This is a genomic window from Desulfosarcina alkanivorans (genome assembly GCF_009688945.1).
GTDB lineage: Bacteria > Desulfobacterota > Desulfobacteria > Desulfobacterales > Desulfosarcinaceae > Desulfosarcina > Desulfosarcina alkanivorans.
Window position 1 is genome coordinate 1 of record NZ_AP021874.1, and the last position, 57,071, is coordinate 57,071.

The window sequence follows — 57,071 nt, forward strand, 5'->3', positions numbered from 1 at the left end:
AATTTTGAGCCAAACGCCAGCTGTTTCAGTAAAGCGTGCGACCGTTGATACAAGTCGCTGAAGGGAATTTATTTTTTAAATGGACCGAATCTGGACGTCAGTGAAAACTCTGCTCAAGGAAAAAATTCCTGGTCACAGCTACCGAATGTGGATTGAACCCATTGCTTTTTTCGAAAAGAAAGCCGGTGCTGTTGTTCTGGCATGCCCCAATCAATTTTCAAAAAAGCGGATATCCGACCATTATGGCCACCTGATCGAAGACGCCTTCTCCAGTGAGGCCGGCAGGGCGGTCAAGGTCCGGTGGGTCGTCGGACCGACCCCGGCCGAATCCGTCCGGGAAGATCCGAAGGGCCGGCAGATGAAGCTGCCGGACATGGATCCTCCGGCCAACTGCGGGCATTTGCTGAGAAAAGATTTTACCTTCGATCAGTTCGTCGTGGGTAAAAACAGCGATTTTGCCTATTCTGCCGCCCTGTCCCTGGCCGCGCGCAACCAGGGGAACCAGAACGCGCTTTACCTGCTTTCAAAAACAGGGATGGGGAAAAGCCATCTCTCCCAGGCCGTGGGGCATCACATTCTGGACACCTTCCCCAGGGAGCGGGTCTATTATATCACGGCCGAAGATTTTATGAACGAGATGACCGATTCCTACCGGAGCAGCAATATTCATGGCTTCAAGGAAAAGTACCGCCAGAAATGCGATGTTCTTTTGCTTGAGGATGTTCACTTTCTAAGCGGGAAAAACGGGACCCAGGAAGAGCTGTCCAACACGCTCGAGTCGTTGATGAACGCCAATAAAAAGATCATTTATTCCAGCTGTTACCTGCCGTCCGATATCCCTAAACTGAATGACAAGCTCAAATCACGGCTTTCCTGTGGCCTGATTTCTAAAATCGACACCCCGGACTACAAGACCCGCCTGCGCATACTGAAACGAACGGCGGCAACCAGTAAATACACCATTTCAGACGAGGTCTGTCAATATCTTGCCTCAGAACTGACCGAGGACGTGAGACAACTGAAAAGCGGATTTATCGGGGTCACCGCCAAGGCCTCGCTGCTCGGATCGGAAGTGGACCTGGCCCTGGCCCGGAGCGTCGTAAAAAATATCGTCACCTCCCGGCAGGGCATCACCCTGGATTCGATCAAGCGTCTTGTATGTAAATACTACAATGTCAGCCTGACGGATCTGACCTCCCGATCCCGGCGGCAAGCCATAGTCCGGCCACGTCAGGTGGCCATGTATCTTTCCCGGCAATACACCGACCATTCGCTGCAGACCATTGGAAAAAGTTTCAACCGGTACCACGCAACCACCCTTCATGCCTTGAAGACCGTGGAGAAGGGCGTTCAGGAAAACGGCCCCTTTCAGAAGCATGTCGAGTTCCTCTCCGAACGACTGGAAAACGGAAAAGGCTGATTGGGCAGGATAATCCATGGCGATCCATCCCGACTGTCTGGAACAACTGGCGTGCATCGTCGGCAGATCTCATTTTTCCGCCAGAAGGGAAGATCGGGTCTGTTACGGTTACGATGCCACCGCCGCCGTTCATGTTCCTGACGCCGTGGTGTTTCCCGAGTCCGCCCAGCAGGTATCCCGGATCATGAAACTGGCCACCGCCTTCCGGACTCCCGTGATTCCCAGAGGGGGCGGCTCGGGCATGACCGGGGGCGCGCTGGCGGTCAACGGCGGTATTGTGATCGTTTTCAGCCGCATGAACCGGATTGTCGAAATTGACCGGGAAAACCTCGTGGCCCGCATGCAGCCCGGCGTGATCACCGCCCATTTTCAGCGTCACGTAAAACGCCATGGGCTTTTCTACCCACCGGATCCGTCCAGCGCCGCCTTTTCCACCATGGGCGGGAACCTGGCCGAATGCGCGGGAGGCCCCAAGGCCGTAAAATACGGTGTTACCCGGGACTATGTGCTGGGGCTCGAAGCCGTGCTGCCGACCGGCGAAATCGTCAAAACCGGCGTCCGCACCGCCAAGGGCGTGGTGGGATATGATCTGACGCGCCTGATTGTCGGATCCGAGGGCACCCTGGCCCTGATTACCGAAGCCACCGTAAAACTGCTGGCGCTTCCCGAAAGCGTGATGACCCTGACGGCGGCCTTTGCCCGCATGGAAACCGCAGCCCGTGCGGTTTCAGAAATCATCCGCAGCCATGTCGTTCCCCGTACCGTCGAATTCATGGACAATGCCTCCATCCGCCTGGCCGAGGGGTATCTGCGGGTGGGGCTGCCGGTGGATGCCGGTGCCCTGCTGATTATGGAGGTGGATGGCCGGCGTGCTGAAATCGCCGGGCTGGTAAGGTCCCTGAAAAATCTGAGCCGGAAACTCGGTGCGGTTTCCGTCACTGTGGCTGAAACGGACGAACAGGCACAACAATTGTGGCAGGCGAGGAAAGCCATTTCGCCGGCACTGTTCAAGCTGGCGCCGCACAAGATCAACGAGGATATTGTGGTTCCCCGCAGCCGGGTGCCTGACCTGGTGGCCAAAATCGATGAACTCAGACGCCGGACCGGACTGACCATGGTGGCCTTCGGCCATGCCGGCGACGGCAATATCCATTTCAACATCATGTTGGACAAGTCGGACAAAACGGCACTGGAGATGGCCAACCGTGCTGTAGAGACCCTTTTCGACACCACCCTGGCCCTGGGCGGCACGATTTCCGGAGAACACGGGGTGGGGGTCACAAAAGCCCCCTACTTACCCAAAGAGGTGGGGGACGATGCCATGTCGCTGATGAAACGGATCAAAAAGGCGTTTGATCCGCTGGGCCTCTTGAACCCCGGAAAAATCTTTCCTGAATCCCTTGAAATGGGTTGGGGGGAATCCTCTAAAAGGTGTCCGGGCGAAACCGGGGCGGGGTAGCGATTTCCTTAATTGACCTTGATAACCATTCCACTCGATGAAACCAGTTCTTCCAGAATTTCAAACCGTTCGTTCTGGTCGTGTTCGATGGCGCACCGCAGGTTCAGGGCACACCGAAAGCGGCAGATAGGATCGTTTTTCCGGTATCGGCCGAAACAGCCCACGTAATGATCCAACGAGAATTTCATTTCCTGCTCAGATGTCATTGGTCAATCCCATTACTTCAATAAGTTGAGAAGTTCATCATGGATGGCGCCGTTGGTGCTCACGATTTCATCGCTTTCGATGGCGTAGGGCGCACCCGAGAAAACCGACGTTCGGGCACCGGCCTCCCTGGCCACCAGAAACCCTGCGGCGGTGTCCCAGGGTTGGAGATGCTGTTCCCAGAAGCCGTCAAAGCGGCCATTGGCCACATAGCATAGATCCAGGGCGGCCGAACCCAGTCGCCGGATTCCCTGGGCGGCGGTCAGGCATCGGCCGAAACGGCCCATCATCCGATCGAATATGGTCGCATGGTCGTAAGGAAAGCCGGTGACCAGCAGGCTGTCGGCCAGCGTTGGGGTGGCGGAAACAAAAATCGGGGCTCCGTTGAGCTGGGCGCCCTGATCCTTGACCGCCACGAAAAGTTCGCCCAGAAGGGGCGCCAGGACAACCCCGGCCAGGATTTCCTCATTGGCGGCAAAAGCGATGGAGACACAAAACAGCGGCAGGTTGTGGGCAAAGTTGGTGGTGCCGTCCAACGGATCGATAATCCAGCGGCCACCGCCGCCCTCATGGGGCCCGCTTTCTTCAGCAAGGATGGCGTGCTCGGGAAAGGCGCGGGCGATCGTGTCGATGATGGCGGCTTCCGATTGGATGTCCGCTTCCGTGACCAGGTCAATGGCTCCTTTTTTGCGGACCGATCGAAGGTTTCCGAAATGTTCCCGGAGAACCTTGCCGCCGTTGAAGGCAGCGGCAATCCCCACGCGTCTGATCTGTTCCATGTCCATAAGGACCAAGACTTACAAATATTCCGAGACATCTGTCAACCCAATTGTCGCCGGAAGGATATCGCTCTGAAAGCAAATGGATTGGGGTTGCGTCGAGCCCCCTTCAGCGCTGGCTTCCATAGAGATGTTCCACGGCTGCTTCCATTTTTTCGGTCAGCGGCTTCAAGGTCGACCGGTTCAATGCGCTGACGGCGATGCCGTCGAGGCGACGGATCATTCCATCGTGGTCCAGCCGATCGATCCGGTCCATTTTGTTGAGCACCCGGATGGTGGGAATCCCGGAAAGATTGAGCTCGGAGAGGATGGTTTCCACGGAACGAACCTGGTCGGGGTGGCGAGGGTTGCTGATGTCGATCACGTGCAGCAGCAGATCGGCGTTTTCCAACTCTTCCAGGGTCGCTTTAAACGCGGCCATCAGTTCCTTGGGCAGGTCACGGATAAAACCGACGGTATCCGTGATGATCACTTCGATATCCCTGGGAAACCGCAGGCGGCGGCTGGACGGATCCAGGGTGGCGAACAGCTTGTTTTCGGCAAGCACCCGGCTCTGGGTCAGCTGATTGAGCAGTGTTGACTTGCCGGCGTTGGTGTAACCGATGATGGAGATGATGGGCAGGCCTTTTTTACTCCGCCGGCTTCGCTGCTGGCTGCGGTTTTTCTGGACCGTGGCCACCGCCTTTTCCAGACGCCGGATGCGTTCCCTGGCCCGCCTCCGGTTGATTTCCAGACGGGTTTCGCCCGGACCGCGTCCGCCGATGCCGCCGGTGAGTCGGGACATGGCGATGTCCTTGGTGACCAGTCGGGGGAGAATGTATTTCAGCTGGGCCAGTTCCACCTGCAGCTTGCCTTCCCGGGTCTGGGCCCGGCGGGCGAAAATGTCCAGTATCAATTGCGTCCGGTCGATCACTTTGATTTCGGTGCGGTCGGCGATGGAGCGGATCTGTGAGGGGTTGAGTTCCTGGTCAAAGACGATCAATGTGGCGCCCCGGTGAAGGGCCATGATGGACAGTTCATCCAGTTTGCCGCTGCCCATGAGAAAGCGGGGATTGGCTTTCTTGCGTTGCTGCAAAATGGTGTCGATAATTCTGATGTCGGCAGTACGGGCCAGTTCACTCAACTCGTCCAGCGAATCCAGGGCCTCTTTTCGCGGGCCGGTAAAGACACTGACCAGCAGGGCCTGTTCGGCGCCCGCCGGTCCGGTCGCGTCGCTTTTCTTCCGGGCCAGTTCGGCTTCCAACGCGAGGATCAGGTCGTGGCATCCGACTTCCGGCCGAAAGGGCGGGATCGGGTCCATGATCCGGTAGGGCGTCGATTCACTGGCGCCCGGAAGAATATGGGCCCAGTGGATGGCTGAAGGCAACCCTTCGGCGGTCATGGTGACGACGGCCATCAGGTCCAGCCGCAGAAGGGAAAGGTCGGTGAGGTCGTCCTGGGAAAGGGGGGCGTCGGACAGATGGGTGTGGACGCACCTCAGCCCCCGCAGTCGATCCGGCGCCAGCCGGTATCCCCTCAGGTCGGGAATCAGGATGCGATCCACTTCGCCGGTCAGTACCTTGGTGACCTTGCCGCTGCGGTCGATCAGCAGGCCGATCTGGCGTCCGGTTTCTGCAGAAAGGGCGCACAGGTCCCGACACAGTTCGTGAGAGACAATGGCCTGGGGCGCGACCCGTCGTCGGCTTAGATTCTCCAGCCGTTTGATCTGGCTGGTCTTGAGCCCTAACAGGTTGCCGAAGATATCTTTCATTCAGCCGCCAGGTTTTCGAACCGGGTGTAGGATTTCAAAAAGGCCAGGGGCGCCATGCCGGTGGGACCATTGCGCTGCTTTGCCAGAATGATTTCCGCCGTTCCCTGGTGCGGATTGTTCTCGTCGCGGTTATAGACTTCATCCCGGTAGATGAAGGCCACCAGGTCGGCATCCTGCTCCAGGGCGCCCGATTCTCTCAGGTCAGACAGTTGGGGGCGTTTGTCGCTTCGTTCTTCCAGTTTGCGGTTGAGCTGTGACAAGGCGATGACCGGTACGTTCAGTTCCTTGGCCAGGATTTTCAGGGAACGGGAGATATCCGAAATTTCAAGATCCCGCCGTTCGATATTGGCGTTGCCGCGCATGAGCTGAAGATAGTCGATAATGATCAGTCCCAGGCCCTTGTCCAATTTCATGCGCATGCATTTGGTGCGAATGGAGGTGGTCGAAATATCCGGCGAATCGTCGATATACAGCGGGGCTGCGGTGAGCCGGTCGGCGGCGTCGGTAATCCGGTTCCAGTCATCCTGGTTTAAAAAACCGCTGCGGATACGGGAAGAGTCCACGCGGGCCTCGGCGCAGAGCATGCGCATGGAGAGCTGCTCTTTGGACATTTCAAGTGAGAAGACGACCACCGGTACGTCACCTTCGATGGCGGCATTGCGGGCCATGTTCAGGGCAAAGGCGGTCTTGCCCATGGCCGGGCGGGCGGCCAGAATGATCAGGTCGGAATTCTGGAATCCGGAGGTGAGGGCGTCCAGCTTCGAAAAGCCGGTGGTGACACCGGTGACCAGGGCCCGGTTGCCCTGGCGCTCTTCCAAGGCGTCGATGTTGGATTCGATAATCTGGCTGATAGGGTAAAACGCCTGTTTGGTCTTTCCCTCGGAAAGCTCAAAAATGGCGCTCTGGGCGAACTCGATGACGCTTTCGACCTCTCCGCGGTCATCGAAACAGCGATTGGAGATGGTGTTGGCGCGTTCGATCAGACGCCTTAAAATGGCCTTGTCGTGAATGATCCGTGCATAATGATGGGCGTTGACCGCCATGGGCACCGCATCCACCAGGCGGGCCAGGTAGGCGGCTCCGCCGATTTTTTCCAGATCCCCCTTTTCCCTGAGCATGTTGCTCAAGGTCACCAGGTCCACCGGTTCGCTTTTGGCGTAAAGCGTTTCGATGGCGGAGAAGATGGTCTGGTGGGCGGTTTTGTAAAAGTCGTCGGCATTCAGGATTTCGAGAATGTCGATGAGCGTGCTGTTGTCGATCAGGATGGCGCTGAGAATCGATTCCTCCGCCTCAATGCTCTGGGGGGGAAGTTTCTGAAACGGCGGGGATTTGGTTACCGGGTTCAGGTTGTCGGGCATAGAAAAACAACTTTATGATGGAAGGCCGGAAGCCTCAAACCGCGTGGGCGTGAAGGCTTCCGGCGATCTGTTCTGGGTCACGCTTCTTCGGGGACGACTTCCACGGTGATTTCCGGTTTGACGCCCTGGTACACGCGGATAGGAACCTTGAAGGTGCCGATGGTTTTGATGGGCTCGTTGAGCAGCACCATGCGTTTTTCAACCTCGACGTCCTGTTTTTTCAGGGCATCTATAATATCCCGGACTGTCACCGAGCCATAGAGTTTGTCTGCCTCGTGGACCTTGGAGGCGATGGCGACCGTAATGGCTTCCAGACGGGTGGCCATCTCCTGAGCAAATTCTTTTTCCTTGGCGATCTGCAGTTCGAATTTGGCCTTTTCCTGTTCAAGCAGCTTGCGCTGCTGGTTGGTGGCCGGAACGGCTTTGCCCTGGGGGAGCAGATAGTTGCGGGCATACCCGTCCGCAACATTGACTTCGCTTCCGATGATGCCTAACGAACTGATGGTTTCCTTCAAAATGACTTTCATACTTAGCCTCCAAAAAAAGGACCGCCCGGATGTTACGATGGCAGGTCCGGTTCATGCTTATCGGTGTCAATTTTTCTAAAATTGATCCACATGTCAAATAGTCCGATGCAGATGATTACCAGCAGGAAGAGCTGTTGGAATGCGATCATCATGTACAGCACCACCCGGATGGTTCGCGGAAGTTTCTTTTTCTCAAAATAAAAGGAAACGATGGCGATACCCTGGAGGAAATAGATGGTCAGCAACACCAGCAGACCGTTAACGCCAACCAGCCGGAGTCCCGTTGCGGGCAGGAGCATGATCAGGCCGCAGCCGATGACCCCCCAAACCAGGGGGTCGGGTGCCCGCCAGCAGTTCAGGCGTCCGAAATCCGGAAAATAAAGGCCGCGCCGTTCCATGAGCGGTCGGGCGGCAATTAAATTGGTCCAGGCCACAAAAAGGGTGGACGCGACGGCCAGGGACGGCAATATCCGAACCAGCACATATTGAATCTGATCGAGGGAGCCGGAAATGGTGTCAATGGTTTCCTGCGGAATGCCTATACCTTTGTACAGGTCGAGGGATAAGGCCAGGTTGGTCGCCACGTAAGCGGACACCAGGGAGAAAAAACCCGTATTGCTGGCCAGGCTGTAGAGCAGGATCCCGATCAGACCGGCCCCTAATACCATACCACAGGCCCCCGCAACGGTCATCTCAACGGACAACTCTTTTTCGAACATCTCGCTCATGGCAAAACCCAGGAACATCAGTCCGGAAAAAAATAGAATGTCGACCGTGACGCCTCCCAGAACAACGCCCATCACCGCAATGGCAACCAGTGGCACAATTATGCCGAGGCGCCTGCCAAGCTTGGCCCGGTAGAAAAGAACCGGCAGGGGAATGAACATGGAGAAGACGAAACCCACCACGGGCATGAAGACCGACACGGAAAAGATCACGAGCGTGGCCATCACACCGGTAGCGATATCTTTCGACACTCCACTTTGAAATGGCAACAGCGCCATCCGCTTCTCCTGAAAATAGGCGTTTCAATCCTGCCGGGGGCGACCGGCAGGTTACAGATCAAAATTTCCGACATATGGCAGCAGTGCAATGGTGCGTGCACGCTTGATGGCATGGGTCAGGGCCCGCTGATGCTTGGCGCAGGCACCGGAGATCCGACGGGGAATGATCTTGCCCCTTTCGGTGGTGAAATATTTCAGCGTCTTGGGGTCTTTGTAATCGATGACAAGACTCTGGTCTGCACAGAATCGACACACTTTACGCCGGTGAAAAATTCTTCTTTTTTTTCTTCTGGGACGGGGTTTGGAAACGGCCATAGCTTACTCCTCTTCCTTTGCTTCAGTGGGTTCTTTGTCTTCGGTTGTCGTTTCGGTCTCAACAGCTTTTTCAGCCTTTTCAACCGCCGCCTGCTCTTCCGCTGCCGCTTTTTCCGCCAGGTCGGCCTTGATGGCCTCGAGATCGGCATCATCATCCTGCAGGACCGTCATGAATTTCATGACCTTGTCGTCAATGCGGAAAAATCGTTCCATCTCCTGAACCAGCGCCCCGTCACCGCAGAAATCCAGTCTTACATAGTGTCCCCGGTTCTTTTTCTTGATGTCGTAGGCCATTTTCTTGGTACCCCAGTCGTCCGTTTCGATCAAAAAACCGTCGTACTGGGGGATCAAGTCGTTTACCCGCTCCAAAATCGGCGCTTCAGCCTCTTTCGACAGGTCGGGGTCAATAATAACAATCGTTTCGTACCGCTTCATAAAACCTCCTTGTGGTTTAATAGCCCCGGCCGGGAGCCGGAGCAAGGATGCGTGATTCCAGCGGAATCAACAGAAATTAATCAAAATATCATCAACTGAAAAAAACTGTCAAGCGCATAGTTTAACGCACCACCCGTCCATCGGCGGCGGATATTTTTCCCTGCCGCCATAAAAAAAGGGGCGGATTAACCGTCCCTTAGGCGATTCATTGGTGGGCCGTGAAGGAATCGAACCTTCAACCTACTGATTAAGAGTCAGGTGCTCTGCCTAGTTGAGCTAACGGCCCTTGGATCTCTTCAAAACAAAAGCGCTTCTTACCAGCAGGGGTGCAGGTTGTCAATGCGTTTTTTTTATGCGGGTGAAAAACAAGGGGAACGGTTCTCCGGCCTAAGGGTATGTTTTGCTTCTGTTTCTGCGTTTTCGATCCCGCTTCCATTCATTTTTGCGTTGACGGGATCCTTTTGGGGGGCGGCTTCTGGTGGCCGGATCAACCGTCAGGTCCAAGGTGAACCCGCCTGGTGTTTTCGGGGCGCCTGCCGGTTGGAGGGTCTCTGTTTTTTTTGGCTCCGGCCGGTGCTTCGGCAACGGGGGGCCGCTCAAACTGCCTGCCGGCAGCCTGTCAGAAAGAAACAACTGACTGCCGAAACGCCATAGCGTGGCGCCGTTTTTTCGGGCGCTCTCGCAATTTACTGTCAGGATAACGGGGGCCGGGTCGATCCGCAGGCCAAGTCGCCGGGCCAGGGCCGTCTCGCCAGCCAGGATGATCCGGAGCCCGGAAGCGCCAGGTTGCAGGCCTTTTTCCATGACCAGGGGATAAGCGCGCCGGCGAACCGGGTGGTAGAGCAACTTGGGGAAGACATCGGTCGTCTCCGGTTGCGGGAGCCGGGATCGATCCACGGCTCGTATCCGGTTGTCATTTATTTCCACCGCCGGTGAGCGGCTGGCGTAGAGCACTTCACGAATGTGGCCCAAACGGACATGGCGCCAACCGGGTTCTTCGCCCAATGCTTTCAACAGGTCTTTGATTGTCACGTAGCCATGCGCGTCGGGAATCAGGGCGAACTCATCGGGTTGCCTGCCGAGGATGTAAACAAGCATTCTGGACAGCTTCTCGACGACCTGGCTGTGCTTCATCGCTGTATCCCTTTACGGGGGGAGGCGGAATCCGCTGCCTGCATTCAGGTGTTGACCTAACACCCGTTTGCCGATGGTTTCCAAACGTATCGACTCAAGGATAGTAACGTTTAAATGGCTTTCGTTTAAAATTTAACCGGTCCCGGATCCATTCTTCATCCTGTCGAATAAAGACCTCCGCCTTGACCCGCCAGCGCGGGTTTGGTAGTTTCCGCACCGATCCACCCAAAAGTCAACCGTTTTCATTCCGCTGCATAAGAAAGGACAAAAGATAATGAAAAAAGAAAACTCGACAGCATTGTTCAAAAGGGCTCAAGAACTGATTCCCGGCGGTGTAAACAGTCCGGTCCGGGCCTGCCGGTCCGTGGGGACGGACCCGCTGTTCATCAGTCGTGCCGACGGCTGTCGGTTGTTTGACGCTGACGGCAACCCTTACATCGATTACATCGGATCGTGGGGACCGATGATTCTGGGTCATCGGCATCCGGCGGTGATAGCTGCCATCTCGTCCGTTCTGGAACAGGGAACCAGCTATGGGGCGCCTACCGATCTGGAAGTCGAACTGGCCGGTATGGTCGTTGATGCGGTTGCCTCGGTGGATATGGTGCGAATGGTTAATTCGGGAACGGAGGCCACCATGAGCGCCATCCGGCTGGCGCGGGGATACACCGGTCGGGATAAAATCATCAAGTTTGATGGCTGCTACCACGGGCATGCCGATTCGCTGCTGGTGGAAGCCGGTTCCGGCGTCGCGACACTTCAGATCCCGGGCAGTCCGGGTGTGCCCGCCTCGTTCGTCGAGCACACCTTGTCATTGCCCTATAACGACATCGATACCGTGCGCAAGGTGATGGCCGAGCAGGGAGACCGGATTGCCTGCATCATCGTGGAACCGGTGGCCGGCAACATGGGCATGGTGCTGCCGGATGGCCAGTTTCTTGAAACCCTTCGTGAAACGACAGAAAAATATGGGGCCGTACTCATCTTTGATGAGGTGATGACCGGCTTCCGGGTTGCCTTTGGCGGTGCCCAGGCGCGGTTCGGCATTACCCCGGACCTGTCCTGCTTCGGCAAGATTATTGGCGGTGGCCTGCCGGTGGGGGCATATGGTGGCCGGCGCGAGATCATGGAATATATTGCCCCGCAGGGCCCTGTTTACCAGGCGGGCACCCTGTCGGGCAACCCATTGGCCATGGCTGCCGGCATCGCGACGTTGAACCAATTGAAAGAAGATGGCTTCTATGAACGGTTGGATGCTCGGGCGGACATGCTGATCAACGGGTTGAAGTCGATTGCAGAAAAGGCTCATATCCCTGTTTCCTGCAACAGGGCAGGCGCCATGCTGGGCCTGTTCTTTACCGACCGGCCGGTCAAAAATTTTGCCGATGCCAAAACCTCCGATCTCCGGCGCTTCTCCTCATATTACCAGGGGATGCTTGAAAACGGGGTTTATCTGGCGCCTTCCCAGTTCGAGGCCTTTTTTCTGTCAGCGGCCCACGACGACAATGCCATCGAACAAACCCTGGCTGCTGCGGAAACGGTATTCGGTCAACTATGATGCGGAGGATTTGAAAACTAAAAAACCCCCTGCCGTGGTTTTTCCCGGCAAGGGGTTTTTTGACTGTTCGGGGCGGTCTCTCAGGTTAGAAGGCATAACGCCAGCGGACCCACGGATTGAGAAGGTCCTCCTGCTGATCCGTGGGATCGAAAGCGGCTTCTCCCTGAACATAATCGAGAATGCATTCGACATCGATGTTCAGGGACGACCGGGGGGAGATGGACAGGCAGACACCGCGGATGTCATCGTTTTTCAACGGGACGGGGGTATTCGTGTTGATCAGGGCGCTTCGTGTTCCGGTGACCGAATACAAACCGGAACCGGAACCGGTGCAGCCCGATATGAAGATCGCCATCCCCGATAACATCAAGAAAACTGTTTTTTTCATTTTAGTAGCCTTCTTTTTTGTTTCTGGTCTCATCATGTTCATCTTCTCTGTGTCTTTTTGTGCCGCCTTTTGAATTGACTTGTATGTTTTTGTGCTGCTCGATTCGCCCTTCAGTTGAAAAAATACTTGGTGGGGTTCACGGCCACCCCATTCAAACGGACTTCGTAGTGAAGGTGGGGGCCGGTGCTCCGCCCCGTATTGCCCACCAGGGCGATGGTCTCACCCCGTTTGACGTACGTTCCCTTCTTCTTGAGTATCTTCTGGGCATGACCATATCGGGTCACCATTCCGAAGCCATGTTCGATGGTTACCATATTGCCCATCAGGCCCCTTTTGCCGGCATAGGTGACTAGACCGTCTGCCGGTGCGATGATCGGTGTGCCTGCATGGGTTGCAATATCAAGGCCGCGGTGAAACTCCCGACGACTGGTGAAGGGCGATTTCCTGTATCCGAAGCGCGATGACACCCACCCTTTCACCGGACGGATGGACGGGGTCGCGGCGAGTAAATTCCGTTTTCCTTCCAACTGTTTGAAAATATTAGAAAATGAATCGAGTTGGTTGTGTGACGCCTGGTCAATTTCATTGATTTCAGCGTGCATGTCCCTGACCAGTTCCTGGTAGTCCAGCTCCATCATGGCTGTCGGGTCCAGGTCTTCCGGATCTGATCCACCCACACCAAACAGGCTCGACCCATCCTTGCTGGTTTCCAAATTGGCGATAATCCGTATTTTTTGCTCGAATCTGTTGAGTTCGGCCAACTGGGTTTTTAACGATTCAATTTTTTGAGCAAAAGCAACGATCTGATCCTGTTGCTGAAGGACCCGCTCTTCCTGGGTTTGAAGGGCTGACCGGAGGCCGCGGACATCCTTCGTTTCGGTTTTCAACCGGTGGTAGGCGGAAATGCCAGCGTAAAGGGCAACGGCTATGCCCAGTAAGAAGAGGGCGCTCACAGGTAGCAGCATTCTGGGAATGCTCGCCTGCCTGACGGGAGTGCCCCTTGCATCGAAAACCAAAAGGGTCAGGTTCTTTTTCATGGTCACCATTACTGATCGCGCCTGCAAAGGCTTTAGTGCTGAAGGGTTGCGTGGTTGACCGGAACCAGGTCAATCGTACAATGGCCTTCGAATCGACCTTCCCTTTCGTTGGTAATGTGCCCGATCCGGGTCTCGATCTGCTTTTTGGGGCATTGGGTGTCGCTGCTGTAATAGGTCATGTTCAACACGCTGCCCGCTTTCAATTTAGGAAGGACGGCAGAGTTTTCCTTGACCACAACGAACATTGGATTCGATTCAGTGCGCCAAATTTTAAATTGATAGAGCGGGTGCGGGTCGTCTACAGCAAATTCAACGCTGTAATACCCAACAGGTTCCATTGACTTCTTAAACTTCCTGACGGTGCTGGTGTTCATTTGAATGGCAGTCATGATAATTCCTCCAGGATACAGTCATCTGCTCAGTGCCAATTATTGAATGGTTTACAAGCAATTATAGTGCCAGGGTTATTTCGAGAGGTCCTGGCAATGCATCCGGTCCAGACTGGGTATCGGCAGTTTAAGAAACGTCTTGAGTTGTTTCGAAAAAAAGGCGGGTTCAGGCCAGATCACGGATCTCATAGCGGGTGATCAGGCGTGAAAGGTAGGTTCGCTGGATATTCATAATTTTGGCGGCCTTGCTTCTATTGCCGCCGGTATGTTTCAGGTTGAGCAGAATAAATTCTTTCTTGAATTCATTGAGAGCGGCTTCAAGGGTCAACCCGAGTTTCAGGCCTGCGAATTTGGGCAGGGAGGCGCTGATCGGCAGATCTTCAGGCATGATTGTTTTTCCGTCCCCCATCACCACGGCCCGTTCGATGGCATTGCGCAGTTCACGGATATTGCCCGGCCAGTTATAGTGCACCATTTTGTCCATGGCTGCGTCGGAGATGGTCAGGCCCGACAGTCCGGTTTCCTTTTTAAACACATCGAGAAAGTGCGTGGTCAGAAAGGGAACATCTTCGAGGCGCTCTCTTAATGGCGGCATATTGAGTTGGACCACATTCAACCGGTAAAACAGATCCTCCCTGAATTTCCCGGCCTGAACCTCTTTGTCCAGCTTTTTATTCGTGGCGGACAACACGCGAACATCCACGGTAATGGGGGTGGTGCCCCCGACCCGGTAAAAAACGCCTTCCTGGAGAACGCGGAGCAGTTTGGCCTGGATGCCGGGTGCCATTTCCCCGATTTCGTCAAGAAAAAGCGTTCCTTCGTGGGCCGCTTCGAATTTTCCGAGCTTTCGGCCGGCCGCTCCGGTGAAAGCGCCCTTTTCATAGCCGAACAGTTCCGATTCCAAAAGGGTTTCGGGCAATGCCGCGCAGTTCAGGACAACCAGCGGTTTGTTTTTCCGAGGGCTTTCCCGGTGGATCAGGCGTGCCAGCAGTTCTTTACCCGTGCCGCTTTCGCCTTGAATCAAGGCGGTCGTTTTGGTGCGGGAGAGCTTCTGGGCGTCCTGAAGCACTTTTCCCAAAACCAGGCTTTTCCCGATAATCTGGTGTTTTTCTCCCAGTTCCTTCTTCAGGTCGATATTTTCCCGGCGAACCTGTTCAAGGTTGCGTGCGCTGCCGATGGCCAGGGCGGCGAGGCCGGAGAACTCTTCGAGAACCTCCATGTCCGCCTGGCTGAATTGGGTATGGTCCTTTTTGTTGATGACCTGGATGACACCGATGGTGCTTTTATTGATTTTCAGGGGAGCACAGGCCATGGAGCGCGTTTCATAATCGATACTGTCACTGATTTCCCGCATCCACCGCTCGTCCTGCTGGGCATCGGCAATCAGCAGGGGGCGGCCGGTTTTGGCCACATGGCCGGCGATCCCCTGGCCGATTTTCACCCTGAAATCCTTGACTGCTTCGCCTTTGGCACCGGTCGCCACTTTGAAATAGAGTGTGTTGGTTTTGGGGTCCAGCAGAAGGAGTGACGCGGCTTCGGCCTGCACGACGCCGGTGGCCGATTCGATAATCAATTGCAGGAGTTTATCCAAATCCTGTACGGATGAAACCCATGAGGAGATGGCCTTCAACTGGTCAATGGGTGCGTTGGCATCGCAGGTGTCTGTCTTCATAGCCTAATGATTTTCGTGGCGATTAAGCCGTTGGTTGGAAGAGCGGTTAATGTTGCCCAGGCAAGGCGGTGACAATTCGCCATTATATTAGCCCATACGACGTGTGTGTGTCAAATCAAATAATGGATATCATTAAAGATTGGACTGGGCCAAGGCAACGGCACGGGCCATTTCGACCAATGCATCACTGCTGGTGCGCCTGACAAAGGTGCCCTGGCCCGATCCGGTGGCCAGGCCGGCAAAAGGGTTGTCGGCCACGTTGATGTCAATCATCAGACCGCCATTTTTATATACGATGGCGGCGATATGGCTGGGCAAGTTGGTTGCGCCGGCGGTGCCCACGGTAATCAGCAGGCGCGTCCGTGCTGCCGTTTCCAGTGCGCTGTTAAATCGGTAGTGACGTTCGTTATAGGTTTCGTCGAACCAGAGTACATGCGGTCGGACCCAGCTGCCGCACGCGGGGCAGGTCAGGCGCCGCCGTTCATTTTCGGTCAGCCTGCCCCCTTTCGCTTTAGGCTTCAGGCCGGCGGGAAGGGGGAGGATGGAATCCGTGCAGCCCGATGCACAACGGGCCTGAAAAATATTGCCATGAATCTGTAGGGTCCGCGACAGGCTGTTTCCGGCGAGGATGTGCAGGTTGTCCACATTCTGGGTGATCAGGGTAAATCGGTTCCCCAGAAGGGATTCCATTTCTGCCAGGGCCAGATGGCCGGCGTTGGGCCGGGCCTTTTGGCAGAGGCCCATGCGATACAGGTACCACACCCAGACGGATTCGGGATCCACGTTGAACATGGCCCGGGTGGCCATTTCCTGGGGATGGTATTCCCGGGAACCGATGGTCCAGAATCCTTCCGGCCCCCTGAATGTGGGAATGCCGCTCTCAGCCGAGATGCCCGCGCCGGTGAGAACGGTGACGGGTTCATGGCGATGGATAACCTCGGTCAACAGATGTGTGGCGGATTCGATGCCCATTTGTTCTCACCTTGAAAGAAGGCGGCTACCATCCCGTCCATGGCCGGCAACGGGGATAACCTGTCTCTGGAACCACCGCTGCGCATGTTGCCCTTGCCGGCTGCCGTCGAAGCGATGCAAAACGGGACATGAACCGCTTGTGATTCGAAAGTAAATCGTTTACAAACAAGACCATCGGGCACGCTTTCGACAACCAGACCCATTGCAAATAAAGGACGCTGGCACCATGATTCTGCCGGAAAACAACCGAATCCCGGAGAAAGTGGACTCCATTCACCTGATTGCCGTATGCGGCACGGCCATGGGTGCCCTGGCCTGCATGCTCAAAGACATGGGCTACCGGGTTACCGGTTCGGACAGCCATGTCTATCCGCCAATGAGCCGTTTCCTTGAAGAAAACGGGGTCGCGGTCATGGCCGGGTTCGACGGATCCCACCTGTCCCATCGGCCGGATCTGGTTGTGGTCGGCAACGCCGTTTCCCGTGACAATGCGGAAGTGGTCGCCATCGGCGAGATGGCGCTGTGCTATTGCTCCATGCCCCAGGCGGTCAATCGCTTTGCTGCCGCCGGCAAGCGTCAGGTGCTGGTGGCCGGCACGCACGGAAAGACAACCACGTCCGCCATGCTGGCCTGGATTCTTTTTTCCGCTGGCCGGGATCCTTCGTTTATTATCGGCGGCATCCTGCCCAATTTTAAAAGCAACTACCGAACCGGGGCGGGAGACTGCATGGTTATCGAGGCGGATGAATACGATACCGCCTTTTTCGATAAAGGCCCCAAGTTTCTTCATTATACGCCGGATGCCGCTATCTTGACCAGTGTTGAATTCGATCATGCCGATATATATCGGGATCTGGACCACGTTCGAAGCGCATTCGGGCGTTTCCTCACGGCCTTCAAACCGGATTCGCTGCTGGTCAGCGTGGACGACGATCCCAATGTCAGCGGACTGGTTGGTCTGGCCTCGTGTAAACGGATGTCCTACGGTCTGGAGCCCGATTCTTCCTGGCGCATTGGCAGGGTTTTTATCGAGCCGCCCGCCACCCGTTTTGAAGCGTTTAAAAATGGTATGGACTTCGGGACGTTCCGAACGCGGATGATCGGTGCCCACAATTTGAAAAATGCGATCTCAGCCGTGGCGGTGGCGGATTACCTGGGCGTACCGTCCGGTCAAATTGCACGGGCGCTGGACAGTTTTGCCGGTGTTCGGCGCCGGCAGGAGATTCGCGGCGAGAAACGGGGCGTCATCGTGATGGACGATTTCGCGCACCACCCCACCGCAGTGAGGGAGACGGTGAAGGCGGTGAAATCCCATTTCTCCAAAAACCGGCTCGTTGCTGTTTTCGAACCACGAACCAATTCGAGCATGCGCAAGATTTTTCAGCAGGACTATGCCACCGTGTTCGATGCGGCGGATCGAATCTGCATCCGCAAGCCGCCGTTGCTGAAAAAAGTTCCCCGGGGGGAACGGTTTTCCAGTGAACGGCTCGTCGCCGATCTCAGGCGACGAGGAAAGGATGCGGTTTATTTTGAAGATACGGAATCCATCATTGATGACCTGTCCGAATCCTCGACCCGCGGCGATGTCATTCTGATTATGTCCAACGGGGGCTTTGACAATATCCACGAACGACTGCTCAAGGCGCTCTAGATCGAAAATTCGGTGCGCCGTGCCGGTTTATTGCACCTGAAAACCGGGCTCTTTGGGCCAGGTCAAGGGCGGTGGCAGTGCTGGTGGCATTTCAAAAGAATCCAGGAGCCAGAATTCAGCATCCAGAAGACAGTTTCGCCATCGGCTCCTTCCTTCGTATATAATTGCAGGCGCGCAGCGGCATCGATCGCCTTCTGATTCCTGATTTCTGATCGGGTCAGGATCCTTTGTTCGGGGCCAGCAGGGCGGATCGGTCAACTTTTTTTAATATCTGGTAGATATTTTAAAAAATATATTGTAATTAAAGAAAAATCCCCGTTGGGAAAAAGATCGGTCCATCGTGGGCCAACCGGTCGCATGCGGGCGGCGGTCTGATTCATGGAATCGAAAAAAATAAAAAGCCCATTGTGTTTTTAAAGAAATAAAAACAGGAATGTCGATACATGGCAGGCGATACCAAACCGGTTCAATTCCCCATGAGTGCGGCGGCATATGCAATGTTAAAAAAACGGGCCAAACACCTGGGCCTGTCGACCGGTAAATTGGTCGAAAATTTGCTGGCGGCAATGGAGCTTCGGCTCCAGCGGGCTTATGCCGCTGCGCATATTGATGAAACCCAGGTTTCCGAAAAATCTGATAAATTAATGATCGAAGCGATCCTGATCGGTGACGGGGAAGGGTGGGCCGATAACTGGGAAAACACGAAAATGGCCCAGTACCTTTCCTTTATCCGCAAGGATATCCTTGAGGATGCCAGCCACAACGCGACGTGGCGGCCTAAAATACACATTGCCGATGATGACGCGGAAAAGGACGACTGATTTACTAGTTTTGAATTGTTAAGGGTAGTCATAAGCGTTAACGATGTTTGCGCTGCGGTCGGCAAACGACCGCACTTGTTTTTATGACCGGAATCCATACGGCGTGCCTGAATCTTAAAAAATAATACATAACCAAATGTTAAGGGCTTTTCTGAATCCCTTCCTTTGCTCAACGCACATCCTGACCAGGCGCCTCCAAGCTATAAAACCCTTGACAATGCCATAGGTTTAAATTACTTGCAGGCCTCGTTTAAGACAAATTAAATCTATTTAATAACAAATAATTAAGACGAGTATACGTGCAGTCAGAGGCGGTTGGGTAGGTAAATGACACCCATCTTGGTCCGATTGCAACTCGGGGGCTTTGACAATCCATGAAATATGCCACCACGATTATCGGAACCGGCCGCGCATTTCCCGAAGGTCGGGTCACCAACGATCAAATTGTCGATCGACTGGAAAAGGACCATATTTCCACCAATGACCAGTGGATCCGTGAACGCACGGGTATTCAAGAACGTCGGTTTTCCGATCTGGCCAATCCCGACGAACACAACTCTTCGATGGGGGTGGCGGCGGCCAGGAAGGCTCTTGACATGGCCGGCCGGACTCCCGGAGACATCGACCAGATCATCTATGCGACCTGTACGCCGGACACCCTGATTCCATCGACGGCCTGCTGGCTGCAGCACAAAATCGGCGCTCCCCAGGCGTGGGCCATGGACATCAATGCGGCCTGTTCAGGCTTTGTCTACGGATTGGCCACGGCGGACCAGTTCATCCGGTCCGGGCAGACACGGACGGCATTGGTGGTGGGCGCGGAGGTGCTCAATCCGTTTATCAACTGGCAGGACAGGGGGTCTTGTATCCTGTTTGGCGACGGTGCCGGCGCGGCGGTGGTGGAACGCTGCGCACCGGATGCACCGGCCCGCATCCTGTCCAGCCATCTGCTGTCCGACGGCAACCTGTGGGAGTTGCTTTACATTCCCGCCGGCGGATCAAGCATGGAAGTGACCCCCGGCCGATTTTTCAAGAACCTGCATAAAATGCGGATGACCGGTAAGGAAATCTTCAAGGTGGCCGTGCGCACCCTGGCCGAATTTGCCAACCGTTCCCTCGAGAGCAACGGCTTCACCATGGCGGATGTGGACTGGTTTATTCCCCACCAGGCCAATTTCCGGATTATCGAGGCCGTGGCCAAGCGGCTGAAATGCCCCATGGAGAAAGTCGTGGTGAACGTGGACCGATACGGCAATACCTCGGCGGCAACCATCCCCACGGCGCTGGATGAGGCTGTCAGGGACGGCAGGATTAAAAAGGGGCAGTTGATCCTGCTGGATTCTTTTGGTGCCGGTCTTACCTATGGTGCTATTTTGATGCGGTGGTAGATGCCTGCCTGAAAGCCATGGTCTTGGGCAGTGTTATCGGCCGTCGCCGGATTACCAATGCGGCTTCCTCCCTGCGGCCCTGCCCGAACCATTGCTCCTGGCAGGTGAATTTTCTCCTTTCCGGTTTTCCCCGGTATCCTAAACCGGACATCAGTGAAATTACGGAGGTGGCTGTATGCTGCTCGATCGATTTTTTGAAAAAGGCCGGCAATTCTTAGGTTGCCGGGTGCCTGTCATGTGCGGTGCCATGACCTGGGTGAGTGATCCCCAACTGGTCAGCCACATGGGACGTTGTGGCGGGTTCGGCCTGTTGGCCGGCGGCAACGCCCCCGTCGATGTGCTTGAAAAGGAGATCGAAGCGACCCGCTCGCTCTCGGACCATCCGTTCGGCGTCAACCTGATCACCATTGCGCCGGCCTACCAGTCGCAGCTGGACATGGTGTGCGAGATGGGATGCCGCGTGGTCGTTTTTGCCGGTTCCATACCCAGGGAAAATGAAATTCAACGCGCCAAGGACAGCGGGGCACGGGTAATCTGTTTTGCACCGACCGAACAGCTGGCCCTGAAGCTGATCAAAATGGGGACCGATGCACTGATTCTGGAGGGGTCCGAAGCCGGTGGCCACATCGGTCCGGTGTCGCTGACCGTCCTGATCCAGCAGATCCTTTTCAACGTCGAGTCCGTCCCCATTTTTGTCGCCGGGGGAATCGCCACCGGCCGGATGATGGCCCACCTGTTGATGATGGGGGCGGCAGGTATCCAGATGGGCACGCGCTTCGTCATGTCCGAAGAGTGTGCCGTGCATGCCAAATTCAAAGAGACCTTCCGGCGGGCCAAGGCGCGCGATGCCGTTGCCACCCCCCAGTTTGACAGCCGCCTTCCGGTGATTCCCGTTCGCGCGCTGAAAAATGTGGGAACGAATGAATTCGGGAAACTGCAGTTAAACCTGATCAGAAAACTCGAAGACAACACCATCGATCGCATGGAAGCCCAGTACGAGGTGGAACGGTTCTGGATGGGGGCCTTGAAAAATGCCGTGGTTGACGGCGATATGAAAAAGGGATCCCTGATGGCCGGCCAGAGCGTGGGCCTGGCGGACAAAATCCTGCCGCTCCAGGGCATATTCGATGAACTGATCAACGATGCAGAGGATGAGATGCAGCGGCTTTCCAGGCGATTTGCCGGCTGAAGCGCTCCCGTTTCCCTGCCCGGCCGTTGCGATATGCGGTTGACATCCCGTCCTGAATCTGGTTAACCATTCTTCATTGAAAGGTTAACCAGATGGACGCCAAACAGAAGATTGTAACCATTTTAAGTCAGGCCAGGGATGTGGTCTCCGGTGAAACGCTCAGCACGGAGTTGGGCGTCAGCAGGGTCTCCGTCTGGAAACACATCAAAGGCCTCGTCCAGTCCGGCATACCCATCGTATCTTCCCCCAAAGGTTATTGTCTGCCCCGTGATCCAGACTGCCTGATGCCATGGGCATTCGATGAATGGCGGGACCGGATCCGTTATTTTCCCGAAACCACCTCCACCATGGATGAAGCCATGTCCCTGGCGCGGAAGGGGTGCCCCGATTTTACCGTGGCGGTGGCCCAGCGCCAGACCTGCGGACGGGGGCGCATGAAACGGATCTGGTTGTCTGCCGACGGCGGTCTTTATTTCACCGTCGTGGTTCGGCCGGATATTCCCATCATGATGGCCGGTCTGGTGAATCTGGCGGCGGCCCTCGACATGACCGAGCAGTTGAGGGCTTTGTATCATGTCGATGCACACGTCAAGTGGCCCAACGATATCCTGGTCGGCAACCATAAGATCTGCGGTGTGCTGTCCCAGATGGAAGCCGAAGGGGATCAGGTCGCCCATATGAACATCGGTGTGGGACTTAACGTCAACAACGCCCCGGAAACCGAAGAGCCCATCGCCGTTTCACTTCGAACGCTGATGGGGCGGACAGTGCCGCGGCGCGAGATCCTGACGGCTTTCCTGGAAGCGTTTGAGCGGCGGATCCGGGCCTTTGATCCCCATCAGGTGATCGACCAGTGGCAATCCTGCAATGTGACCCTTGGCCGCAAGGTAAGGGTGTTTACCGTCAAGGATCGGGTTGAGGGCACCGCCGAGGCGCTGGATGAACATGGGGGCCTGGTCCTGCGACTGGCCGACGGGAGCCGCCGGACCGTGGTATATGGAGACTGCTTTCACCGATAATCGGCAGGTTCTTACTGAAATGTCAACTTGCGGCCCAGGCCGGCGTTCTCGCGTTTTCACCATCCCCGACGTAGCGCTGCCGCGCCTGCGGTTTCGAAAACGCTGCGGCCTTGACCTGAACCACCATCTGACATTTCTGAAATAATATCAGGGAGTCAATGATGATTCTCAAGATTTTCCTAAAATATTGGGAGGACGCGTCCGGCCCCCTTGAATCCTTGAACCCTCGACCCCTTGAACCCTTTCTCAAATAACCACCGTAAGGAGAAACACATAATATGGATGCATCCGCCCGACAATTGAAACGCATGGTCTATGCGGCCCTCATGGCTGCCCTGACGGCTGCCGGCGCCTATATCGCCATTCCCATCGGCCCGGTGCCCATTGTCCTGCAAAACCTGTTCGTCATGCTGGCCGGACTGTTGCTGGGAGGCCGCTGGGGGCTGATCAGCGTGGGCGTTTATCTGCTGGCCGGCGCCGTGGGCCTGCCGGTCTTTGCCGGCGGTACCGGCGGTATCGGTAAATTCGTCGGCCCCACCGGCGGGTACCTGCTCGGATTTGCGGCCGCCGCCTACCTGGTCGGTATCATTTCCGAAAGGGGGCACGGGCGGTTGGCCGTCGATATCCTGGCCATGGTGGCCGGTACCCTGGCCGTATACGCCTTCGGGGTTTCCTGGCTCAAGGTGGTTACCGGAATGAGCCTTTCCAAGGCGGCTGGCGTGGGCATGCTGCCCTTTCTGATCGGCGATGCATTGAAAATTGCCGCTGCCATTCCCATCGCCCGGGCGCTTCGGCCCATGATCGATGGGCATTTTGGCGTCGTGCGGGCGGCTGGATAAACCGTGTCCATCATAAGCACCGCCAACCTCTGCCATCGCTTTGCCGATGGCACGCAGGGGCTCCAAAATGTAAGCCTCTCCTTCGAGGAGGGAGAATTCACCGTCATCGCCGGTGCCAACGGCTCGGGTAAAACCACACTGCTGCGCCACCTGAACGGCCTGCTTTTTCCCGAATCCGGGTCGGTGACCGTTTGCGGCAAGTCGGTTAAAAAAGATCCCCTGGCGGCCCGCCGGCAGGTGGGAATGGTTTTTCAGGATGCCGACAGCCAGATTGTCGGAGAAACGGTTTACGATGACGCGGCTTTCGGTCCGGAAAACCTGTCATTGGGGCGGCAACAGATCGACCGGCGGGTCCAACGGGCGCTGGCTGCGGTTGATCTTTCGGGGTTTGAAAACAAGCAGCCCCACCATCTGTCCGGGGGTGAAAAACGGCGCCTGGCCATCGCCGGGGTGCTGGCCATGGCCCCCCGTGTGCTCCTGATGGACGAACCCTTTTCCAACCTTGATTTTCCGGCCACCAGCCTGGTGCTCGACCAGATTCTCGAACTTCATAAAAGTGGCCATACCATCATCATTACCACCCATGACCTGGAAAAGGTGGTCGCCCATGCCCAGCGACTGGTGGTCATGGCCAACGGTCGTGTGGTCGAAGATGGTCGTCCGGCCGAGGTGATGGCGGGTATCGCGCGCTACGGCATCCGGCCGCCATGTTCCGTGCAGCTGGGCAAAGGCATCCTGCCATGGGTGAACTGACCACCATCGGTTTTTCTCCCGGCGATTCGCTGCTTCACCGGTTGGATCCGAGAACCAAACAGGCCCTGCTCATGGGCTTCAGCATGATGAGCCTCATGGGGGGGCTGGTTTTTTTGACGTCGCTTTCCGCTGTGATGATATGTTGCCTGAATGTTGCCGGATTACGTCCGGCCCGCCTGCTGGCTGAAATCCGCTATTTTCTTTTTTTTCTCTTCTTTGTCTTCGGGCTGCGATCGGTCACCTTCGATCATGGATGGGTGCCATCCATCTCTTTGGACCTGGCCGAAGACGCGTTGGTGGTCTGCTGGCGGCTGCTGCTGGTGGTGTGCATGGGGATCGTATTGATGGCCACCACCCGGACCGCCGACATCCGCGCCGCCCTGGTCTGGTTTTTGAGGCCGATTCCTCTCGTGAATGAAAGAATGGCCGCCACCATGGTGGGCCTGGTGGTGCGGTTTCTTCCGGTCATTCTTTTTCAGGCCGCTGAAATTTCCGATGCCCAGCGTGCCAGGGGGATCGAAAGGCGCAGGAACCCGATGGTCCGGCTCATGAGGTTCACCATCCCTTTGTTCCGTCGCGTGTTTTTAAGTGCCGACGAACTGGCGGTGGCCATGCAGGCCCGGTGCTACCATGAGCACCGCACCCTTCCGGAACTCGTTTTTAAACGGCGCGATGCCCTGGCCGCGGGGGCCGCGCTGCTTCTTTTTCTGACCGTGTTCTTCCCTTGAGTGAAAGCTTGCAGAAATTGTGTGCTTCCGGTTTATGGCCGTTGCCCGGCACACCCTGCGGACAGTGCTGCGGAATATCGGTATACCAAGGTTTGACACCGCATGGGCGGTGTTGTAAGGCATAGCAGCGAAAATCGACGGGTTCGTAAAAAAGCCGATATCTGCGTTACGCTTCATCCCTCGTCATTGCGGAGTACCGTCAGTACGCCTCATTCCTCGGGATTCGCAAGCCTTGATCTCGGCTTTTTTACGAACCCGTCGGAAAAGCGACTTCTAAGGAACTAATCAGAACTGGGTCGTTTTTCGTAGGAGCGGCTTCCAGCCGCGATGCATTCTGGACAATCGCGGCTGGAAGCCGCTCCTAGTGCGCCCGTGAGCGCACGATGTCAAAGAGGTGCAAGTCCTCTTCAGGCCTATCGCTCTCCGGGCCTGTAACCGAAGGTAACTGCGTCGCCGTGAGGCGGGGTGGGAAGCAACCGGAGGTGAACGACCAGTCCGTAGGATGACGAACTCGATTCGGCCGGGCGTTGCCGGCGAGCCTGCTTGGAGAATGGCGAAGCCTCTACCCGAAGAAAGGGGACCTGCCGAGCTAAGGGGTAGCGTGTTAAAGCTGGGACAGGGGGACGTCAGGTGGTTGGAGATGGAATGGTCGGAAGGCGTCGTGGGTAAAGCGGGGAGACCTGTCTGTGGGGTGATGTGGACAGGAGTCAGAGCCTTCATAGTACTGCAGCGGCGACTGTCGTGAGAAGCGCGGAGAGCAAACCCGTGCCGAGGGAAGGGAGGCAGGAAGGTGGATGTGTGAAATCCAGTAACAGGCAATGCACAAGCTACGTGTCGCCAGTGTCCCGTCGCGGCGGGACTAAACAAGGCACAGAAACCCGAAGTTGGGTGGAAGCCTCGATCTGGACAGAGCGCATGTTGGCGGCGCTGGAAAACGGCGTCAAAGGAGGCACATGGTTCAGCCTGATCGACAAGGTTGCCCGTCAGCGAACCCTTGAAATCGCGTGGCAGAAGGTCGCCGCAAACAAGGGGTCGGCAGGTGTGGACGGCCAGAGTATCGAACGGTTTGGGTACAAGGCGTCGGCTTACCTTGAGGAATTGTCGGAGTCGTTGAAATCGGGAACCTATCGCCCCCAGCCGGTCAAGCGCGTGGAGATCCCCAAGGGACCGGGTAAGACCCGCCCACTGGGAATTCCGGTGGTCAAGGACCGCATCGTGCAGACGGCGTTGAAGTTGGTGATAGAACCGATTTTCGAAAAGGAATTCGAGGAGACGAGCTTTGGCTTCCGACCGGGGCGCGGTTGCAAGAGCGCCCTTCGAGAGGTGGACCGCCTGATTAAGAATGGCTGCACCCATGTCGTGGATGCGGACCTGGCGAGCTACTTCGACACCATTGCCCATGACCGGTTGATGGCGCTGGTGGAAACGCGCATCAGCGACGGGCGGGTTCTCGACCTGATTCACGGGTATCTCAAACAGGATATCATCAGCGAGCTCAAGCGATGGACGCCGATTGGTGGCACGCCGCAAGGTGCGGTTATCAGCCCGCTGTTGGCGAACCTGTACCTGCATCCGCTGGACCGTCTGATGCGGTCCAAAGGGTACCGCATGGTGCGTTATGCCGATGACTTTGTCGTGATGTGCCCGAGCCCGGAGACGGCTCAATCGGCGCTGGCCGTTATAAACGCCTGGGTAGCGGCAAACGGTCTGACCTTGCATCCGGACAAAACCCACGTGGGGGATTGCACGGTACCGGGGCAAGGCTTCGAGTTTCTGGGATATCGGTTCGAGGCTGGAAGACGATGGGTCCGCCGCAAAAGTTTGAACGCCTTGCGGGATCGCATTCGGACCAAGACCCGGCGCACGCGAGGAAACAGCCTCAAACACATTATTGAGGACCTGAACCCGATGCTGCGTGGGTGGTTTGGTTATTTCAAACATGCGAATTCCAATGAGTTCAAATCGGTCGATGGATTTATCCGTCGTCGGCTTCGATCGGTGCTACGGAAACAGCAGAAGCGTCCTGGAATGGGTCAATGCCGTAAAGACCATACCCGCTGGCCGAATGCTTTCTTTGCTGAGCGTGGGCTTTTCACCATGACCGAAGCCCATGCACTGGCAAGCCAATCACGATGTTGAAACCACCGACTGGAGAGCCGTGTGCGGGAGAACCGCACGCACGGTTCGGAGGGCGGGGAGGGCGACGGCCCTTCCCGACCCCTATCGCCTTTTCGGTTCCTTTCGGATATTGGGTCATGCAGGGGCCTGAAAAGCTTTATACGAAATCGAGGCTGAGTGTTTCCGACAGGGCCGCTGGCCCTTTCAACAAGGAGTTCTGTTGTGAAAATAGTCATTGTCGGTGCCGGGGAAGTGGGATTCCACATTGCCAGCCGCCTGGCGCTGGAGAACAAGGATGTGGTGGTTATCGATTCCGATCAGCAGGCCTTGAAACGGCTCACTGAAAATGTCGATGTTCAGACCCTGGCCGGTTCGGGGAGCAGCCCCACCATCCTCGAGACCGCCGGTATCCGGGAAGCTGAGATCATTCTGGCGGTCACCGATTCCGACGAGGTCAACCTGGTGGCCTGTCTGGTGGCCGATACCCTGTCTCCCAGCACCAAGAAACTGGCCCGGCTGCGGGGGGCGGATTTCGACCGCTACCATGATGCCTTCAAGACCAGTGCACCCCATATCGATACGGTGATCAACCCCGATATCGAGGTGGTCCGGACCATCGAACGGCTCATGAGCGTTCCGGGAGCCGTGGACGTGGGGGAGTTTGCCGACGGCCGGATTAAATTCGTCGGCGTCTATCTGGAGCCCGGTTCCCGCCTGGCGGGCGTTCGGCTCGCCGACCTGCCCGCTGTTCTGAAAGACGAGCGGCCGCTGATCGCCGCGGTCGTGCGGGACGACCAGTTGATCATCCCCAAGGGGAACAATCACCTGCGTGCCGGGGACCTGGTCTACTTTATCAGCGAAGAAAAAAACCTGTTCAACCACCTTTCCATCTTCGACAAGCACGCCACACCCGTAAAACGCGTTATGATCATCGGCGGCGGGCGGATCGGTTATCGCCTGGCCAAACAGCTTGAGGCCCGGTCGCTTTCCTGCAAGGTCATTGAAAACCGGGCCGCCCGGTGCGATTTCCTGGCCGAGCGTCTGGATCGAACCGTCGTGCTCCATGGCGACGGATCGGACCAGAGCCTGCTGGTGGAGGAAAATATTCATGACACCGATCTGGTGGTGACCCTGACCAGCGACGAGGAAACCAACATCCTGGCGTCGCTGCTGGCCAAACGGCTGGGTGCCGCCAAGACCATCACCCAGATCAATAAATTCAGCTATTTTTCCCTCATGTCCACCATCGGCATCGAACAGGTGGTCAGCCCGCGGCTGTCGGCCATCAACTCCATCCTGCAGCATATCCGCCGGGGAAAGGTGCTGTCGGCCATCTCCATCAAGGGGGAAGAGGGGGAGGTGATGGAGGCCCTGGCCCTGCCCACCTCCGACATCGTGTCCAAACCCCTGAGAAAGATTGCTTTCCCCAAGGGGTCCATGGTGGCCGGGATCATCCGCAGGGAAAAGATCATCATTCCCACCGGCGAAAGCATCATCGAACCGGACGACCGGATCATCATTTTTGCGACCCGTGAAGCCATCCCCGGCGTCGAAAAGATCCTGGCCGTGAAACTGGAGTACATTTAAATGCGTTGGCGTTATATCCTGAACACCGTCGGGGTGCTGACCCTGTTCTTCGGTGCTACCATGGTGCTGCCGCTGGCCTTCGATCTGTTTGCCATGGATCGCAGCCTGATGCCGATGGTCAAAGCCATGGGGGTCACCCTGGCTGCCGGCGCCATCCTGACGCTGATCTTCAGGCACGAAAAGACCGAAACCATCAGCCAGCGGGAGGGCATGGCCATTGTGGCCGTGGGATGGACGGCCATCGGCCTGTTCGGGGCGCTGCCCTTTTATTTCTCCGGCGCCCCCTTTTGTTTTGTGGATGCGTTCTTCGAATCCGTTTCCGGATTTACGACCACCGGGTCGTCGATTCTGACGGACATCGAGGGGTTGAGCCGGGGGCTGCTGGTCTGGCGCAGCTTTATCCAGTGGCTGGGGGGAATGGGTATCATCGTCCTGTCCATCGCCATCCTTCCGTTTTTGGGGGTGGGCGGCATGCAATTGTACAAGGCTGAAGTGCCCAGCCCCGTGCCGGACAAGCTCAAACCCAGGATTCGTGACACCGCCGTCGTCCTGTGGAAGGTATACGCCCTGTTCACCGTGGCCGAAGCAGCGCTGCTGATGGCCGGCGGCATGAGCTTTTTCGATGCCCTCAACCATGCCTTCACCACCATGCCGACCGGCGGGTTTTCTACGAAAAACGCGTCTGTGGCCCACTTTGACAGTGTCTACATCGACGTGGTCATTACCGTTTTCATGCTTCTGGCCGGTATCAACTTCTCCCTTCATTATCAGCTCCTGAAGGGGCGGCCACTGGCCTTCTGGAAAGACTCGGAATGCCGGTTTTATCTGGCCATGTGCCTGATCCTGACCCTCGTGGTCGGGTTTAACATCTACCAGACGGCCTATGCGAATGCCGGTCAGGCCTTGCGCTACGCCGCCTTCCAGGTGATCTCCATCGTGACGACCACCGGGTATGCAACGGCCGACTATGAGATGTGGCCGGCCATGTCGCAGACCATCATCTTCCTGTGCATGTTCGTGGGCGCGTCGGCCGGGTCCACCGGCGGCGGCATGAAGTGTCTGCGCATCATGCTCTGCTTCAAGTATTGCTACAAAGAGCTTTTTGCCATGATTCACCCCCGGGCGGTCACCCACATCAAGATCGGCGGGAAAGCCGTGCCGGAAGATGTTGTCAGGAGCGTTCTCGGTTTTCTGGCGCTTTACATGGCCCTGTTTGCACTGTCCACGGTGCTGCTGGCCGGCATCGGGGTCGATTTTGTCACCGCCCTCGGGGCCGTTGCCGCCACCATCGGCAATATCGGGCCGGGGTTCGGGCTGGTGGGGCCGGTGGAAAATTTTTCCCAGATTCCCTATTGGGGAAAATGGCTGCTGTCGTGGTGCATGCTGCTGGGCCGCCTGGAAATATACACCCTGATTATTCTGGTCGTGCCTGAATTCTGGCGGAAATGACGGGGGAAGAAACGGATGCGGGGGGGGGCGGATGGGTGACGGGAGTGCCTGCTACGACCATCATCCGGGCCCCTTTTTATGGCCGCTGGGTCACGAATGCGCGATTTCGCCGGTACGCATCGATGATGATCCAAAAAATTATATTTTTTCCTAAATTTCATGTTGACAAAAAAGGGGCGGGCGTGTAGTTACGTTTTTTCCCTTCGGGGCCGTTAACTCAGTCGGTAGAGTATCTGCCTTTTAAGCAGAGAGTCGTTGGTTCGAGCCCAACACGGCCCACCAGAAAAGGAAAAGCATGCGTCCCCATCGTCTAGCCTGGCCCAGGACACCGGCCTTTCACGCCGGCGACAGGGGTTCGAATCCCCTTGGGGACGCCACTTAAAAATATATGTTACATCCCTATTCAACGGCCGTTTGCACAGATCGCTACTGTGTAGGCGGCTTTTTTGTTTCAAAATTGGAAATTTGATTTCCCCCCACATTTCCCCCCTTCAAAAATAAAAAAGCCAAAGCATGGCGGCCTTATTATCTTGACCTTGCTGGGTAACGTTGTTAATTGGCAAATGTTCACTTCGCCTATTCAGACCCAGATCCATTCAAATTGTGAATAGATGGGACCAGGGAGTCATAAATATGGTGAAAATTCCTACCGATCGAAAAATATTAAAAGTTATTCACGGCCTTTACTACAAAGAGTTTTGTTCATTTGATAAAGACAAACATTCTCGTAAAACAAAAATATTCGTTCCTATTGATTGCTCTGCAATTGCAAGGAAATTGAAAGTTGACGACGATATAATTTTTGGACGGCTATACTATCATTTAGATAAAAAATTCAGATATAAGCAAGACGATGGGTCAAACGTCCATCTCTTTGCTGTAGAAGTTGGCGGGGACAAGAACGCTATTAATTTCCCTCTTTTGTCAGCAGTGGTTGCAGATCTTCAACAATCGTATTTCAGATATAATCTGCCTTTAATTATTTCAATTGTTGCTTTGGCAGCTTCCTTTTTGGTTCCATATTTGGCCTATCTTAGGCCAGCTAAAGTCATTGGTTCTATTTCTCATGTGGTTACTTGGCGTTTTAGTAGCCTTAACAATGGTAAAATAACTGATAAAAAACTCACCCCATCGTTTTGGTTGGGTAATATCGGTGCCCGACCAATTATAATTGAAGACATACGTCTGCATTTAAAAGATTCGAATGGAATTGAGTGTAATGCATACCCAGTTAATTCCGTTCCACTGGAAGCAATCAACTATTCAACTGAGTTTAACGATTATGGCAAATTGTCCCTTGGCGGGCCCTTTCAGGGATTCAGTCTCGCACCATCAGAAAAATGGCAATCTACATACAACTATAGTGTGAAGGATGACTGTTTCAAAAAGATAAGAGGACTGACAAACGTTTATGTAGAGATTAAATCTAAAGGAAAAAATATTTGGGAGGAGGTTTTAAATGATAAGTTGTTAGTGGGGAATAATGGTTTTTCCCCTGGAAGAATGTTGGGCCCTGTTGAGTCGCGACATATATATACAGAAAAATGGAAACAGCGAAAAGAATAATATTATTAGAAAATTAGAGTGACAGTCTTCTAATAGGGAAGACGAAATTACCCCATATTTTATGTAGCTTTCAGCCGCCGGCTTTTTCGGTCAATGGCTTTCAACCGTTTCCGAATCAAAAGCAACTTTCCTTTAGCTTCAAGATCAAGCATGGTCGCCCGGTCATAGTTCCCGCTTTCCCTTTCGTCTTGCGCCAGGTCTAAAAATTCAATTGCCGGCCCGACACGTATATCCAACCCGGACAAAATAAATTGCCTGCCCCAGGTTGCAAGGAATCCTCAATCCTTGACGTTGCCGGTGATCATTGATATTTGGCAAATGATCATTTCTTAAAAATTGGGTGCCTTGTAGCCCTAAGGTCAGGGGTTCGATATAATTTTTTAATCGTCCTTCATCGCAAATTGTGGCTATTTGTTAGCCAAAACCTCTGATTCTTACCTTCTAAATAGTGGAATATTGTTATGGTTGAATTACAAAAATTCAGGCTCTATGGAGAAAATGATCCACAAGTGGAGGAAAAACTTCAACCTAATCTTGAACTAAGGGGGTGGCTTGATTTAGATAAAACAGAAAAGGCCAATGCTCTCCAATATATGATTAATACGGGTTGGATTGAAAAGTATTCCAAGGAGATTCTTGGTACAATATCATATCTTAACGAACATTATTTACGAATATGTCCTGGGAAAAATTTACACAAGATACCCCCAGAGCGTGGCAATAGAAGGGGGTCGGGTAATGAATATAAAAGAATAGATGCCGCGATTATAGATTTTAAGCAAATATTATTAAGTGAAAATAGTTCAGAGGAGCTGGTCTATTTAATGTTATCTAAATTTGCTGAAAATTATATTGATGAATATCATTATCGGATTACTGAAAAAGCTGAAATAGAGGAAGAACGAGATTCCAATATTAGAGAAGCTTTTAGACAATTCGATAGATTGTCAAACTGTTTAAACCATATATTCGATCAGTTCTCATTAAATGTAATTATTACTCGGATCGGACTTATTCCAAGGCAAGATATAAAAATTACAAAAAATATTTACACACCGGTACTAAACATTCTATCCGACCCAAAATGGAAGAGTTTAAACGGTGATTTATCTATAATGTTCTCCAATTATCGTGAACAGAACTATCCTGAAGTTATTACAATGGCGCATAGATCCGTTCAGAGATTTTTACAGATATTGGTTGGTGAAGAAGGAAAAAGTGGCAAGGGAGAGATGAAGAAGCTATTCGCAACAGTAAAGACTCAAGAATTAATTCCAATCAATCGTTTCACTGAACCATTAATAAAATTTTTCCAAGGATTTATTGTTTCTGAAAGAGCTACGAAAAGTACAGCAAAACCTACGGAAATTATTGCAACGTCATCAGATGCTCTTTTAATAATGAATTTAGTTATGGTTTTTTTTGCAACATTGTTTTCATCAAATCAATTAATTAACAAAAGTCATACCAACCAGTTTAAAAAAAGCGATGCAACACGGCCCAGGCATCGCCCAGGCCGTTGTGAATTCATTTTTTACCAGCCGTGGTCAGTCCAGTGGTACGATCATTTTCCATGCCATCCTGGGTTCTAACAGTACCATATGATACACCGGATTCCGCTATGAGGCTATCATATTGAACCTCAATTATGTTTTCTTAATTTGGTTCAATTTTTTACTCTATGTGATTGTGATATTTATCTACTATTACTATAATTGACTTGATGGTTGAGCCCATTGCGACTCATTGTCCGTTTAGGCAATTATCCATACATAATTTTGTCCAATATAACGAAACTTGTAATACGGTTTGATCGGACGGTTCACTCACCTATTTACATAAAAAATACGCAAATTCAATTAGTTCAACATCAAAGGTTAGCGCTTCACCAGCCAGCGGATGATTGGCATCAATGGTCACATTCTGGTCAGTAAGACGGGTTACCGTTGCTTTGACATCATTTCCGTTATTATCCTTAACCATAACTCTGCTGCCAACTTCAAGGTCTTCGTCTTGTTCAGGTAGAACATGCAGTGGAAGTTCTGATATTAGTTCAGGTCTTCTTTCCCCTACAACTTGCTCAGGTCGCAAATGGATTGTTTTTTGTTGGCCTTCCGACATTCCAATCAGGCTTTGCTCAAAACAATCGATGAGTTTTCCTTCTCCGATGGTAAGCTCAAGAGGTTCTTTCTCTCCTGTTGTGGTAATTTCGCTTCCATCATCAAAAGAACAAGTAAATTTAATCAGGACCGTATCTCCTTTTTGTGCGTTTCGCATTTAATCTCCTTTGTCGTTTGATAAATTATATTTGCGGCAGCAATAACCAATAATAAGGTTCCGGCTGATGGGCGAATCCTTTTATTCTGTTTCACCCGTTAAAAGATGATGTTAATTCTGACGATATTGATTATAGATGTTATATTGTGTGTGGTTAATCTTGCCTTCTGACAAAATTTCTTTTTCGTCAACCTCGACGGGTTCCGTGAAAAGATCATACTCCAAGGCTTTGACAACTCCTTGGGGCGTTATCATCAATGCTTGATCATTGTCTCGGACGTCCAGATGAATAAATGCCTGGCCGGTTTTTATATTATTGCAAATTTCCATGATTAATTGCTCTCCAGATTACCATATAGTGGCTATTTTCTTTTTCATCTTCGTTGAAATGCATTCGTTGAAATCAGGTCTTAATTTGTATCACCTCCCTATCGGGTTGATGAGGGAACCCATTTAAAGACGCCAGTTCATCTTTATCGCGGCTGAACGTTGGCGCGCTTTGAACATACAGCGCAATTAGATCGGCAACAGCGACCAAGGATGACATATGTGTTCGTTCATATCCATGCGAACCGTCGATACCAAAACCAATCAGGGTGGTACGGGTATCGTTACCGGCCTCAATGGCTGAAGCAGAATCACTGCGATAAAAACGAAAGACATCCTTTATGAGGCTAATACCGTGTTCCTCACAATCGCAAGCAGTTTGCGGTTCAGGTGATAATCAAAAGGGCCACTCTGATCCATCATTCCGACCGTAGCGCAAAATTCCGTTGCATTCTGATTGGGCGCAACTGGGGCATGATCGATTACCACCATCTCGGCAACATCACCATATACCGCCGCTGATGCTCCCGAACCGACTTCTTCGAAGATGGTAAAGATCAAATGACAATCAATCGGCAGATTAACCTGCGCTTGTTTGATGGCGTTGGCGACGGTTAGCAATATGGCTACGCCAGCCTTGTTGTCCAAATGGCGGGCATTGATGAATCCGCCAGGGGATATTTCCGGCATCGCGTCGAATGCCACAAAATCGCCTACCTGAATATCGTTTCTCAGCACAGCAATGTTTTCTGGACCTTTTTCATCCACACGAATCTCCACATGGTCCCAACTGATGGGTTGGGTATCAACCTGATCACCGTAGGCATGGCCGGATGATTTTAACGGTAGCACAGTACCTCTTTTTGGACCGTTTTCTGCGAATATGGTCACCCGCCCCCCCTCCGCAAAACGGGAGGACCAGTTACCGACCGGGGCGATTGCCAAGCGTCCGCTGGCCTTCACTTTTCGAACCATGGCGCCTAAAGTATCGAGGTGAACGGCAACGGCTCGGTCCAGCGTATCTCTAATGCGGCCTTTTAGTGTTGCCCGAATGGCTCCCCGCCGGGTGACATTATGGGCAATACCCAGGTTTTGCAGTTCTTGACCAACATAATGGACAATCTGATCGGTATAGCCGGATGGGCTGTGAATATTCAGCAGTTCGATGAGTGTCTGTTTCAGGTAGCCTGAATCAATGGGAACAAGGTTCACGGTTCATTTCTCCATTCGCGTCTACACAGCGGTTTGGGGAAAAAGCAGGTCTACAAATTTTTCCGCCGTTGGTTGCGGTTCATGGTTGGCCAATCCCGGGCGTTCGTTGGCTTCGATAATGACATGTTTGGCCCTTTTAAGGTCGGGAACAATCATGTCCAGTCCGGTTACCGGAATATCCAAAGCTTTGGCTGCCTTTTCAGCAGCCTCGCTCAACGCCGCGTGGATGATTCCCGTCACGTCGTCAATGGTTCCTCCGGTGTGCAGATTAGCGGTCTTACGCACCTTGATTTTCTTTTCCGCGGGGATCACTTGATCCAATTCGTAACCGGCCTGCCGGACGCAACGCCGAGTTTCATCGTCGGTCGGGATGGCGCTTTCCCCCTCGGTGGCGCTATCCCGCCGGCGATTGTATTTCTCAATCAATTCCATCACTGTATGCTGTCCGTTACCGATAATAACTGGCGGTCTGCGCACCGCCGCGGCAACGACCTTGTAATCAATGACGATCAAACGCAGATCTTCGCCGGACATATAGGATTCGAGAATCACGTCCGAGTAGAATTGACTTGCCCAGGCAACGGCCTTTTCCAACGCCTCCGGTGAGCGCACATCAACGCTGATTCCGTTGCCCTGTTCGCCGCGTGCTGGTTTGACGACCACCCGCTTCAAATCCTCCATGATGGCCGCGTTGGCGCCGGCATCGTCCAGGCTTGCCGGTAATTGTTGGGGCACGTTTAATCCCGCGGACTTCAGGACCCGATGTGTCAACCGCTTGTCGTCGCAGCGGCTCATGGCGATTGCCGACGTTAACTCGGTCAGCGATTCGCGGCAGATGATCGATCGGCCGCCGTGAATCAGTTTGAAATAGTTGTGCTCTTCATCGATCACCTCCACCCGAATGCCGCGTCGTCGGGCTTCATCGGTGATGATCCGGGCATAAAGGTTCAATTTTTCCTCTGGCGCGGAGGCTGTGAAAAACGGTTCGTTGATCTGGTTCTTGTGCTTTACGCAAAAGACCGGAACGCGTTGGAATCCAAGTTTTTCATATAGGGCAATGGCTTCGGTATTGTCATACATGACCGACAGGTCCAGGTAGCTGCGGCCACGGGCGTGGTAATGCTCCGCCAGCTGACGCACTAACGCTTCACCCACGCCCGGTGCATGGGCCTGAGGGTCGACTGCCAGACACCACAGGCTGACCCCGGATTCCGGATCGTTGAATGCCTCGACGTGATCCAGGCCGGTCACCGTGCCGATGATCTGTTTGCTTTCTATCTCTTCCGCCACCAGGTAGGTTCTCAAACGAGAAGCATTGCAATTTAATAAAAAGTCGGGATCGGTGGGAACCATTTTTCGGGAACGGTAGATTCGATTGACGGCCTCTGCATCCCTTTTCGTACTGAGTCGTTTTACGGTGAATGTCGGCCATCGTTTGCGTCCTGGACGATAATCATGAAACCACAGCCGATAGGTGTGAGAGGGGTCCATAAACAACTTGTCTGGTCCCATCGAAACCATGACATGGGGGTCTCGCAGATAGAAGGCGATATCGCGCTTGCCTGCCCCCTCCTGACAAATGGTATCGAACAGTTTTGAGTTGTCACAGAAGGTATGACCGAAAATAATCCTCCCCCAACCCATCTCCACGACCGCATCGCTTTTTAGGCTCACGGCATCGTGACCCGTCGCTGGTTGCCAGTTTTTTAAAGACAGGCTGGTCATGCGCTCCAGGCGGTCGCTACGATTGTGAGCATTCATTATCTTGTCCTCCTTCTTTAGGTGTCGGAAAGTCCTGGTCACGATAGGCACAGTTTATTGTTTACAGCCCATGAACAGACAGCCAATGCTCGAGTACCGCCATTTGCCATAGCTTGGAACCATTTAACGGGGTGATATGATCTTCGGGCTTTTCCAAAACATGATCCACATAGTCGGGATTAAAGAGCTTCCGTTGTCGGCTTTTCTCGGATCGTAGGGTATCGGAGACAAACGCCAGGTAGTCACCATCAATATATTTCAACGCCGGGACCGGGAAATAGCCTTTGGGGCGATCGATAACATCTGCCGGGATCACTGATCGTGCCGCCTCTTTGAGCACATGTTTGCCTCCGTTACCCACTTTCATTATCGCCGGGATCCGTGCAGCAAACTCCACCAGCTCGTGGTCAAGAAATGGCACGCGCGCTTCAAGGCCCCATGCCATGGTCATGTTGTCCACGCGCTTGACCGGGTCGTCGGTCAACATCACAGTGGTGTCGATACGCAGTGCACGATCCACCGGGGATTGCGCCCCGGGCTGGTCAAAGTGGCGGTGAACGAAATCAAGGCTATGGTCATCGCCCACAAAACGTGAATCGACGGCAGCGACATATTCCGTGTGTGGACGATCGAAAAAATGACCAACGTAGTCATAGAAACCGTCGCGACTGTCTATCAGCGGCGGATACCAGTGATAACCACCGAAAATTTCATCAGCCCCCTGACCGCTCTGAACGACCTTGACGTGTTGCGATACGGCCTCGCTGAGCAGGTAGAAACCAATGCAGTCGTGGCTGACCATTGGCTCACTCATGGCGCTGATACACCGCTCCAGAGATGGCAGCACTTGGTTGTCATGTGCCTCGATCTTATGGTGGTCGGTACTGTAATGGTTGGCGATGATATCCGAATAGGCGAATTCGTTTCCGTTTTCACCGTTGAGGTCTTTGAAGCCGATGGAAAAAGTGCTGACGTTCCACTGTCCGAGTTCTGCCAGAAGCCCCACGATCAAACTGGAATCGAGTCCTCCGGAGAGGAGCACGCCGACAGGGACATCGGCGGTGAGACGCCGCTTGATCGCCGAGCGAAGATATACCAGCAACAGCTCCGCCCAGTCCTCCAATTCATACTTTACCTCATCTGCAGATGGTGTGAAATCCAGCGACCAGTAAGCTTTTTCCTTTACGCTGCCATCCGGGACCACGGTCATTGTTGTGCCTGGCTTCAGTTTTTTTATGTCCTTAAGGATCGTATGCGGTGCTGGTACCACCGAATGGAAGGTCATGTAGTGATGCAGCGCTATAGGGTCGATGTCCTGGGAAATGTCGCCATAAACCAGCATTGCCGGAAGAGAAGATGCAAAACGAAAGGCGTTGGCCGTTCGGACATAGTACAAGGGTTTGATACCCAGTCGATCCCGAGCGATAAAGGTCTTGCCGCTGTCTCTCTGGACAATGGCAAATGCGAACATGCCGTTGAATCGCTTGACACAGCTCTCTCCCCAGGCGTGATAGGCCTTTAAGATGACTTCGGTATCTCCGTGAGAAAAAAAGCAGTAGCCTTCTTTCTCCAACTCCACACGCAGTTCTTGATAGTTATAAATAGCACCGTTGAATACGATGGAGAGCCCCAGAGTGTTGTCCACCATGGGCTGGTGGGCGCGTTCGCTAATGTCGATGATCTTCAATCGCCGATGTCCAATGGCGTTGCCGCCATGCACATGCAGGCCTAAAGCGTCGGGGCCGCGCTTTTTCATTATATTTGTCATCTTGATTACGGACTCAACATCTGACGGCTGACCATTGAAACTTATCTGTCCACAAATACCACACATGTTTTACATCACCCTTCTTGATGAATTTATAATCAATTTCATTAATTATGAAATACTTATCGTGCACTATTTATAAAGGCTAACATAGCAGGGCAAAATTCAAATGGGGGGATCTATGTATACCCGTCTCATGCATGCTGTATTGAATTTGAATGGGACAATTCACGGGCTCTGTGCTTGTGGAAGTCAGACAGGAAAATAGTTCGAGTGGGATAGGCAAAATCAATGTCATGTTTGTCGAACTGATTAAATATTTCCAAATTTATGGTCTGCTGAATGGTCATGTATGGGGTCTAATCGGGGGGGAGAGCACATAGTAGACGATTTCGAAAATGAGCGCGAATTCTGCGTAGCCTTTGAAATGGGCGCGATCAAATCGTACATAATGCTGATCATCAACGACTTTTCGAAGCATGTCGGCCGTTTTTTTTAAAATTTCATATTCCGTCTGATAAACGACTCCGATTGAAAAGACGACGCGTCGTTCTGTCATGCGCCAGTAATTACGGACCCGGGTAACCAGGAGATCATTGTTTGAAAAAAAAATCAGCTGTTTACCGGAAAGACTTCGAATTCGTGTAGTTTTTAAGCCTATGCATCGCGAATGCGATAAAGAAAGGAAGTTGATGTGAAAATCATCACATAAAATTGGTGTGGGGAGGTCTATTCTTGGCTTGGCCAACCTCATCTATGGCATAATATTTTAACCAATTCGCTGTCTCGGGAAAGAAATGTGCCAACCCTTCCAGAACGCCGGCGGCATAATTGCCGTTCATTTCCATAAAATTCCCCTTTGCCAAATAAAGCCGCTCTTGCAGTCCCATGCTTTTTAGTTTGTCGAAGGTGGCTTGATAAACATCGCGAGAAGCATTTTTTACTAAAATCACCGGCAATCCACTGGTCAGCGCGTCCAGGTCATTCCCGCTGTCACCGGCAAACACAGTACTCAACGAATCGATATTTTCCTGACTCATTAAAAATCGTATCGCCAGAAGCTTTGGGAGAATATAGAATCTCATTAGTTTGATTAACTTTACGAAAAATTTTAATTTGTATCTATGGGTTGACTACCCCATATTGACGACTGAATGCCATTCTGGCGATATGGGTTAGGTGAAATACCCCTATATTGCATATATAAATTGGAAACCAATCACTACAACTCAAGTTCTTTTCTTTTCGCCCACACCTGGGACAGTCGTTGAAATATTTCATATAGAAGCCCTTTTAGTCTTTGCCAGTTTGGCTTCAGTAGGTAGTTCAGCGGTCAAAGGTGATGAACGGTTTAGATTCGATGTAACTGTCGTCATTGAGCATCTCTTGTTTTTCGACATCGGGTGCAAAACCAAAGGCTTCCACTTCCTTACCGGCAACGCCCGGAAGAGAATGACTGACGGACGCAGGAAACGCTCCAGAAGAAGATTGCAGTCGGGTGATGATCGGTTTTTGAGGAATTCGAACGAATCTCATGATCTCTTCAATATAAATGTTAATCACATTAGCCATTTCCCTGACCTTGCTATTCTTATTTTTGATATGGGCTTCGAATTTTGATACTGCATCGTCAGGGGTTTGCGCATCTACAATGCTGCTAAAATAGCCATGCCGTTGATTACCGTCAGCGTCGATCTCATCAAAGGAAAAATAGCCGATGAATAACAAAGTACGCCTCCTTATGTTGAGGTTAATTTTAATATAGTTGAATTAGGTTAAACTCAAACACGATTCAACATCTATTGCTATTATGAATATACTGTAGTTTCTGACGGTCAAGACTGTATTTTTCACGCCGTTCGTTCGGCAAATGGCAGTTCTGTGTAATCATTTTTTATCGTGATGCCAATTACCACAAGCGGACCCAATGGAAGCGGCTGCTCTAAATCCGATCGATTGGTTGTAAGGTAGTGCGGATCCTGTATACACGATAGCTATCTTCAGAATAAATGATGCCCCCCATTTCATCCACCTAAGCTATAGTTCAAAATGGTCTAACAAACACAGGTATGCCCATCTGTTCGATGAATTGAGTTGGCGTTTGTCAACCAACGAATGCCCCCGATAATGAAAGGATCCTGAAATGCCCACAAGAGAAAGCTTTATCGAGTCATTGAAAGAGAATGTGGCAGTCTGGAAAGCCGAGGTAGAACGCTTGCAGGTGAATGCAGACCGGATCGACAATAAAGAAATGGGTCACTACAGTGCAACCATTAAGGAAATAATTGCAAAAATACAACAGGTTGAAAACCAGTTCACAGTCGAAGGCATTTCACGATCTGACACTTGGCAAGCGTTGAGAAAACGGTCAGAAGCAGCAGGAAGTGATATCGAGCTGCTTATCAATCAGGCTGCCCAACGTTTTCTTCCTGACATCGATTGACAATCGCAACACCTTTAATGGACTCAATTCCGAGGTGAAGGAGGCAGAATATGCCAAAAAGGGAAATTTTTGTAGAGAAATTCAAGGCCAAGCTTGACGGATGGAGCGCTGAATTGGACAGGCTGGAAAGCAAATCTGACGCCATCGATTTCAAGAACCGAGCCCGTTACCGGGCCACTATCCAGGAAGTCAAGGGACAGATTCAGCAGTTGGATAAAAAACTCATGGTCCTGAAAAATACAACCACGGATGCGTGGCAGGATCTAAAAAAACGTACCGAGCTTGCTTGGAATGAATTCGAATCCGGCGGCAAAGAGGCCCTGAAAAAAGTGACCGGCAACAATTACTAAACCGTGTCATCGCGCATGAGACCGCAGTAGACGGGGTGTTTGATATCAACCTCGATCCACTGTTGATCGAAAACCACATCAGGGAAGAAACTCCAATTTGCCAAAGAAGGAGTACTTAAAAATGCTGCGAAGTGTAAAAGATATTCGAGGGTATTTGTTAAAAGCCCAGGACGGTGAAATCGGAAAATGCAGCGACTTCCTGATAGATGACAAACAGTGGGTGGTTCGCTATATTGTTGTCGACACCATGAAATGGCTTCCAGGTCGCAAAGTGCTCATCTCACCTATATCAATCGGCGATGCGGAAGCTTTGAATCGCAGGTTGGATGTTGCTTTGACCAAAGATCAAATCAAAGAAGCACCACCACTTGACGCCGACGCACCTATTTCACGTCAGTACGAACTTGATTACAATAGATACCATGATTTGGCGAATTGCTGGGTAGGGACACCCGTGTGGGAACCCCACGTTCACCCTTTCCTGCTGCATCGGTCGAAGGCAGATAGCTATGTTTCCAAGATGGAAGCGGGCGACCCGCATCTGCGATCCGCAAAGGAGGTGATGGGCTATAATATCCAGGCCACAGATGCGCCCATTGGCCACATCGCGGATTTTATTGTCGACCAGGACACCTGGATCGTCCCCTATCTGGTCATCGACACCATCAATTGGCGGCCCACCAGCAAAAAAGTGCTGATAAAACCGGACTGGGTCGAAAAGGTGGGCTGGAGACGTAAGAAGTTGCTGCTGGATCTGACCAGCGATCAAATCAAAAACAGTCCCACATACGATCCATCCATGCCGGTGAATCAAGAATGCGAGGTCAGGCTGTATGATTATTATGGCCGGCCCTATGATCGGAAAAAGGAGGGGGTTCAATGAAGAACATCACCAGAATCCTTTGTCCTGTGGACTTTAGTGAACCATCTCATGCAGCCTTAAAATTCGCAGTCGAGCTGGCCGAGCATTTCTCGGCCAAGCCAATATTGTTCCACGCGATCACCGAAATTGATTTAACTCCGTCGCCGTCACATACCCTGACCCAACACATCATGGATCAAATTCCGCAAATTATGCAACAGATGAAAGAAAACGCGCAACGGGCCATTCAGGAGTTAATTGACAGCTTGATTGAGGACCGGGTTCAGTCGTTGAAGCTGGTTGAAATAGGGAATCCGCCAACCAGCATTGTCAATGTCGCCAAAGATGTAAAGGCGGATCTGATCATCATGGCTACCCATGGAAGGAGCGGCGTCAAAGGCCTGTTTTTTGGCTCCGTGGCCGAAAAAGTGGTCCGTACAGCAGATTGCCCAGTATTAACCATTAAACATCAGCCCGTTTGACGTAGGCTGAAAGATAAAATCTATCCTTGATATAGAAAGTGGCAAAGAGCCCTTGATTGTTTGGTATTCATGGTTCCGAACTTCACTATGAGTTTCTAAATGATAGTGGCTTAAATATATCAGACCACCAGGCAGACAGCAGTTATACCGGGTGCTGTAATGGAACATGTTCGGCCGCCTGTGGGGGAACCACCAGCCGAAGATTTAGGCAATGGTCCACGATTCGTTCCTGGAGAACGCATGAGACAGGCTTGAGCCGTTGTAATGGTGGCGACAGATTCTTGAATAATACCCACTTCATTTACAGTCTGGACCCCATTGTCTTATGCTCAACCGATACCTTACCTTAAATTATCAGTTTTTTAATAACGGGAGTATCCATGCTGACCCACCGAAAAGTTCTAATTCTCGACCCGTCTCCAATTTTTCGACAGACGCTTATGGAGGTTGTCCGGAAGAGTGTCGAACACGTCGAGATTAAAGAAGCCAATACCGCTATCCAGGCCAGGGATATCCTGCGAAATAAAGCTATGGATGTTTTATTTATGGATATCGCGCTTCCCGAGAGCAACGGCATTGAACTGATTGCGTCAATCAAGGACATACTTCCGAATATCATCATCGTCGTACTCACCAGTCATGATACGGCCGAGTATAAGGAGGCTTCACTGCTGAGCGGGGCCGACTACTTTCTGTCCAAGGAGCGTTCAGGCGGATTGCGTCTGATAGACGTCATACACACAACTCTTCCTAAGCAAACAATTGCCTCCTAATAATATATAATAGCAAGCATTGGCTGCAAACTTGCCATGATATGCAATATTCGGTATGCTAATATCTTAATGGTCGTTATGGTTGTGACTAAATTTGAAATAACAGGATACTCCCACGGCCAAGTCAATATCCACAATAGAATGGAAAGCCCGGGCATTGGATAAAATATATCGAATTTTCATCGTTGAGGATCATCAACTGTTTCGGGAGGGGCTCAAGTCCATGCTTAAAAACCGAGACGATGTGGAGATCATTGGTGAGGCACAAGATGGCCTGGAGGCGGTGAGGCAGATTCGAAAATCCAAGCCGGATCTGATCTTGTTGGACCTGTCCATGCCAAAGATGGGGGGTATTTCGGTGATGAAGGAGGTCAAAAGGGAGTTGCCGGACACACGAATTCTTGCCCTAACCATTCACGAATCCGATCAGTATGTTATTGAAGCCTTCGATGCGGGAACAGACGGGTACTGCATCAAGGATGCCAGTCGACAGGAGTTGATGCTGGCGTTGGACAGTGTATTGCAGGGCAAGACCTATATTAGCCCAGGTATCTCTGACCAGATCATGGAGGGCTTTTTAACCGGTCGAAAAAAAATGAAAGAGCACTCCCGCTGGGACACCATCACCCATCGAGAGCGAGAAGTACTTAAGCTGCTCGCCGAAGGTTACACCAATAAGGAAATAAGCGAATTTCTTAGCATCAGCGTAAAAACTGTGGAAAAACACCGCGCCAACCTGATTCGCAAACTCGACTTGCACAATGTCGCCCAGCTTACCGCCTATGCCATAGAAAAGGGCCTAATGGAGCCCAAAAAATAGCCGTGCTTTCGTGTTTTTACAATGCGTTAACAATTCTTTGACACGTACGATAATGCAATTTTTTCACAACAAAAACACATATAGATTGACCAACAACAGGTAAGAGCGATGTGTCTGTCCGATAAAACAAAACTGAGTGATCGGCATGTTCTTAACTTCCACATTAAAGCCCCATATTTTCAGGCACTCAATAACGCACCGATTCCAGTATTCATTATACGCGAAGATGGCCGGTTTCTTTTAATGAATCATGCATTCCAGACGGCGACCGGATATTCACCTGAAAGCATCCCCACCATCGAAGCTTGGACCGAGCATCTTAAAGGCAATTCAGATGACAACGTCGCCAATCGTTTTGCCAATTTATTCGAACCACACAAGATTGTAGCGCCATTTCGCGTAAAAGTAAGTACCGCGGATGACAAATCGCTGGTTTGGGAGCTTTTCAACGCACCACTTGGACAGACGGTGGACGGCCACCGTATGGTCATCAGCATTGCATCAGATGTTACTACCACTAATGTGGACCATCAGCGCTCTCTGGAAGACGTGAAGAACCGTCTGGAACAGGAAGTCACTAAACGGACCAAAGACCTGAATACGACCATACTCGCATTAGAAAAAGAAATTGCTGAAAGAAAACGCATGAGTGATGCGTTGACACGGTCTCAGGAGCGCCTGACAGAAATGTCCAGACGTACGTTATACCTATTAGAAGCTGATCGGCGCACTGTTTCCAAGGAACTCCATGATAGTATTGGCGCCAGTTTGGCGGCAATTAAATTCAGCCTCGAAGAAAAAGAGATGAAGCGGTTTGAGGCTCATGGTTGCCTGGATGATTCTTTGGAACAGGAAATAGCTTACCTTTTGGCGACTATCAAAGAAACCAAACGTATTTCCGCCTACCTTCGCCCAACAACCCTGGATGATTTAGGACTGATGGCTACCGTCCAATGGTATCTGCGGCAGTTCCAGCGCATGTATGGAAACATTCAAATTAATTACAAGGCGGAAATAAGCGAAGACGATGTTCCCGAGTCAATGAAAATTATCATTTATCGTATCATTCAAGAAGGCCTAAGCAATGCTGAAAAACATAGTGAGGCTAGTTCTGTCCGGCTCCATATGAAATTTGAAGATGGTGGACACGCCATCTCATTGTTTATCGAAGACGATGGCCGAGGCTTTGATGTCGCCGAGGTGCTCTCTACCAAAGATCCCCTCAGTGGATACGGCCTTACGGCCATGCGCGAGCGCTGTGAGGTTTTTGGTGGCTCTTTTAATATAGAATCCCGAATCGGACAAGGCACCAAGATAAATGCCGTTCTGCCGATAAAATGATTTCGTTTCCAGCCGTATCCAGCGATATGTTTCACAAATTTATCATGGTTTAATAATGTTATCACCGTTGTAACACCCTCATCTCGTCTTGGCCATGCCACCCCGATGTTACAAATTCAAATTGAAAATCGGTTAATGCCATACCATTTTGCAGATTGCGAATGCGGCAATTACCCTGTCAAATAAGATGAATATACATACATCAGCCTATAGCGGCGGTGAAATGCATGGATTAATATTAATCGCTAATGGGCCTGCACGATTGCACCTGCTATAGTCAGCAAGCGATACCTTAGAGAAATATGAGTTTGGGTAGCAGGCACTTTCTGTTGGGTCCGTATAGAAGCAAGATTTTGCCTAACAAGAAAGGCGAAGATTCAACTCCGAACAAAATGAACTATAAGGGCAGCGAAACATTTTTTTGCCAATCAAAAATACGCTGCCGGCATACTCGAAGGCATCGACCACTATCGCTTTATCGAAAAGGCTGAAATCAATGTGATTTGATTTAGGCGGCTGCTCAACACATAGTTGACAAATGGCTCATTTTCTGAACCAGGAAGTTGAATACCAATTTCAGATGGGAGGCTTATATGACGATTGGTTTTGATGAGATACAAGTGGATAAAACACTCAAGGGCACGATTGTGACCCTTCGGATAAAAGAGAAGCTATATAAAAAAGACTATCAAACCTTTGTTCCCATGATCGAGAGCCAGATTCAAAACAGCTGTCCAATAAGGCTGATGGTTGAATTGCACGACTTTGAGGGCTGGACTGCTGGTGCTTTGTGGGAGGATACCAAATTTACCGCCAAACATTATAAGGACATTGACCGATTGGCGGTTGTAGGCGAATCTCGATGGCCAAAAGGGGTTACCGTGTTTTCCAAGCCGTTCACCGCTGCCGACGTGCGTTATTTCGACATGCAGGAGATCGATAGCGCTCGAAAATGGATTCGAGGAGGGTGATTATTTACAGTTATTCCATTATTTTAGATCAAGTAAGCCTTGTGGCACAGTTTTGTCGGGTGAGCTTCATTTATTCCGGTTTATCTGACTCACAATAGCCAGTCTCCCAGGACGGGTAGGGGGTAACATTGCCGCGGTTACTACAACGTATGGACGGGAGTAAGGTTGTGCATGGCCTGTATTTAGGCGTTGATCGGATCCGTAGCGTTGTTAGGCAGAACATGGCCATCCTAAATACAGTCTGCTTCTTCATCCCTATCCGTTTGTAGGTTGGCCGGATAGTATCTTTGGGTAGAACATTTTTGGCCCTACACAAACTCAGAACGTACATTTGCATAACTGTTGGCTTTGTTAGATCAGCCCCACCATGATTGATTCAATAATCGAATTCCATCCTATTTTTGGATAGGGGGGCTAAGAATTACAGATCCCCCTCGGCCACACCTCGGAATGGCTTGGCTATATTAAAATGCTGTTATTATTTGTCAGAGATGACTGAACGCTGGCATTCTGGCAGAATACAGAAGGTTCATGTCATTAACCGATCAAGCATTGAGTCGTTGCAACCGTCTGCGTGCCGCCTGACGGACGTCTTTATCTGAATCGTTTTGAACGACCTTCATCAGCAAGTCCTTGTTGCCTTCTTCCATAACGGCCTTTTTTCTCACCCTCGGGTTTGAACGAGCGATTTTCGGCAAAAAAAGATCTCGAAACTTCATTTTTTAACCTCCTCCTTTTTCTTTTTGTGCTGAATTGTACAGATGTGTCTACCAATCATCAATGGGGTATAGACAGTATATGAAGGCGTTTTTATAGCTGATCGACTTTGTATCTGGCTGTTTTCTATTGATAAGTTCCTTGAACAAAAACAAACTGTATGAATCGAGATCATACTCAAAATACAGGCTTCACCCAATTGCCACCGACCTATAGCGTATGTATGGTAAGAATGTCTGAAGCTGTTTCGTCGGTTTTTTGCACGGTGAGCTTTAGAATGTCGGTATCAGTACATCAAAATCTAAAGAGACTGGAGGATTTTATTACACTTCAAAAAAAATACCGCTCCCACGCAATCAGCAAAGGGACTTTGGACATTGACGATTTGCTGTTTAATTGTTTTGGGTTTGCCTGCAATAACGTTGCAGTGGATCCATCGGACATCGAGATCCTAATCTCTTTGGAGCAACGCATGGCTGGCATGGTCTACTATCGAGATCCGGAGTGCACAAGAGAGAAAAGAATGAAACTGCTCACCGAAGGTATTTTTTCCATGTTGGAGCGGATCTCTCCTAAGGGAAGCTTTTTTGGAATCCACCCTGGCGATCCAGGACGTGTTGGATTTTGGCCTGACAGCCTGCGGTTTCAACCATAGCTGATTGGTGGATTGGTATCTTTATGACGATTCTGCGAAGCAGAATTAACATGTTTCGGAGCTTGGAGTTTTATACACTCTCATTTTCGACAATAGTTTTGATTATATCGTGTGTCAGTATCCCATGATGTGCAGCTTTAAAAAAATCAGTGTTTTTCTGACTACCATCGTGCTGCTGCATATGGCAGCAACATGCTGCGTTATATATGCGCTGTCTTCGTCCCTCAACCTGCGCTTGAACGACGGTAAGCGCACACTACAGATAGAAGCCAAGAATGCTGACTTAAAACAGGTTTTATGGAAGTTGGCCACCGTAGCCAATATTACGATCGAATACCCGGTGGCTTTGAAAAAGACGATCACCATACACAAAGATGATATTTCTCTTCGCGATGTATTGAAACGGATGTTGAAAGGAGTCAATTATGTCATTTTTTATTCCGGCCCCAATCCGAACCAAGTCGAGATTTCAAAAGTCAAGGTTATGGGAAAAGCAGGTCGAAGGAAGTCGAAAAGCATTAGGCAGAGACAATTAGCGGGACGAAAAAAATCCTATCAGAGAAAAATCGTTTCTCTGAAACGTCGATTATCGAAGATAGACGCCAACAGCAGGCGAGGAAAAAGCTATTTAAATCGTATCAAGCGTTTGGAGAAGACTATCCAGCAGCTTGAAAGACAAATGTATTGAAGATAAAAGCCAAGGCCGCCACCATTTGTAACATTAGCTGCCCAGCCAATCATAAAGATATTGGCGCGTCATCAATCCGATACCTTTCTTTGGCGCATTCTGCGATTACATTCAGATCAATATTCAGGTCTTTCTCAGGCGAGAGCACATCCAATCGATATTTCATTGAGCGTTTGCCTGGATTCGTAGGGGCGTATGTTCTCAGTATGCCCAATGCTCTTACGCCAGCATACTCTGCGAAGACATGCTCCTCGCCATATTCTATTTTTTTTCGTTTCAATTCACCCATGAGCTGTTTGTTGAGGCGTTCGAAAGTGAAGGTGCTGAATTCGCCGAACCTGCCGATTCCCAATATTCGAACCAATCCTGTAAGGCTGTTTTCTTTGTAACGAGTATCATGGCAGACGATCACATGTGGAGGATACAAGACCGTCCCATCCGACAATACTGAGTGCTCTGTCGCCGTATCCAAGCTCACAGCAAATTTTTTCAAACGGTGTTTGGACAGGCTATATTCTGTTTTGCAATATGCTAAATACATGTGGGGATCTATCAGACCAATGGAAACGCACGTGCTGATCCGCGTCCTGGATCCATATGGCGAAGCGATGTAGGTAGGGCAATGGCTGTGAATAATATCGTTGGCATCGATATCGATAGTTAATTTGCGGCCTATCTTTCTTTTGCGTTTGAAAGCTGCTGTTTTAAAGTTATTGATGCGTCGAGCCGCCCTAGTAAAAAAACCGCTGTCAAGATTGACGCTGCTGGCAAATCCATCCGGAAACAGGAGCGTGGCGTTATCGAATTGCATGCTTTCACGGATTTTTTCTCGAAAAAGGGATTCATCAAGCGATTCTATAGCCTCATAAGTGATTTCATTGTCGTCTACATCCTGATAGATCAGCCCACCCGGGATGAAAATGGCGCCTTTGTTATCCAGTTTTCCCGTGGCTCCTTCTTCATTAATACCCGGTAGTTGGCCCTGCTGGAGGCAAAATAACATTCGCCAGAGGGTATCCGTACGGACCGCAATGAGTTCTTTGAATAAGATGCTGCCGACTATATCTTTTCTATTAATCATTTACTTTTCCAATCTTCGGGCCGAGTCAATCAAGCTTAGTTTAGGAATCCATATGGGGCAAATAGTCATTCTCATTTCATAATTTACTTAATCTGTTAATCACATCATATAATCGAGCTTGTCAAGGGAACAGTTGTTACGCACTGATATCGTTTATGATAGCGCGAGCCCTACTACGAGAACCGACTAAGGGCAGACAAAAATAGTAGGATGGATTATGGAATCGTTCTAAAACGAAGCTCCCGGCTCGCGATTTAAAAAAACACGCAGGATTAAAATCCCGCCTAATTAAAGAAGACAGTTCGACCAACCCATCGCCAAGGAAGTTGGTCGTATGCTATGGCGCCAAGGGCAGATCGCTATGGGAACGCTGGTGGCAGCGCTGGGATTCACCATATTTCAGGTTCCCTTCAAGCTGGCCGCAGGAGGCATCACCGGTTTGGGCATTATCCTGAACGAATTTGCTCCCTTTCCGGTCGGTATGATTTGTCTTTTTTTGAACATACCGCTCATGGTATTAGGATTCTTCCAGCTTGGACGCTGGCGGTTCGTGGTCTCTACGGTGCTCTCCGTGATCTGTTTTTCCTTCTCGACGGACCTGTTCAATCTTTATTTGCCGACGGTTACCAAGAAATGGCCCATCACCGACGATTTGCTGCTTGCCTCCATCTATGCAGGAGTACTCTTTGGGGTCGGCATGGGCTTTGTTTATCGAGCAGGTGGAACCATTGGCGGCACATCCATACCAGTTCGAATTTTTTATGAACGTTTGGGGTTTCCCATGTCCCAGTCCTATCTTTTCAGCGACGGAGCCATTATTTTAATGACCGGAATGGTATTTCGCTGGGAGGTCGCCTTGCTATCGATTCTCACCTTGGTTCTTTCAGGGATCGTCTCCGACCTCGTTCTGGAAGGTGTCAGCCAGGTGCGAACCGTCACAATTGTCACACAAAAGCCCGAAGATGTTCGACTGGCGATCATCTATCAACTCAGGCGTGGTGTCAGCCTGTGGTCTATCGAGGGCGGGTATTCGAAAAGTGAGCGTACCATTGTAGGTTAGCGGGATCGAGGGTGGAGTAACCGGCAAGATAATCACAATCGTTGACAAACGGAAAAGAATTTTCGAATTAGATGAGCCTCCGGCAAGGGGGCTTTTTTTATGGATAAAGAAAAGGGGTGACGGTTGGCAGACCGGAGCACCCCAGAAAACCGGGTCGTATTATCGACCCCAACAAAGAATGGTCCGATGATACTTTCCGTTTGTGTAAAACTCAAGGATATTGATGAACAGGGACGCAATTTTTGTTGGCCAACACCTCGCGGATGCCCCAGGTGTGGTTCAACCCGAATATGGGGACACGGTTTCGTACTCGCCTATTTTGATGGATTTGCTTTTGGCGTATGGCTTCGAAGATACCGTTGCCCGGACTGTAATTGCATTATCAAAATGAAGCCCGAAGGTTATTTTAATCGTTTCCAGGTGCCGATTTTAACAATTTCCGATTGTTTGAAGCAACGCCTATCCAGCGGCAGATGGAACTCGAAGTTGTCTACATCCCGGCAGCGCCATTGGCTGGCCGCACTGAAACGAAAAGCCCTGGCCTGTTTCGGGATCGGAACCGATTTGCTTGCCGCCTTTTCCCTATTCCTGAATATGGGCCGGACACCTGTCAGTCGGACCATCTAATCCGGAGTTCTTTCCGTCATCGACAAACCTACCGAACAGTGCGCTCCCCGTACCGTGAGAAATGGTTTAAAGCCAGGGGAAACACAAAAAAGGAGGTTTGTATGACACAAGAAAAGGATGAGACCGTCGCTGTTTTCCGGTTCGGGGTCATTCACGAGTTTGTCGGCACGACGAACCTGACCAGAAGCGAGAAACGGCGACTGTTGAGGGAGAAGTGCGAGCGCAAATGGGTCATTCCCTATTCCAGCCGAACACGGATCAGCGAAAATACGATCTATCGCTGGATTCGACGTTACCAAAAAAGCAACGGCCGTATCGAATCGCTGTATCCCGGGAAAAGAGGCGATCAGGGTAGATCCCGAAACTTGGACGAAGAAACAGTCAACATCGTCCTTGCCACTAGACAAAGCCAGATGGCAACGCCAGTCCCGATGCTTTTGGAAAGTCTCAAACGCCAGACAATTGTTCCTGCAAGCTTTGGTCTTTCCACCCTCTATCGGCTGTTTCACCGACACGGGTTGATGGATCAATCCCCCAAACCGGAGGATCGAAGAAAGTACGAAGCCGAGCTGGTCAACGACATCTGGCAAAGCGATGTGATGCACGGACCCAAGGTGGTGGTCGATCAGAAAATGCGAAAAAGCTATTTGATCGCTTTTATCGACGATCATTCCCGATTGATCGTTTACGGCGGGTTCTACCTGTCGGAGAACCTGGCCAGTTTCATGGATGCTTTTGAAAAAGCACTTTCCAAACGAGGATTGCCGCGAAAACTGTACGTGGACAACGGCGCTGCCTATCGCAGCCGCAAACTCGAATTTACCTGTGCCTCACTGGCCATCGCCCTCATTCATGCAAGGCCGTACAAGCCCCAAGGCAAGGGCAAAATTGAGAGATTCTTCAAAACCGTTCGCGGTGGATTTTTACCTGCAGCCGATCTTTCCTCCCTGGAACGATTGAATCAGTCGTTTGCCCATTGGCTCGATACAGCCTATCACCAACGCATTCACAGCGCCACCGGCATGACGCCCTTTAACCGGTTCAGCAAAAACCTTGCCTGCATCCGAACGGCACCGAAGAACCTGAACGATCACTTTCGCACCGCCGTATACCGAACCGTCGCAAAGGATCGAACCGTCACACTCAACGGCAACCTGTTCGAAGCCCCGGTGGTATTGATCGGCAAGCGGGTGCTGATTTTGTATCACGAAAGCGAACCGAAAACGGCTGAGGTGTTTTTCAATCGGAAGTCCCACGGATTGTTGGTTCCCGTGGATCTGCATGTTAACTGCCGGGTAAAGCGGGACAAGAACATCAATACCCAACTCGAACCGGCCCACAAGACGGATTATCAGGGAGGCGGTCTATGGAAATGAATACGCCGTATCTGCCGTTCTTCGGTTTTGAGAAAGAGCCCTTCACGGCGGATATCGCGGTGACGGATATACTTGAAACGGATCAACTGGCGGCAGCGAAGAACCGTTTCGATTACAGTTTGGGGTTAGGGGCGATTTATCTGATCACCGGTGAGATCGGCTCCGGTAAATCCACAGCCATCCGTTATCTGGTAAACGGTCTGCATCCTTCCGAGTACAAGCTGGTCTACGTCACAGCCACGTCCGGTTCCATCCTGGAACTGTACCGCCTGATCATGGGAGAACTGGGAATGAAACCTGCCGGGACCTCCCGTGCGGCCATGACCGATGGAATCAAACGAGAAGTATTGGAATTGATCCACGGGAAAAAACAAAATGTCGTTCTGGTCATCGATGAAGCCTCTTTGCTCCGTCTGGAAGTCTTCGTGGAGCTGCATACGCTGTGTCAGTTCGAGATGGACTCAAAACCCTACCTGCCCATGGTACTGGCCGGACAAACTCATTTGATCGACAACCTGCGATATCCGGGTTGTCTTCCCCTGGCATCGCGGGTGGTGGCCAAAAGCCATTTCATCGGTTCCAAAAAAGAACAGATGCAAACCTATCTTCAGCATCATCTGACCATTGCCGGAATCGACCGGATGCTGTTCGAAGGTGATGCTATCACGGCCATCCACCAAGGATCGGGCGGCATCTTCAGGAAAGCCAACCACCTGGCTCGCGGTGCCCTGGTTGCCGCGGCAATGGGTCATGAAAAAACTGTCAACGCGGAACATGTGCGGCTTGCCGCATCCGAAATATTTTAGGAAAGGAGTCGATATGCCATCCCATCCGACCGCCGAAGATATCCGCCAAAAACTGGAGGCGCTTGTATTGGCCGCCATCTTAAATGTGCTCAACCGATTAACGGATGAGTTGTCTGTGGTAAGCCAGCAGAAAAAGATGAAATTTTAATCCGATTCGATACGGTTTGCCCGGTGAAACGGAGACAGGCTCTGCTGGGGAGCAACCTGTCAAGGGATAGCCGGGTGCAGGAGGCATTGAATAAAATGCCCAGAGGGGAGTAGCAAATCAGAAATGCTGCTCCCCTCATTTTATTCAAGCCTTCCTGCCCATGCCTTGAAAAACCCATAAGATTGGAGCGCGTAGCGCACCCTAATAGAGGTCCGACCAACGGTGGAAAGTCGTTGAAAACCGGTGGATATAAACAAAGTTCCAGTAAATTTGAAAACTTCGAAAACTCTTCAATTTAATCCGAAAATTGTCTTCCGTTGATTGCGGGAATCAACACCATGGTGTTCTGTACCATATTGCGATCCCGCGTGGCTTATTTGAAATACACCATCGCTACTGTGGATCCGGATGCTTTCATCATCATTGCAGTTATCGGAAGGCGGCATTTAACTCTCTAGCCAAGCAAGGCTGAACGCTCCTGGAATCCTACGTTCAGTGCAAATTTCATTCAAGACAACGAATCTGCGGTGGCTGCAGGGCTCGGTATTTCAGTGGATCCCAAATCAGCAGTAAGTAAGGATCTGAGGATTATGAGTAAAGGACTTTCCGAATTGGTTGCGACGAGCATTCAAGCTCATAATAACATTGTTGATTCCCATCCACTGATTGAACCATTTATTGATTTTTTCAAAGATGAATTGGTTGTAATTGAAGTGAGTTAGGTTTCATCCAAAACCAAGCCTTAATGACCATGGTCTTCGCCAAAAGTCTGGACAGTACGATCATTAACCCACTGGGTCGCCGCATGCCGCCAGCATCATCGCTGCCGAGGCCCTGGCCGGCAAGGACAATTTTTTCATGAACTACCTCAATGTTTCCCGGTCAGGTATTTTTGAGTGAATAGATTTTAATCTAATGTGAGAAATAACGTGAAGTGTAACGGTACAAGATAGATCAGATCATAAGACGTGAATCTATTTGCACTCGCTAAAAACCCAGATTCCTTGCCTTATGTTGCGAGTACACGTAACCCATTGAACTTTCGATGTATTTCAACAAGGTCTATCCAAATGCGATTTCTGCATGATATCAATGAATTGCGGATCATTTTGTGATTTTTTCAAAAAACAGTCAACATAATGTAGCTTCCATCGACATACCGTTAGATGGTCGGAAACCGGGTCGCACCCCGTCACAGTGTGTCCAACCAAGCCAACGTGTCCTGTTTGTTTTCCCAGTCGATTAATTCTTCCAGGCGGGGGTCCGGATTGAGCAGCGACTGGCTGTATCGGATAAACTGCTCCTGGATGCTTCGTTTGTGCGTCAGATCCATTTGCAGATAGGTCATTGTGGATTGGATATTTTCGTGACCTAATCGGTTTTTGATATCGGAGACTGGCTCTTTGGCGCAAAGCATTCTTACCGCACATGCATGGCGAAAGCTATGGGCCGGATTGATGTCTGCAAGGCGTTTCGGGTCCAGTACCCGCTGTAGATATTTTTTACAGATTCGATTGATCCCGTGCCGGGTAAAGCCGTCGCCGCGTTGGTTGATAAACAACCGCTGCCGGGACATTGGGTTCGGCTTTTTTCGGTAGCCGGTGATGTAGGTGTTGATCAAGTCGACCGTTTTCGGCCACAGTTGCATCTGGCGGAAGCGGTTGGCCTTGCCTAAGACGGCCAGTGTTTGATGATGGGGATCAAAGTATTCCAGGTTCAACGTCGCGACTTCACTGGCTCTGGCCCCTGAGTCATAAAGCAGATGCAATAAGGCATAGTCGCGCAACCCCTCGGATTTAGAAAGATCAACGGCTTGATAGACCTTAAGGATTTCATCGGGATACAAAAACCCGATCAACGGTCGTTGCGAGCGTTTCTGGGGAATAGAGAGGATCATGCCGGCCAGACGTCTTTTCTCCGGAACCATAAAGCGGATCATTTTGGCCAATGATTTGAGGGCCGCCAGCCGCTGGTTGCGTGTTGATGCCCGGTTGCCGCGTTTGGTTTGAAGATGGTCGAGAAAGTCCAGGATCAACGCACTGGTTAAATGATCGACTGTCAGCGATTTGATCTTAACGCCATGGTATGCGGCCGCATAGGGCAAGAATAGTTTAAAGGTGTCCCGGTACGCCTTTATCGTCTGCACACTGCAGCCCTTGATACGAGGCAGGTACTGCTCAAAAAATTGGTGTATACTTTGGTTAAGATTCATCGTTTTCGGGTGAGAACAAAATCCAACAGTTGTTCTCGTTGGTCGGCATCGACCATTTTCAGGTATTTGACGGTATGCTTGTACTCACTATGCCCCATATAGGCGGCCAGGACAGGCAGTGCTTGTTGGGGCGATCCTTGCCGGGATTTGACCTGCAAAAGGGTGTTGACAGCGAACGAATGCCTCAAGCTGTGTACGGTCGGGGCGCAAAAGTTGGTGCGGCCGACAACATGCCTTACCTGTTCAATACCGATGGTTCTGACGGATTGGTTAAAGATCAAGCGGATCCGTTCTGGAGTGAGGCCACCGTACCGGGACCCGGCCAGAAGATACGGGTTGTGAGCATCATCCATCAGGTTGCGACGCACATTCAGGTAGTTTTGCAGTTGGGTGTTTACCGCTGTCGGCACCGGTATCAGGCGGTCCTTTTTAAACTTGGTCTTTTCGATATAAAGGGTCCGCTCCGACTGGCGATAGTGATGCTTGAGCAATCGCACCGGTTCCGATATTCTCATCCCACAGCGGGCCAGCAGCAAGATCGCCAGATACACCGCCAAATCCTTCATGAAGCACCTGGGTTGCCTGCGGATCGTCCGGCATACAGCCAAAAGCAGCTGATCGACCTGCTTGGCAGAGAAGATAAAGGGGATGATCTCATTTTCCGACAACAGCGGGATGTCCTTTACCGGATTGACCGCATAATCCCCGCAGCGCACCAAATAGCCGAAGAACATCCGCACGGTGGAGATCACCCGGTTGATGCTGCGAGATTCGACCTTCAGATCGGCGCGTAACTCAAGAAAAA

56 protein-coding genes, 3 tRNA genes and 2 pseudogenes (1 of these 61 running past the window's edge) are annotated in these 57,071 nt (G+C 51.6%); 34 read left to right on the plus strand and 27 right to left on the minus strand.

The window, feature by feature from the left end; translation table 11 throughout:
- Positions 1-79 precede the first annotated feature (79 nt).
- On the plus strand, positions 80-1,420 hold the full coding sequence (gene dnaA / locus DSCA_RS00005) for a chromosomal replication initiator protein DnaA (RefSeq protein WP_155314497.1): 1,341 nt from the start codon (positions 80-82) through the stop codon (positions 1,418-1,420).
- 16 nt (positions 1,421-1,436) lie between these two features.
- Positions 1,437-2,879, plus strand: coding sequence for an FAD-binding oxidoreductase (locus tag DSCA_RS00010; RefSeq protein WP_155314498.1), 1,443 nt, complete (start codon positions 1,437-1,439; stop codon positions 2,877-2,879).
- A gap of 8 nt (positions 2,880-2,887) precedes the next feature.
- Here the strand turns inward: DSCA_RS00010 and DSCA_RS00015 are convergent, their stop codons facing one another.
- The 10 genes from DSCA_RS00015 to DSCA_RS00060 form a co-directional block, all read right to left on the minus strand.
- Entirely contained in the window at positions 2,888-3,085 is a 198-nt protein-coding gene (locus DSCA_RS00015) for a hypothetical protein (protein ID WP_155314499.1), read from the minus strand.
- A 12-nt stretch (positions 3,086-3,097) separates the two neighbouring features.
- Entirely contained in the window at positions 3,098-3,862 is a 765-nt protein-coding gene (locus DSCA_RS00020; protein WP_231716335.1) for an inositol monophosphatase family protein, read from the minus strand.
- Positions 3,863-3,971: 109 nt separating this feature from the next.
- Positions 3,972-5,612, minus strand: a complete 1,641-nt coding sequence (gene hflX / locus DSCA_RS00025; RefSeq protein ID WP_155314501.1) for a GTPase HflX — start codon at positions 5,610-5,612, stop codon at positions 3,972-3,974.
- Positions 5,609-6,970, minus strand: coding sequence for a replicative DNA helicase (dnaB, locus tag DSCA_RS00030; RefSeq protein ID WP_155314502.1), 1,362 nt, complete (start codon positions 6,968-6,970; stop codon positions 5,609-5,611). The genes hflX and dnaB overlap by 4 nt, the downstream gene beginning before the upstream one ends.
- A 77-nt stretch (positions 6,971-7,047) precedes the next feature.
- Positions 7,048-7,497, minus strand: a complete 450-nt coding sequence (rplI, locus tag DSCA_RS00035; protein WP_155314503.1) for a 50S ribosomal protein L9 — start codon at positions 7,495-7,497, stop codon at positions 7,048-7,050.
- Positions 7,498-7,529: 32 nt separating this feature from the next.
- Positions 7,530-8,501 (minus strand): YybS family protein, encoded by a 972-nt coding sequence (locus DSCA_RS00040; RefSeq protein ID WP_155314504.1) that lies wholly within the window; start codon positions 8,499-8,501, stop codon positions 7,530-7,532.
- A gap of 51 nt (positions 8,502-8,552) precedes the next feature.
- Positions 8,553-8,816 (minus strand): 30S ribosomal protein S18, encoded by a 264-nt coding sequence (gene rpsR / locus DSCA_RS00045; RefSeq protein WP_155314505.1) that lies wholly within the window; start codon positions 8,814-8,816, stop codon positions 8,553-8,555.
- Positions 8,817-8,819: 3 nt separating this feature from the next.
- A complete protein-coding gene (gene rpsF, locus DSCA_RS00050) occupies positions 8,820-9,251 on the minus strand; it encodes a 30S ribosomal protein S6 (RefSeq protein ID WP_155314506.1) in 432 nt (143 codons plus the stop codon).
- Between the two features lie 209 nt (positions 9,252-9,460).
- Positions 9,461-9,537 (minus strand) — tRNA-Lys (locus DSCA_RS00055).
- A 101-nt stretch (positions 9,538-9,638) separates the two neighbouring features.
- Entirely contained in the window at positions 9,639-10,385 is a 747-nt protein-coding gene (locus tag DSCA_RS00060) for an RNA 2'-phosphotransferase (protein ID WP_155314507.1), read from the minus strand.
- Between the two features lie 274 nt (positions 10,386-10,659).
- Between DSCA_RS00060 and hemL the strand changes: the two genes are divergently transcribed.
- Positions 10,660-11,943: a glutamate-1-semialdehyde 2,1-aminomutase gene (gene hemL / locus DSCA_RS00065; protein WP_155314508.1), complete on the plus strand. Its 1,284-nt coding sequence runs from the start codon at positions 10,660-10,662 to the stop codon at positions 11,941-11,943.
- A gap of 85 nt (positions 11,944-12,028) precedes the next feature.
- On the opposite strand, the gene DSCA_RS00070 is transcribed toward hemL, so the two are convergent.
- From DSCA_RS00070 to DSCA_RS00090, 5 genes are all read right to left on the minus strand, one after another.
- Positions 12,029-12,331: a hypothetical protein gene (locus DSCA_RS00070; RefSeq protein ID WP_155314509.1), complete on the minus strand. Its 303-nt coding sequence runs from the start codon at positions 12,329-12,331 to the stop codon at positions 12,029-12,031.
- 110 nt (positions 12,332-12,441) lie between these two features.
- Complete coding sequence (locus DSCA_RS00075; RefSeq protein ID WP_155314510.1) at positions 12,442-13,377, minus strand: M23 family metallopeptidase; 936 nt, start codon at positions 13,375-13,377, stop codon at positions 12,442-12,444.
- A gap of 23 nt (positions 13,378-13,400) precedes the next feature.
- Positions 13,401-13,757, minus strand: a complete 357-nt coding sequence (locus DSCA_RS00080; protein ID WP_155314511.1) for a hypothetical protein — start codon at positions 13,755-13,757, stop codon at positions 13,401-13,403.
- Positions 13,758-13,923: 166 nt separating this feature from the next.
- A complete protein-coding gene (locus tag DSCA_RS00085) occupies positions 13,924-15,429 on the minus strand; it encodes a sigma-54 interaction domain-containing protein (protein ID WP_155314512.1) in 1,506 nt (501 codons plus the stop codon).
- A 132-nt stretch (positions 15,430-15,561) separates the two neighbouring features.
- A complete protein-coding gene (locus DSCA_RS00090) occupies positions 15,562-16,401 on the minus strand; it encodes an SIR2 family NAD-dependent protein deacylase (RefSeq protein ID WP_155314513.1) in 840 nt (279 codons plus the stop codon).
- A gap of 226 nt (positions 16,402-16,627) precedes the next feature.
- On the opposite strand from DSCA_RS00090, the gene mpl reads away from it, so the two are divergent.
- The 15 genes from mpl to DSCA_RS00165 all read left to right on the plus strand — a co-directional run bounded on the left by mpl (position 16,628) and on the right by DSCA_RS00165 (position 33,101).
- The gene (gene mpl / locus DSCA_RS00095) at positions 16,628-18,052 is read left to right on the plus strand and encodes a UDP-N-acetylmuramate:L-alanyl-gamma-D-glutamyl-meso-diaminopimelate ligase (protein ID WP_155314514.1); all 1,425 of its coding nucleotides are present in this window, start codon (positions 16,628-16,630) and stop codon (positions 18,050-18,052) included.
- A gap of 443 nt (positions 18,053-18,495) precedes the next feature.
- The gene (locus DSCA_RS00100; RefSeq protein ID WP_155314515.1) at positions 18,496-18,873 is read left to right on the plus strand and encodes a hypothetical protein; all 378 of its coding nucleotides are present in this window, start codon (positions 18,496-18,498) and stop codon (positions 18,871-18,873) included.
- Between the two features lie 374 nt (positions 18,874-19,247).
- Positions 19,248-20,261, plus strand: coding sequence for a beta-ketoacyl-ACP synthase III (locus tag DSCA_RS00105; RefSeq protein WP_155314516.1), 1,014 nt, complete (start codon positions 19,248-19,250; stop codon positions 20,259-20,261).
- Positions 20,262-20,436: 175 nt separating this feature from the next.
- Positions 20,437-21,450, plus strand: coding sequence for an NAD(P)H-dependent flavin oxidoreductase (locus tag DSCA_RS00110; protein ID WP_155314517.1), 1,014 nt, complete (start codon positions 20,437-20,439; stop codon positions 21,448-21,450).
- Between the two features lie 92 nt (positions 21,451-21,542).
- Positions 21,543-22,469: a biotin--[acetyl-CoA-carboxylase] ligase gene (locus tag DSCA_RS00115; protein WP_155314518.1), complete on the plus strand. Its 927-nt coding sequence runs from the start codon at positions 21,543-21,545 to the stop codon at positions 22,467-22,469.
- A 278-nt stretch (positions 22,470-22,747) separates the two neighbouring features.
- A complete protein-coding gene (locus DSCA_RS00120) occupies positions 22,748-23,308 on the plus strand; it encodes a biotin transporter BioY (RefSeq protein ID WP_155314519.1) in 561 nt (186 codons plus the stop codon).
- Between the two features lie 3 nt (positions 23,309-23,311).
- The gene (locus DSCA_RS00125; protein ID WP_155314520.1) at positions 23,312-24,061 is read left to right on the plus strand and encodes an energy-coupling factor ABC transporter ATP-binding protein; all 750 of its coding nucleotides are present in this window, start codon (positions 23,312-23,314) and stop codon (positions 24,059-24,061) included.
- Complete coding sequence (locus DSCA_RS00130; RefSeq protein WP_167527535.1) at positions 24,049-24,789, plus strand: energy-coupling factor transporter transmembrane component T family protein; 741 nt, start codon at positions 24,049-24,051, stop codon at positions 24,787-24,789. Before DSCA_RS00125 ends, DSCA_RS00130 begins: the two co-directional genes overlap by 13 nt.
- 888 nt (positions 24,790-25,677) lie before the next feature.
- Positions 25,678-26,928: a group II intron reverse transcriptase/maturase gene (ltrA, locus tag DSCA_RS00135; RefSeq protein WP_197904613.1), complete on the plus strand. Its 1,251-nt coding sequence runs from the start codon at positions 25,678-25,680 to the stop codon at positions 26,926-26,928.
- A gap of 201 nt (positions 26,929-27,129) precedes the next feature.
- Entirely contained in the window at positions 27,130-28,494 is a 1,365-nt protein-coding gene (gene trkA / locus DSCA_RS00140; RefSeq protein ID WP_155314522.1) for a Trk system potassium transporter TrkA, read from the plus strand.
- The gene (locus DSCA_RS00145; protein WP_155314523.1) at positions 28,495-29,943 is read left to right on the plus strand and encodes a TrkH family potassium uptake protein; all 1,449 of its coding nucleotides are present in this window, start codon (positions 28,495-28,497) and stop codon (positions 29,941-29,943) included.
- Between the two features lie 206 nt (positions 29,944-30,149).
- A tRNA-Lys gene (locus DSCA_RS00150) sits at positions 30,150-30,225 on the plus strand.
- 17 nt (positions 30,226-30,242) lie between these two features.
- Positions 30,243-30,320 (plus strand) — tRNA-Glu (locus DSCA_RS00155).
- Positions 30,321-30,576: 256 nt separating this feature from the next.
- Positions 30,577-31,509 (plus strand): hypothetical protein, encoded by a 933-nt coding sequence (locus DSCA_RS32100; protein ID WP_174783979.1) that lies wholly within the window; start codon positions 30,577-30,579, stop codon positions 31,507-31,509.
- A gap of 461 nt (positions 31,510-31,970) precedes the next feature.
- Positions 31,971-33,101, plus strand: coding sequence for a hypothetical protein (locus DSCA_RS00165; protein ID WP_155314524.1), 1,131 nt, complete (start codon positions 31,971-31,973; stop codon positions 33,099-33,101).
- A gap of 238 nt (positions 33,102-33,339) precedes the next feature.
- Here the strand turns inward: DSCA_RS00165 and DSCA_RS00170 are convergent, their stop codons facing one another.
- From DSCA_RS00170 to DSCA_RS00205, 7 genes and pseudogenes are all read right to left on the minus strand, one after another.
- A complete protein-coding gene (locus DSCA_RS00170; protein WP_155314525.1) occupies positions 33,340-33,786 on the minus strand; it encodes an FKBP-type peptidyl-prolyl cis-trans isomerase in 447 nt (148 codons plus the stop codon).
- Between the two features lie 111 nt (positions 33,787-33,897).
- Complete coding sequence (locus tag DSCA_RS00175) at positions 33,898-34,116, minus strand: hypothetical protein (protein WP_155314526.1); 219 nt, start codon at positions 34,114-34,116, stop codon at positions 33,898-33,900.
- Positions 34,117-34,189: 73 nt separating this feature from the next.
- Positions 34,190-35,325 (minus strand): annotated as a pseudogene (locus DSCA_RS00180) (osmoprotectant NAGGN system M42 family peptidase).
- Positions 35,326-35,346: 21 nt separating this feature from the next.
- The gene (gene ngg, locus DSCA_RS00185; protein WP_155314527.1) at positions 35,347-37,086 is read right to left on the minus strand and encodes an N-acetylglutaminylglutamine synthetase; all 1,740 of its coding nucleotides are present in this window, start codon (positions 37,084-37,086) and stop codon (positions 35,347-35,349) included.
- 61 nt (positions 37,087-37,147) lie between these two features.
- Entirely contained in the window at positions 37,148-38,920 is a 1,773-nt protein-coding gene (locus DSCA_RS00190; protein ID WP_155314528.1) for an N-acetylglutaminylglutamine amidotransferase, read from the minus strand.
- 638 nt (positions 38,921-39,558) lie between these two features.
- Positions 39,559-39,939, minus strand: a complete 381-nt coding sequence (locus DSCA_RS00200; protein WP_155314530.1) for an HAD family hydrolase — start codon at positions 39,937-39,939, stop codon at positions 39,559-39,561.
- A 241-nt stretch (positions 39,940-40,180) separates the two neighbouring features.
- On the minus strand, positions 40,181-40,582 hold the full coding sequence (locus DSCA_RS00205) for a hypothetical protein (protein ID WP_155314531.1): 402 nt from the start codon (positions 40,580-40,582) through the stop codon (positions 40,181-40,183).
- 415 nt (positions 40,583-40,997) lie between these two features.
- Between DSCA_RS00205 and DSCA_RS00210 the strand changes: the two genes are divergently transcribed.
- The 8 genes from DSCA_RS00210 (at position 40,998) to DSCA_RS00245 (ending at position 46,896) form a co-directional block, all read left to right on the plus strand.
- Positions 40,998-41,297 carry a sll1863 family stress response protein gene (locus DSCA_RS00210; protein ID WP_155314532.1) on the plus strand — a complete coding sequence of 100 codons (300 nt, stop codon included), beginning with the start codon at positions 40,998-41,000 and terminating at the stop codon, positions 41,295-41,297.
- A gap of 50 nt (positions 41,298-41,347) precedes the next feature.
- Positions 41,348-41,647 (plus strand): sll1863 family stress response protein, encoded by a 300-nt coding sequence (locus DSCA_RS00215; protein WP_155314533.1) that lies wholly within the window; start codon positions 41,348-41,350, stop codon positions 41,645-41,647.
- 121 nt (positions 41,648-41,768) lie between these two features.
- Complete coding sequence (locus DSCA_RS00220; protein ID WP_155314534.1) at positions 41,769-42,530, plus strand: PRC-barrel domain-containing protein; 762 nt, start codon at positions 41,769-41,771, stop codon at positions 42,528-42,530.
- A complete protein-coding gene (locus tag DSCA_RS00225; RefSeq protein ID WP_155314535.1) occupies positions 42,527-42,991 on the plus strand; it encodes a universal stress protein in 465 nt (154 codons plus the stop codon). The genes DSCA_RS00220 and DSCA_RS00225 overlap by 4 nt, the downstream gene beginning before the upstream one ends.
- 380 nt (positions 42,992-43,371) lie before the next feature.
- On the plus strand, positions 43,372-43,764 hold the full coding sequence (locus DSCA_RS00230) for a response regulator transcription factor (RefSeq protein WP_155314536.1): 393 nt from the start codon (positions 43,372-43,374) through the stop codon (positions 43,762-43,764).
- A 157-nt stretch (positions 43,765-43,921) separates the two neighbouring features.
- Positions 43,922-44,584, plus strand: a complete 663-nt coding sequence (locus DSCA_RS00235; RefSeq protein WP_155314537.1) for a response regulator — start codon at positions 43,922-43,924, stop codon at positions 44,582-44,584.
- Positions 44,585-44,692: 108 nt separating this feature from the next.
- Positions 44,693-45,925 carry a sensor histidine kinase gene (locus DSCA_RS00240; protein ID WP_155314538.1) on the plus strand — a complete coding sequence of 411 codons (1,233 nt, stop codon included), beginning with the start codon at positions 44,693-44,695 and terminating at the stop codon, positions 45,923-45,925.
- Between the two features lie 593 nt (positions 45,926-46,518).
- Entirely contained in the window at positions 46,519-46,896 is a 378-nt protein-coding gene (locus DSCA_RS00245; RefSeq protein WP_155314539.1) for a SpoIIAA family protein, read from the plus strand.
- Between the two features lie 545 nt (positions 46,897-47,441).
- Here the strand turns inward: DSCA_RS00245 and DSCA_RS00250 are convergent.
- Positions 47,442-47,615, minus strand: coding sequence for a hypothetical protein (locus DSCA_RS00250; protein ID WP_155314540.1), 174 nt, complete (start codon positions 47,613-47,615; stop codon positions 47,442-47,444).
- A 158-nt stretch (positions 47,616-47,773) separates the two neighbouring features.
- Here DSCA_RS00250 and DSCA_RS00255 point away from each other — a divergent pair, with 158 nt between their 5' ends.
- Together DSCA_RS00255 and DSCA_RS00260 are read left to right on the plus strand one after the other, a co-directional pair.
- Complete coding sequence (locus DSCA_RS00255) at positions 47,774-48,268, plus strand: hypothetical protein (protein ID WP_167527538.1); 495 nt, start codon at positions 47,774-47,776, stop codon at positions 48,266-48,268.
- 169 nt (positions 48,269-48,437) lie between these two features.
- Complete coding sequence (locus DSCA_RS00260; RefSeq protein ID WP_155314542.1) at positions 48,438-48,956, plus strand: hypothetical protein; 519 nt, start codon at positions 48,438-48,440, stop codon at positions 48,954-48,956.
- 49 nt (positions 48,957-49,005) lie between these two features.
- On the opposite strand, the gene DSCA_RS00265 is transcribed toward DSCA_RS00260, so the two are convergent.
- Entirely contained in the window at positions 49,006-50,037 is a 1,032-nt protein-coding gene (locus tag DSCA_RS00265) for a hypothetical protein (protein WP_155314543.1), read from the minus strand.
- A 334-nt stretch (positions 50,038-50,371) separates the two neighbouring features.
- On the opposite strand from DSCA_RS00265, the gene DSCA_RS00270 reads away from it, so the two are divergent.
- From DSCA_RS00270 to DSCA_RS32810, 6 genes are all read left to right on the plus strand, one after another.
- Positions 50,372-51,097, plus strand: a complete 726-nt coding sequence (locus tag DSCA_RS00270) for a YitT family protein (RefSeq protein WP_155314544.1) — start codon at positions 50,372-50,374, stop codon at positions 51,095-51,097.
- Positions 51,098-51,825: 728 nt separating this feature from the next.
- Positions 51,826-53,100 (plus strand): DDE-type integrase/transposase/recombinase, encoded by a 1,275-nt coding sequence (locus tag DSCA_RS00275; protein ID WP_155314545.1) that lies wholly within the window; start codon positions 51,826-51,828, stop codon positions 53,098-53,100.
- Positions 53,091-53,906 carry an ExeA family protein gene (locus DSCA_RS00280; RefSeq protein ID WP_197904692.1) on the plus strand — a complete coding sequence of 272 codons (816 nt, stop codon included), beginning with the start codon at positions 53,091-53,093 and terminating at the stop codon, positions 53,904-53,906. Before DSCA_RS00275 ends, DSCA_RS00280 begins: the two co-directional genes overlap by 10 nt.
- 13 nt (positions 53,907-53,919) lie before the next feature.
- A complete protein-coding gene (locus tag DSCA_RS32805; RefSeq protein ID WP_269434622.1) occupies positions 53,920-54,054 on the plus strand; it encodes a hypothetical protein in 135 nt (44 codons plus the stop codon).
- A 338-nt stretch (positions 54,055-54,392) separates the two neighbouring features.
- Positions 54,393-54,512, plus strand: a complete 120-nt coding sequence (locus DSCA_RS33090) for a DUF2179 domain-containing protein (RefSeq protein WP_155314546.1) — start codon at positions 54,393-54,395, stop codon at positions 54,510-54,512.
- A gap of 132 nt (positions 54,513-54,644) precedes the next feature.
- Positions 54,645-54,776 (plus strand): hypothetical protein, encoded by a 132-nt coding sequence (locus tag DSCA_RS32810; protein WP_269434628.1) that lies wholly within the window; start codon positions 54,645-54,647, stop codon positions 54,774-54,776.
- A gap of 470 nt (positions 54,777-55,246) precedes the next feature.
- On the opposite strand, the gene DSCA_RS00290 is transcribed toward DSCA_RS32810, so the two are convergent.
- The 3 genes and pseudogenes from DSCA_RS00290 to DSCA_RS00295 form a co-directional block, all read right to left on the minus strand.
- Positions 55,247-55,993 carry a tyrosine-type recombinase/integrase gene (locus DSCA_RS00290; protein ID WP_231716558.1) on the minus strand — a complete coding sequence of 249 codons (747 nt, stop codon included), beginning with the start codon at positions 55,991-55,993 and terminating at the stop codon, positions 55,247-55,249.
- 12 nt (positions 55,994-56,005) lie between these two features.
- Positions 56,006-56,266 (minus strand): annotated as a pseudogene (locus DSCA_RS32355) (site-specific integrase); the annotation flags it as partial.
- Positions 56,263-57,071, minus strand: partial view of a tyrosine-type recombinase/integrase gene (locus DSCA_RS00295; protein ID WP_155314548.1) — the 3' portion only. The gene runs 160 nt beyond the window's last position; 809 of the gene's 969 nt are visible here — the last part of the coding sequence; its start codon lies off the right edge, out of view — the gene reads right to left on this strand; the stop codon is at positions 56,263-56,265. The pseudogene DSCA_RS32355 and the gene DSCA_RS00295, both read right to left, overlap by 4 nt.

What these genes read in the sequence shown, in the direction of transcription:
- dnaA (WP_155314497.1), top strand. Translation starts at nt 80, where the DNA reads ATGGACCGAATCTGGACGTCAGTGAAAACTCTGCTCAAGGAAAAAATT.
- DSCA_RS00010 (WP_155314498.1), top strand. Translation starts at nt 1,437, where the DNA reads ATGGCGATCCATCCCGACTGTCTGGAACAACTGGCGTGCATCGTCGGC.
- DSCA_RS00015 (WP_155314499.1), bottom strand. Translation starts at nt 3,085, where the DNA reads ATGACATCTGAGCAGGAAATGAAATTCTCGTTGGATCATTACGTGGGC.
- DSCA_RS00020 (WP_231716335.1), bottom strand. Translation starts at nt 3,862, where the DNA reads ATGGAACAGATCAGACGCGTGGGGATTGCCGCTGCCTTCAACGGCGGC.
- hflX (WP_155314501.1), bottom strand. Translation starts at nt 5,612, where the DNA reads ATGAAAGATATCTTCGGCAACCTGTTAGGGCTCAAGACCAGCCAGATC.
- dnaB (WP_155314502.1), bottom strand. Translation starts at nt 6,970, where the DNA reads ATGCCCGACAACCTGAACCCGGTAACCAAATCCCCGCCGTTTCAGAAA.
- rplI (WP_155314503.1), bottom strand. Translation starts at nt 7,497, where the DNA reads ATGAAAGTCATTTTGAAGGAAACCATCAGTTCGTTAGGCATCATCGGA.
- DSCA_RS00040 (WP_155314504.1), bottom strand. Translation starts at nt 8,501, where the DNA reads ATGGCGCTGTTGCCATTTCAAAGTGGAGTGTCGAAAGATATCGCTACC.
- rpsR (WP_155314505.1), bottom strand. Translation starts at nt 8,816, where the DNA reads ATGGCCGTTTCCAAACCCCGTCCCAGAAGAAAAAAAAGAAGAATTTTT.
- rpsF (WP_155314506.1), bottom strand. Translation starts at nt 9,251, where the DNA reads ATGAAGCGGTACGAAACGATTGTTATTATTGACCCCGACCTGTCGAAA.
- DSCA_RS00060 (WP_155314507.1), bottom strand. Translation starts at nt 10,385, where the DNA reads ATGAAGCACAGCCAGGTCGTCGAGAAGCTGTCCAGAATGCTTGTTTAC.
- hemL (WP_155314508.1), top strand. Translation starts at nt 10,660, where the DNA reads ATGAAAAAAGAAAACTCGACAGCATTGTTCAAAAGGGCTCAAGAACTG.
- DSCA_RS00070 (WP_155314509.1), bottom strand. Translation starts at nt 12,331, where the DNA reads ATGAAAAAAACAGTTTTCTTGATGTTATCGGGGATGGCGATCTTCATA.
- DSCA_RS00075 (WP_155314510.1), bottom strand. Translation starts at nt 13,377, where the DNA reads ATGGTGACCATGAAAAAGAACCTGACCCTTTTGGTTTTCGATGCAAGG.
- DSCA_RS00080 (WP_155314511.1), bottom strand. Translation starts at nt 13,757, where the DNA reads ATGACTGCCATTCAAATGAACACCAGCACCGTCAGGAAGTTTAAGAAG.
- DSCA_RS00085 (WP_155314512.1), bottom strand. Translation starts at nt 15,429, where the DNA reads ATGAAGACAGACACCTGCGATGCCAACGCACCCATTGACCAGTTGAAG.
- DSCA_RS00090 (WP_155314513.1), bottom strand. Translation starts at nt 16,401, where the DNA reads ATGGGCATCGAATCCGCCACACATCTGTTGACCGAGGTTATCCATCGC.
- mpl (WP_155314514.1), top strand. Translation starts at nt 16,628, where the DNA reads ATGATTCTGCCGGAAAACAACCGAATCCCGGAGAAAGTGGACTCCATT.
- DSCA_RS00100 (WP_155314515.1), top strand. Translation starts at nt 18,496, where the DNA reads ATGGCAGGCGATACCAAACCGGTTCAATTCCCCATGAGTGCGGCGGCA.
- DSCA_RS00105 (WP_155314516.1), top strand. Translation starts at nt 19,248, where the DNA reads ATGAAATATGCCACCACGATTATCGGAACCGGCCGCGCATTTCCCGAA.
- DSCA_RS00110 (WP_155314517.1), top strand. Translation starts at nt 20,437, where the DNA reads ATGCTGCTCGATCGATTTTTTGAAAAAGGCCGGCAATTCTTAGGTTGC.
- DSCA_RS00115 (WP_155314518.1), top strand. Translation starts at nt 21,543, where the DNA reads ATGGACGCCAAACAGAAGATTGTAACCATTTTAAGTCAGGCCAGGGAT.
- DSCA_RS00120 (WP_155314519.1), top strand. Translation starts at nt 22,748, where the DNA reads ATGGATGCATCCGCCCGACAATTGAAACGCATGGTCTATGCGGCCCTC.
- DSCA_RS00130 (WP_167527535.1), top strand. Translation starts at nt 24,049, where the DNA reads ATGGGTGAACTGACCACCATCGGTTTTTCTCCCGGCGATTCGCTGCTT.
- DSCA_RS00145 (WP_155314523.1), top strand. Translation starts at nt 28,495, where the DNA reads ATGCGTTGGCGTTATATCCTGAACACCGTCGGGGTGCTGACCCTGTTC.
- DSCA_RS32100 (WP_174783979.1), top strand. Translation starts at nt 30,577, where the DNA reads ATGGTGAAAATTCCTACCGATCGAAAAATATTAAAAGTTATTCACGGC.
- DSCA_RS00165 (WP_155314524.1), top strand. Translation starts at nt 31,971, where the DNA reads ATGGTTGAATTACAAAAATTCAGGCTCTATGGAGAAAATGATCCACAA.
- DSCA_RS00170 (WP_155314525.1), bottom strand. Translation starts at nt 33,786, where the DNA reads ATGCGAAACGCACAAAAAGGAGATACGGTCCTGATTAAATTTACTTGT.
- DSCA_RS00175 (WP_155314526.1), bottom strand. Translation starts at nt 34,116, where the DNA reads ATGGAAATTTGCAATAATATAAAAACCGGCCAGGCATTTATTCATCTG.
- ngg (WP_155314527.1), bottom strand. Translation starts at nt 37,086, where the DNA reads ATGAATGCTCACAATCGTAGCGACCGCCTGGAGCGCATGACCAGCCTG.
- DSCA_RS00190 (WP_155314528.1), bottom strand. Translation starts at nt 38,920, where the DNA reads ATGTGTGGTATTTGTGGACAGATAAGTTTCAATGGTCAGCCGTCAGAT.
- DSCA_RS00200 (WP_155314530.1), bottom strand. Translation starts at nt 39,939, where the DNA reads ATGAGATTCTATATTCTCCCAAAGCTTCTGGCGATACGATTTTTAATG.
- DSCA_RS00210 (WP_155314532.1), top strand. Translation starts at nt 40,998, where the DNA reads ATGCCCACAAGAGAAAGCTTTATCGAGTCATTGAAAGAGAATGTGGCA.
- DSCA_RS00215 (WP_155314533.1), top strand. Translation starts at nt 41,348, where the DNA reads ATGCCAAAAAGGGAAATTTTTGTAGAGAAATTCAAGGCCAAGCTTGAC.
- DSCA_RS00220 (WP_155314534.1), top strand. Translation starts at nt 41,769, where the DNA reads ATGCTGCGAAGTGTAAAAGATATTCGAGGGTATTTGTTAAAAGCCCAG.
- DSCA_RS00225 (WP_155314535.1), top strand. Translation starts at nt 42,527, where the DNA reads ATGAAGAACATCACCAGAATCCTTTGTCCTGTGGACTTTAGTGAACCA.
- DSCA_RS00230 (WP_155314536.1), top strand. Translation starts at nt 43,372, where the DNA reads ATGCTGACCCACCGAAAAGTTCTAATTCTCGACCCGTCTCCAATTTTT.
- DSCA_RS00240 (WP_155314538.1), top strand. Translation starts at nt 44,693, where the DNA reads ATGTGTCTGTCCGATAAAACAAAACTGAGTGATCGGCATGTTCTTAAC.
- DSCA_RS00245 (WP_155314539.1), top strand. Translation starts at nt 46,519, where the DNA reads ATGACGATTGGTTTTGATGAGATACAAGTGGATAAAACACTCAAGGGC.
- DSCA_RS00250 (WP_155314540.1), bottom strand. Translation starts at nt 47,615, where the DNA reads ATGAAGTTTCGAGATCTTTTTTTGCCGAAAATCGCTCGTTCAAACCCG.
- DSCA_RS00255 (WP_167527538.1), top strand. Translation starts at nt 47,774, where the DNA reads ATGAATCGAGATCATACTCAAAATACAGGCTTCACCCAATTGCCACCG.
- DSCA_RS00265 (WP_155314543.1), bottom strand. Translation starts at nt 50,037, where the DNA reads ATGATTAATAGAAAAGATATAGTCGGCAGCATCTTATTCAAAGAACTC.
- DSCA_RS00270 (WP_155314544.1), top strand. Translation starts at nt 50,372, where the DNA reads ATGCTATGGCGCCAAGGGCAGATCGCTATGGGAACGCTGGTGGCAGCG.
- DSCA_RS00275 (WP_155314545.1), top strand. Translation starts at nt 51,826, where the DNA reads ATGACACAAGAAAAGGATGAGACCGTCGCTGTTTTCCGGTTCGGGGTC.
- DSCA_RS00280 (WP_197904692.1), top strand. Translation starts at nt 53,091, where the DNA reads ATGGAAATGAATACGCCGTATCTGCCGTTCTTCGGTTTTGAGAAAGAG.
- DSCA_RS32805 (WP_269434622.1), top strand. Translation starts at nt 53,920, where the DNA reads ATGCCATCCCATCCGACCGCCGAAGATATCCGCCAAAAACTGGAGGCG.
- DSCA_RS33090 (WP_155314546.1), top strand. Translation starts at nt 54,393, where the DNA reads ATGGTGTTCTGTACCATATTGCGATCCCGCGTGGCTTATTTGAAATAC.
- DSCA_RS32810 (WP_269434628.1), top strand. Translation starts at nt 54,645, where the DNA reads ATGAGTAAAGGACTTTCCGAATTGGTTGCGACGAGCATTCAAGCTCAT.
- DSCA_RS00290 (WP_231716558.1), bottom strand. Translation starts at nt 55,993, where the DNA reads ATGATCCGCTTTATGGTTCCGGAGAAAAGACGTCTGGCCGGCATGATC.